Annotated in this window: 51 protein-coding genes and 1 pseudogene (1 of these 52 only partly in view); 30 read left to right on the forward strand and 22 right to left on the reverse strand. The window is 73.0% G+C overall.

What is annotated here, in order from left to right; all coding sequences use genetic code 11:
* Positions 1–15 precede the first annotated feature (15 nt).
* The 5 genes from OH804_RS02195 (at position 16) to OH804_RS02215 (ending at position 3,574) form a co-directional block, all read left to right on the forward strand.
* Entirely contained in the window at positions 16–513 is a 498-nt protein-coding gene (locus OH804_RS02195) for a polyadenylate-specific 3'-exoribonuclease AS (protein ID WP_091407578.1), read from the forward strand.
* A gap of 78 nt (positions 514–591) precedes the next feature.
* Complete coding sequence (locus OH804_RS02200; protein WP_406062423.1) at positions 592–1,095, forward strand: pyridoxamine 5'-phosphate oxidase family protein; 504 nt, start codon at positions 592–594, stop codon at positions 1,093–1,095.
* 162 nt (positions 1,096–1,257) lie between these two features.
* The gene (locus tag OH804_RS02205; protein ID WP_091408060.1) at positions 1,258–2,286 is read left to right on the forward strand and encodes a 6-phosphofructokinase; all 1,029 of its coding nucleotides are present in this window, start codon (positions 1,258–1,260) and stop codon (positions 2,284–2,286) included.
* Positions 2,287–2,358: 72 nt separating this feature from the next.
* Positions 2,359–3,177: a pyrroline-5-carboxylate reductase gene (gene proC / locus OH804_RS02210; RefSeq protein WP_406062425.1), complete on the forward strand. Its 819-nt coding sequence runs from the start codon at positions 2,359–2,361 to the stop codon at positions 3,175–3,177.
* Positions 3,178–3,223: 46 nt separating this feature from the next.
* Positions 3,224–3,574, forward strand: coding sequence for a DUF2203 domain-containing protein (locus tag OH804_RS02215; RefSeq protein ID WP_091407586.1), 351 nt, complete (start codon positions 3,224–3,226; stop codon positions 3,572–3,574).
* A 144-nt stretch (positions 3,575–3,718) separates the two neighbouring features.
* Here the strand turns inward: OH804_RS02215 and OH804_RS02220 are convergent, their stop codons facing one another.
* The 3 genes from OH804_RS02220 to OH804_RS02230 form a co-directional block, all read right to left on the reverse strand.
* Positions 3,719–4,396 (reverse strand): class F sortase, encoded by a 678-nt coding sequence (locus OH804_RS02220; protein ID WP_406062427.1) that lies wholly within the window; start codon positions 4,394–4,396, stop codon positions 3,719–3,721.
* A complete protein-coding gene (locus OH804_RS02225; RefSeq protein ID WP_406062429.1) occupies positions 4,393–5,259 on the reverse strand; it encodes a DUF4397 domain-containing protein in 867 nt (288 codons plus the stop codon). Before OH804_RS02225 ends, OH804_RS02220 begins: the two co-directional genes overlap by 4 nt.
* 107 nt (positions 5,260–5,366) lie before the next feature.
* Positions 5,367–6,038 (reverse strand): class I SAM-dependent methyltransferase, encoded by a 672-nt coding sequence (locus OH804_RS02230; protein WP_406062431.1) that lies wholly within the window; start codon positions 6,036–6,038, stop codon positions 5,367–5,369.
* Between the two features lie 128 nt (positions 6,039–6,166).
* Here OH804_RS02230 and OH804_RS02235 point away from each other — a divergent pair, with 128 nt between their 5' ends.
* Complete coding sequence (locus tag OH804_RS02235) at positions 6,167–7,771, forward strand: glycosyltransferase 87 family protein (RefSeq protein ID WP_406062433.1); 1,605 nt, start codon at positions 6,167–6,169, stop codon at positions 7,769–7,771.
* A 33-nt stretch (positions 7,772–7,804) separates the two neighbouring features.
* Here the strand turns inward: OH804_RS02235 and OH804_RS02240 are convergent, their stop codons facing one another.
* Positions 7,805–8,479: an NADPH-dependent F420 reductase gene (locus OH804_RS02240; RefSeq protein ID WP_406062435.1), complete on the reverse strand. Its 675-nt coding sequence runs from the start codon at positions 8,477–8,479 to the stop codon at positions 7,805–7,807.
* Positions 8,480–8,568: 89 nt separating this feature from the next.
* Between OH804_RS02240 and OH804_RS02245 the strand changes: the two genes are divergently transcribed.
* On the forward strand, positions 8,569–8,889 hold the full coding sequence (locus OH804_RS02245) for a hypothetical protein (RefSeq protein WP_406062437.1): 321 nt from the start codon (positions 8,569–8,571) through the stop codon (positions 8,887–8,889).
* Between the two features lie 70 nt (positions 8,890–8,959).
* Here OH804_RS02245 and OH804_RS02250 read toward each other — a convergent pair whose 3' ends face one another.
* A complete protein-coding gene (locus OH804_RS02250; protein WP_406062439.1) occupies positions 8,960–9,451 on the reverse strand; it encodes a glutathione peroxidase in 492 nt (163 codons plus the stop codon).
* 167 nt (positions 9,452–9,618) lie between these two features.
* On the opposite strand from OH804_RS02250, the gene OH804_RS02255 reads away from it, so the two are divergent.
* From OH804_RS02255 to OH804_RS02270, 4 genes are all read left to right on the forward strand, one after another.
* Positions 9,619–11,244 carry a glycosyl hydrolase family 18 protein gene (locus OH804_RS02255; RefSeq protein WP_196918939.1) on the forward strand — a complete coding sequence of 542 codons (1,626 nt, stop codon included), beginning with the start codon at positions 9,619–9,621 and terminating at the stop codon, positions 11,242–11,244.
* Positions 11,245–11,425: 181 nt separating this feature from the next.
* The gene (locus tag OH804_RS02260) at positions 11,426–11,938 is read left to right on the forward strand and encodes a hypothetical protein (protein ID WP_406062441.1); all 513 of its coding nucleotides are present in this window, start codon (positions 11,426–11,428) and stop codon (positions 11,936–11,938) included.
* Between the two features lie 92 nt (positions 11,939–12,030).
* Positions 12,031–13,437, forward strand: a complete 1,407-nt coding sequence (locus OH804_RS02265; RefSeq protein ID WP_406062443.1) for a class II 3-deoxy-7-phosphoheptulonate synthase — start codon at positions 12,031–12,033, stop codon at positions 13,435–13,437.
* A gap of 38 nt (positions 13,438–13,475) precedes the next feature.
* Positions 13,476–14,510, forward strand: coding sequence for a low specificity L-threonine aldolase (locus OH804_RS02270; protein WP_196918937.1), 1,035 nt, complete (start codon positions 13,476–13,478; stop codon positions 14,508–14,510).
* Positions 14,511–14,601: 91 nt separating this feature from the next.
* Here OH804_RS02270 and OH804_RS02275 read toward each other — a convergent pair whose 3' ends face one another.
* On the reverse strand, positions 14,602–15,471 hold the full coding sequence (locus OH804_RS02275) for a deoxyribonuclease IV (RefSeq protein WP_196918936.1): 870 nt from the start codon (positions 15,469–15,471) through the stop codon (positions 14,602–14,604).
* A complete protein-coding gene (gene pknB, locus OH804_RS02280) occupies positions 15,471–17,459 on the reverse strand; it encodes a Stk1 family PASTA domain-containing Ser/Thr kinase (protein ID WP_196918935.1) in 1,989 nt (662 codons plus the stop codon). The genes OH804_RS02275 and pknB overlap by 1 nt, the downstream gene beginning before the upstream one ends.
* 188 nt (positions 17,460–17,647) lie before the next feature.
* On the opposite strand from pknB, the gene OH804_RS02285 reads away from it, so the two are divergent.
* Positions 17,648–18,037, forward strand: a complete 390-nt coding sequence (locus OH804_RS02285) for an Rv2175c family DNA-binding protein (RefSeq protein ID WP_196918934.1) — start codon at positions 17,648–17,650, stop codon at positions 18,035–18,037.
* Between the two features lie 105 nt (positions 18,038–18,142).
* On the opposite strand, the gene OH804_RS02290 is transcribed toward OH804_RS02285, so the two are convergent.
* Both OH804_RS02290 and OH804_RS02295 read right to left on the reverse strand, forming a co-directional pair.
* Positions 18,143–19,225 carry a polyprenyl synthetase family protein gene (locus OH804_RS02290; RefSeq protein WP_196918933.1) on the reverse strand — a complete coding sequence of 361 codons (1,083 nt, stop codon included), beginning with the start codon at positions 19,223–19,225 and terminating at the stop codon, positions 18,143–18,145.
* A gap of 9 nt (positions 19,226–19,234) precedes the next feature.
* Positions 19,235–19,624: a helix-turn-helix domain-containing protein gene (locus tag OH804_RS02295; RefSeq protein ID WP_196918932.1), complete on the reverse strand. Its 390-nt coding sequence runs from the start codon at positions 19,622–19,624 to the stop codon at positions 19,235–19,237.
* Between the two features lie 249 nt (positions 19,625–19,873).
* Between OH804_RS02295 and metF the strand changes: the two genes are divergently transcribed.
* Both metF and OH804_RS02305 read left to right on the forward strand, forming a co-directional pair.
* Positions 19,874–20,791 (forward strand): methylenetetrahydrofolate reductase [NAD(P)H], encoded by a 918-nt coding sequence (metF, locus tag OH804_RS02300; RefSeq protein ID WP_196918931.1) that lies wholly within the window; start codon positions 19,874–19,876, stop codon positions 20,789–20,791.
* 44 nt (positions 20,792–20,835) lie between these two features.
* A complete protein-coding gene (locus tag OH804_RS02305) occupies positions 20,836–21,525 on the forward strand; it encodes a CDP-alcohol phosphatidyltransferase family protein (RefSeq protein WP_112582773.1) in 690 nt (229 codons plus the stop codon).
* A gap of 68 nt (positions 21,526–21,593) precedes the next feature.
* On the opposite strand, the gene OH804_RS02310 is transcribed toward OH804_RS02305, so the two are convergent.
* The 6 genes from OH804_RS02310 to OH804_RS02335 form a co-directional block, all read right to left on the reverse strand.
* Positions 21,594–23,081, reverse strand: a complete 1,488-nt coding sequence (locus tag OH804_RS02310; RefSeq protein ID WP_406062447.1) for a phytoene desaturase family protein — start codon at positions 23,079–23,081, stop codon at positions 21,594–21,596.
* Positions 23,082–23,093: 12 nt separating this feature from the next.
* Positions 23,094–24,218 carry a glycosyltransferase gene (locus OH804_RS02315; RefSeq protein ID WP_406062449.1) on the reverse strand — a complete coding sequence of 375 codons (1,125 nt, stop codon included), beginning with the start codon at positions 24,216–24,218 and terminating at the stop codon, positions 23,094–23,096.
* A complete protein-coding gene (locus OH804_RS02320; RefSeq protein ID WP_196918928.1) occupies positions 24,215–25,090 on the reverse strand; it encodes a carotenoid biosynthesis protein in 876 nt (291 codons plus the stop codon). Before OH804_RS02320 ends, OH804_RS02315 begins: the two co-directional genes overlap by 4 nt.
* Positions 25,087–25,638, reverse strand: a complete 552-nt coding sequence (locus OH804_RS02325) for a GNAT family N-acetyltransferase (protein WP_196918927.1) — start codon at positions 25,636–25,638, stop codon at positions 25,087–25,089. Before OH804_RS02325 ends, OH804_RS02320 begins: the two co-directional genes overlap by 4 nt.
* Positions 25,635–26,396, reverse strand: a complete 762-nt coding sequence (locus tag OH804_RS02330) for a monooxygenase (RefSeq protein WP_196918926.1) — start codon at positions 26,394–26,396, stop codon at positions 25,635–25,637. Before OH804_RS02330 ends, OH804_RS02325 begins: the two co-directional genes overlap by 4 nt.
* A gap of 65 nt (positions 26,397–26,461) precedes the next feature.
* Positions 26,462–26,950 carry a YbaK/EbsC family protein gene (locus OH804_RS02335; protein WP_196918925.1) on the reverse strand — a complete coding sequence of 163 codons (489 nt, stop codon included), beginning with the start codon at positions 26,948–26,950 and terminating at the stop codon, positions 26,462–26,464.
* A 444-nt stretch (positions 26,951–27,394) separates the two neighbouring features.
* Between OH804_RS02335 and OH804_RS02340 the strand changes: the two genes are divergently transcribed.
* From OH804_RS02340 to OH804_RS02380, 9 genes are all read left to right on the forward strand, one after another.
* Entirely contained in the window at positions 27,395–27,844 is a 450-nt protein-coding gene (locus OH804_RS02340) for an SAV_6107 family HEPN domain-containing protein (protein WP_196918924.1), read from the forward strand.
* 102 nt (positions 27,845–27,946) lie between these two features.
* Positions 27,947–28,672 (forward strand): hypothetical protein, encoded by a 726-nt coding sequence (locus OH804_RS02345; protein WP_196918923.1) that lies wholly within the window; start codon positions 27,947–27,949, stop codon positions 28,670–28,672.
* The gene (locus tag OH804_RS02350; RefSeq protein ID WP_406062453.1) at positions 28,669–30,231 is read left to right on the forward strand and encodes a DNA polymerase Y family protein; all 1,563 of its coding nucleotides are present in this window, start codon (positions 28,669–28,671) and stop codon (positions 30,229–30,231) included. The genes OH804_RS02345 and OH804_RS02350 overlap by 4 nt, the downstream gene beginning before the upstream one ends.
* 225 nt (positions 30,232–30,456) lie before the next feature.
* The gene (locus tag OH804_RS02355; RefSeq protein ID WP_196924560.1) at positions 30,457–33,840 is read left to right on the forward strand and encodes an error-prone DNA polymerase; all 3,384 of its coding nucleotides are present in this window, start codon (positions 30,457–30,459) and stop codon (positions 33,838–33,840) included.
* A 93-nt stretch (positions 33,841–33,933) separates the two neighbouring features.
* Positions 33,934–34,110 (forward strand): hypothetical protein, encoded by a 177-nt coding sequence (locus OH804_RS02360; protein ID WP_167493679.1) that lies wholly within the window; start codon positions 33,934–33,936, stop codon positions 34,108–34,110.
* Positions 34,111–34,184: 74 nt separating this feature from the next.
* The gene (locus OH804_RS02365) at positions 34,185–34,952 is read left to right on the forward strand and encodes a methyltransferase domain-containing protein (RefSeq protein WP_196918921.1); all 768 of its coding nucleotides are present in this window, start codon (positions 34,185–34,187) and stop codon (positions 34,950–34,952) included.
* Positions 34,949–36,121, forward strand: coding sequence for an alkaline phosphatase family protein (locus tag OH804_RS02370; RefSeq protein WP_196918920.1), 1,173 nt, complete (start codon positions 34,949–34,951; stop codon positions 36,119–36,121). The genes OH804_RS02365 and OH804_RS02370 overlap by 4 nt, the downstream gene beginning before the upstream one ends.
* 62 nt (positions 36,122–36,183) lie before the next feature.
* Complete coding sequence (locus OH804_RS02375) at positions 36,184–37,443, forward strand: DNA polymerase IV (protein ID WP_196918919.1); 1,260 nt, start codon at positions 36,184–36,186, stop codon at positions 37,441–37,443.
* A gap of 116 nt (positions 37,444–37,559) precedes the next feature.
* Complete coding sequence (locus tag OH804_RS02380) at positions 37,560–37,958, forward strand: DUF3040 domain-containing protein (RefSeq protein WP_030334542.1); 399 nt, start codon at positions 37,560–37,562, stop codon at positions 37,956–37,958.
* Positions 37,959–38,218: 260 nt separating this feature from the next.
* On the opposite strand, the gene OH804_RS02385 is transcribed toward OH804_RS02380, so the two are convergent.
* Genes OH804_RS02385 through OH804_RS02395 form a run of 3 tightly spaced genes read right to left on the reverse strand, consistent with a single transcriptional unit; the run spans position 38,219 to position 43,065 of the window.
* Positions 38,219–40,693, reverse strand: a complete 2,475-nt coding sequence (locus OH804_RS02385; RefSeq protein WP_406062456.1) for a DUF3488 and DUF4129 domain-containing transglutaminase family protein — start codon at positions 40,691–40,693, stop codon at positions 38,219–38,221.
* Positions 40,694–40,709: 16 nt separating this feature from the next.
* A complete protein-coding gene (locus OH804_RS02390; protein ID WP_210785716.1) occupies positions 40,710–42,008 on the reverse strand; it encodes a DUF58 domain-containing protein in 1,299 nt (432 codons plus the stop codon).
* A gap of 1 nt (position 42,009) precedes the next feature.
* A complete protein-coding gene (locus tag OH804_RS02395) occupies positions 42,010–43,065 on the reverse strand; it encodes a MoxR family ATPase (RefSeq protein ID WP_091407670.1) in 1,056 nt (351 codons plus the stop codon).
* A 403-nt stretch (positions 43,066–43,468) separates the two neighbouring features.
* On the opposite strand from OH804_RS02395, the gene leuS reads away from it, so the two are divergent.
* Positions 43,469–46,309, forward strand: coding sequence for a leucine--tRNA ligase (gene leuS / locus OH804_RS02400; RefSeq protein WP_406062459.1), 2,841 nt, complete (start codon positions 43,469–43,471; stop codon positions 46,307–46,309).
* 185 nt (positions 46,310–46,494) lie between these two features.
* Here leuS and OH804_RS02405 read toward each other — a convergent pair whose 3' ends face one another.
* The 4 genes from OH804_RS02405 to OH804_RS02420 all read right to left on the reverse strand — a co-directional run bounded on the left by OH804_RS02405 (position 46,495) and on the right by OH804_RS02420 (position 50,471).
* Positions 46,495–47,709, reverse strand: coding sequence for a hypothetical protein (locus OH804_RS02405; protein WP_196918915.1), 1,215 nt, complete (start codon positions 47,707–47,709; stop codon positions 46,495–46,497).
* A 125-nt stretch (positions 47,710–47,834) separates the two neighbouring features.
* The gene (locus OH804_RS02410) at positions 47,835–48,518 is read right to left on the reverse strand and encodes a TVP38/TMEM64 family protein (RefSeq protein ID WP_406062461.1); all 684 of its coding nucleotides are present in this window, start codon (positions 48,516–48,518) and stop codon (positions 47,835–47,837) included.
* Positions 48,515–49,234 carry a glutamine amidotransferase gene (locus OH804_RS02415; protein ID WP_366337146.1) on the reverse strand — a complete coding sequence of 240 codons (720 nt, stop codon included), beginning with the start codon at positions 49,232–49,234 and terminating at the stop codon, positions 48,515–48,517. Before OH804_RS02415 ends, OH804_RS02410 begins: the two co-directional genes overlap by 4 nt.
* Positions 49,224–50,471, reverse strand: coding sequence for a MurT ligase domain-containing protein (locus OH804_RS02420; protein WP_091407686.1), 1,248 nt, complete (start codon positions 50,469–50,471; stop codon positions 49,224–49,226). Before OH804_RS02420 ends, OH804_RS02415 begins: the two co-directional genes overlap by 11 nt.
* Before the next feature lie 355 nt (positions 50,472–50,826).
* Here OH804_RS02420 and mraZ point away from each other — a divergent pair, with 355 nt between their 5' ends.
* From mraZ to murF, 6 genes and pseudogenes are all read left to right on the forward strand, one after another.
* Positions 50,827–51,258, forward strand: a complete 432-nt coding sequence (mraZ, locus tag OH804_RS02425; RefSeq protein ID WP_030488958.1) for a division/cell wall cluster transcriptional repressor MraZ — start codon at positions 50,827–50,829, stop codon at positions 51,256–51,258.
* Between the two features lie 206 nt (positions 51,259–51,464).
* Positions 51,465–52,570: pseudogene (gene rsmH / locus OH804_RS02430) on the forward strand (16S rRNA (cytosine(1402)-N(4))-methyltransferase RsmH).
* A complete protein-coding gene (locus tag OH804_RS02435; RefSeq protein WP_196918912.1) occupies positions 52,567–53,172 on the forward strand; it encodes a hypothetical protein in 606 nt (201 codons plus the stop codon). Before rsmH ends, OH804_RS02435 begins: the two are co-directional and overlap by 4 nt.
* A 3-nt stretch (positions 53,173–53,175) precedes the next feature.
* Positions 53,176–55,383, forward strand: coding sequence for a peptidoglycan D,D-transpeptidase FtsI family protein (locus tag OH804_RS02440; protein WP_406062465.1), 2,208 nt, complete (start codon positions 53,176–53,178; stop codon positions 55,381–55,383).
* 52 nt (positions 55,384–55,435) lie between these two features.
* Entirely contained in the window at positions 55,436–56,998 is a 1,563-nt protein-coding gene (locus OH804_RS02445; RefSeq protein ID WP_406062467.1) for a UDP-N-acetylmuramoyl-L-alanyl-D-glutamate--2,6-diaminopimelate ligase, read from the forward strand.
* Positions 56,995–57,371: the 5' end (the start) of a UDP-N-acetylmuramoyl-tripeptide--D-alanyl-D-alanine ligase gene (murF, locus tag OH804_RS02450; protein WP_406062469.1), read on the forward strand. The gene runs 1,021 nt beyond the window's last position; only the first 377 of its 1,398 coding nucleotides appear in the window; the start codon lies at positions 56,995–56,997; its stop codon lies beyond the right edge, outside the window. The genes OH804_RS02445 and murF overlap by 4 nt, the downstream gene beginning before the upstream one ends.

The following is a 57,371-nucleotide window of genomic DNA, read 5'->3' on the forward strand; positions in this document are numbered from 1 at the left end:
GCGAGGATGCCCGGAATGGTCTACCGCTATTTCTACGACTGCGAGTTCATCGAGGACGGCACGACAGTCGACCTCGTCTCGATCGGTGTCGTCGACGAGTACGGCCGCGAGTTCTACGCGGTCTCCACCGAGTTCGACGACTCCCGCGCCGTGCCCTGGGTCCGACGCAACGTGCTGGACAAGCTGCCCTCCCCGGCGGACCGGGCCTGGCGCTCGCGTGAGCGCATCCGCGACGACCTGTACGACTTCCTGATGGAGCCGATCCGGGACCGGCCGGGGGAGCAGCTGGAGCTGTGGGCCTGGTTCGCCGCGTACGACCACGTGGTGCTCGCCCAGCTCTGGGGTGCGATGCCGGCGCTGCCCCGGGAGATACCCCGCTACACCAAGGAGCTGCGCCAGCTCTGGGACGACCGTGGCCGGCCGCCCCTGCCGGACGCGGACGCGGCCCGGCACGATGCCCTGGTCGATGCCCGGCATAACCTGGCCCGCTGGCGGGCGATGACCGCCCGTTGAGTGGCGGTCGTGCCGCCGTAGGTTTGACCGGTTCTGTCCCGGGCAACGGTTCGACCAGCCGAGCCGAGGGAGATTGCCATGAGCGACCAGCCGACCAGCGCCGCGGAGGCACGCGCCCGGGTCACCGGCCTGGCCCGGGCCGCGCGGATCTGCATGCTCACCACTACCGCTCTGGACGGGCGGCAGGTGAGTCGACCGATGGGGCTCCAGGAGGCCGAGTTCGACGGCGAGCTGTGGTTCTTCGCCTACGCCGACTCGGCCAAGGTCCGCCAGATCCGGGTGAACCCGGAGGTCAACGTCGCCTTCTCCGACCAGAGGCACAACGCGTGGGTGTCGATCTCCGGCACCGCCACCGAGGGATTCGACCGGGCCCGGGCCGAGCGGCTCTGGAACCCGCTGCTCAAGGCGTGGTTCCCCGACGGGCTGGACACCCCCGGCCTCACGCTGATCAAGGTGCACGCCAGCTCCGCCGAGTACTGGGACTCGCCGAACAGCACAGTGGTGAACCTGCTCGACTACGCGAGGGCCGCGGTCACCGGCCGGCCACCGGCGGCCGGCGAGAACCACGAGGTGACCTACTGACCGGGGGTGGGTGCCCGGGGCGCGCTGTCGTCGTACCGGCGGGCCGACTACAGTTCGCAGTGACGGCCCGCCCCGGGCCGGCAACGGCGCCGATGGTCTGACCTGACACATACCCTGGGGCATATCGGGCTTTACCTGATGCTCCAGGAGGATGAGCGGATCATGCGTATCGGCGTGCTCACCGGCGGCGGCGACTGCCCCGGTCTCAACGCGGTCATCCGGGCGGTGGTCCGCAAGGGCGTCGCCACCTACGGTCACGAGTTCGTGGGCTTCCGGGACGGCTGGAAGGGCCCCCTCGAGGGTCTGTCCCGGCCCCTGGACATCGCCGACGTCCGCGGCATCCTGCCCCGCGGCGGCACCATCCTCGGCTCGTCCCGGACCAACCCGTTCAAGATCGAGAACGGCGTCGAGCGGATCAAGGACAACCTCGCCGCCCAGGGCGTGGACGCGCTGATCGCGATCGGCGGCGAGGACACCCTCGGCGTGGCCACCAAGCTCTACGAGCTGGGCGTGCACGTCGTCGGTGTGCCGAAGACGATCGACAACGACCTCGGCGCCACCGACTACACCTTCGGCTTCGACACCGCTGTCAACATCGCGATGGAGGCCATCGACCGCCTGCACACCACCGCGGAGAGCCACCACCGCACCCTGGTCGTCGAGGTGATGGGCCGGCACGCCGGCTGGATCGCCCTGCACGCCGGCCTGGCCGGCGGCGCCAACGTGATCCTGCTGCCCGAGCGCCAGTTCGACGTCGACCAGGTGGCCGGCTACGTCGAGAAGCGCTTCCAGCACCAGTACGCCCCGATCGTCGTGGTCGCCGAGGGCGCCCAGCCGCTCGACGGCCAGATGGTCCTCGCCAACCAGGAGCTGGACTCGTTCGGCCACGTCCGCCTCGGCGGCATCGGCCAGTGGCTCGCCGAGCAGCTGGAGGCCAAGACCGGCAAGGAGGCCCGCACCGTGGTGCTGGGCCACATCCAGCGCGGTGGCACCCCGACCGCCTTCGACCGGGTGCTCGCCACCCGCCTGGGCCTGCAGGCCATCGACGCCGTCAACGACGGCGACTGGGGCAAGATGGTCGCGATGCAGAGCACCGACATCGTCCGGGTGCCCCTCGCCGAGGCCACCCGCGAGCTGAAGACCGTTCCGCTGGAGCGGTACGCCGAGGCCGAGGTCTTCTTCGGCAGCTGATCGATCGTCGGCGGCGCGGCGGGCCTGCGGGTCCGCCGCGCCGCGACCCAATGCGAGGGGGTACGGGCCGACATGTCAGCCGGAGTGCACACGGTCGCGGTGATCGGCGCGGGCAAGATCGGTGAGCTGATGCTCTCCGGGCTGCTGCGCTCGGGATGGCCGGTGGACCGGCTTCTGGCCACCGCCCGCCGGCCCGCTCGCGCCGAGGAGCTGACCGCCCGCTACGGCGTACGGGTGGTCGACAACCTGACCGCGGTGGACGAAGCTGCGGTGCTCGCGATCTCGGTGAAGCCGCAGGACGCCGCCGCGCTCCTCGACGAGATCGGCCCCAAGGTGCCGGCCGACAAGCTCGTCATCTCGCTCTGCGCCGGTCTGCCCACCAGCTTCTTCAGCCGCCGGTTGCCCGACGGCACTCCCGTGGTGCGGGTGATGACCAACACCCCGGCGCTGGTCGACGAGGCGATGACCGCGATCTCCGCCGGCGCGTACGCCACCGGGGCGCACCTGACGTTGGCCGAGGAGATGTTCAAACCGCTCGGCCAGACGATCCGGGTGCCCGAGTCGCAGCAGGACGCGGTCACCGCGCTCTCCGGCTCCGGCCCGGCCTACTTCTACCTGCTGGTCGAAGCCATGATCGACGCGGGGATCCTGCTCGGGCTGCCCCGTCAGGTGGCGCACGAGCTGATCGTGCAGACCGCGATCGGGTCGGCGGTGATGCTGCGCGACTCCGGCGAGCACCCGGTCAAGCTGCGCGAGGCGGTCACCTCACCGGCCGGTACCACCATCTCCGCGATCCGTGAGCTGGAGAAGCACGGCGTACGCGCGGCGATGCTCGCCGCGCTGGAGGCCGCCCGGGATCGCGCCCGCGAGCTGGCGGCACAGGCCGACTGAGCGTTCGGGGGGCGTCGCGGGGCCGTGCGTGCCGCATACTGGCCCGGTGTTCACACTTGCCCAGGCCCGGCACCTGGTGGCCACTCTGCAGCCGCGCGTCGACGAGTTGATCCGGGTCCGGGCCGATCTCGCCGAGTTGCGCGTCGACCTGGCCGACCACGGCGTGAGCGCGCTCGGTGGGCTTGCCGAGGTGAAGGCGCTGGAGGCCAGGCTGCACGCCGTCGTCGACGAGCTGCACCAGCACGACATCCAGGTCAAGGGCATCGCCCCGGTGCTGCTCGACTTCCCCGGCGAGCGTGCCGGCCGCGCCGTGCTCTGGTGCTGGCTGGAGGGCGACTCCGACGTGCGCTGGTACCACCGGGCCGAGTGCGGCTTCGCTGGCCGCCGCCCCCTCTGACGCCCCGCGCCCGCGCTTCGCGCCTTCTCGCGCCCCTACCCGCTTGATCCACTCGGGTTCATGGAAATCGCGGTATTGGAGCGCGGTGGACGCCCCGACTTCCGGGAACCGGAGTGGATCAAGGTGCGCGACGCAGCCTGCCGCTCAGCCGGCCGCGGACGTCGGCAGGACCGGGTCGGTGGCCTCGGTGACCGCGAACACCACCACGTTGTCGACGTAGTGGCCCCGCCGCCGGTCGAAGTCACCCCCGCAGGTGACCAGGCGCAGCTCCGCCCCGGGCGTCGGCCCGTAGACCACGGCCGTCGGAAACTGGTCCTTGCGGGTCCGCAACGACCCGGTCACCCGGAACGACAACCGCTGCCCGTCGCGCCAGACCTCCACCAGGTCGCCGTGCCGTAGCTCGCCCAGCCGGGCGAAGACCGCCGGGCCGCGTCGTGAGTCCAGGTGCCCGGCGAGGACGGCCGGGCCGGTGTCGCCCGGGGCCGGGCCGCCGCCGTACCAACCGGCGGTGTGGAAGTCGGTCGGCGGGATCAGCGCGCCGGCGCGGTCCAGACCCAGCACGGTGAGCGGTGAGTCGACGCCGATGCGTGGTACGCGTACCCGCGTGGGTGGACCGTGGGGCGCGGGCGCGGCGGCCACCGACGGGCAGTCGGCGCCGCAGCCGGGGTGCCAGCTCGCCACCGGCGGTGGCGGGCCCGTGGTGGCCAGCCCGACCCCGGTGCCGGCGGCCAGGCAGACCGCCGCGCCTGCCGCTACCAGCGCGGCCAGCGGTATCCGACGGTCACGGTGCCGCCGGATCGACGGGTCCGGCTCGGCGCTCACCAGGTGGTGCGCCGCCGACGCCAGAGCAGCACTGCCACCGCGCCGGCCGCCGCGGCCAGACCGCCGGCCACCAGGGGGTACGCGTCGAGCCCGGACCCGGCGGTGCCACCGGCGCCGGTGTCCACCCCGCCGGCCGGGACGACTGTGCCGCCCTCGGCGTCGCGGCGCAGTTCGGCGGTGAGCCCGCCCTGCTTCGCGTCGAGCACCAGCAGCGAGTAGACCGCGCCACCGGTGAGCCGCACCTCGGCGTCGGTGCTCGGCCCGCCGGCACCCGTCAGCTTCAGCCGCCAACTGCCCGGCTCGACCTGCTGGTAGTCGGTCGTGGTGGCGAACTGCACCCCGTCGGCGATCATCGGGCCGTCGGCGGCGGCCACGTCGAGCACCGGGGTCCGCACCGACGCCTGGATGACCCGCACCTTGGCGCGGCCGTCGGTGGGGGCGCTGAGATCGTCGTTGAGCACTCGCAGGCCGAGGTCGGCGTGCCGGCCCACACCGGCCACAGTGAAGGCGTCGCCGCTGGTCACCGCGACCTCGGTGGTCAGTACCGGGGGGTCGCTGGCGGGGGCGCCGGCCTCGCGCATGGCCACCGCGTACCGGCCCGGCGCGAGTTCGAGGTAGTCGGAGACCACGCCGTAACCGACACCGGGAAAGACCTGCGGCTTCGCCGCTCCCGGCGCGGCCAGGTAGACGTCCACTGCCGGGGTGTCCGGGGAGAGGTGCGCGAGCCGGACGTATCCGACGGTGTCCGCGCTGGACGCGGCGTTGGCAGGGACCGGAATGGCGGCGGTGGCGAGGGCGGTGCCGAGCAGGAGCGCGCCGGAGCCGGCCAACAGCCGGCGGGGCACGGTACGGAGCGTGTGCATGTCGCCTCCGGGGGCACGTTCGGTGAGCGGGCGGCAACCCAGAGAACAGGGTCCCGTGAACAGGACTGCGACGCAAGTTGCCACAGCGATGTTTTTGTCGGCTGCCGCTACCGATCGCGCAGGGCGAGGAGGCCGAACAGGTCGGGGACCCCGCCCGGGCCCGCCTCGACGACCCGGACCAGCCGAAGACCGGCCGCCACCGTCGCGTTGACCAGGTCGGCGAGGGGGAGGTGCCAGGCGCCCACCCGTACCCGCACGCCGGTAGCGTTCCAACTGTCGAAGCTGCGGGACCGGTCGGCGTACCGCGCGTCGACGACGACACGCGGATGCCGTCCCCAGTCGGCGAACGCGCCCACGAAACACGGGTGCACACCCACGTGCACGAAACGCCCGCCGGGGCGCAGCACCCGGGCGACCTCGCGCAGCACGGCCGGGTAGTCGGGCAGGTCGGTGCTGGCCAGCACACACATCGCGGCCGGCAGCGACGCGTCGGCGACCGGCAGGGCGACAGCGTCACCCCTAGCCACCGGCAACCGCCCCCGCGCGTGCCGCAACTGCCCGCCGGACAGGTCCACGCCCACCGGCGTCCAACCCAGACCCGCCGGCACCGAGGCGTGCGCGCCGGTACCGCAACAGATGTCGAGGCAGGACCCCTCGCCCGCGCCGAGCAGGTCCGCCACCGTCGCGTGCACCCGCCGCAGATAGTCGCCTCCGCCGGAGATGAAGCCCTCGTACCAGTCCGCGTAGGCGTCGTACGCCGGTCCGCCCGTCGTCCCCATTCGCTGAGGCTACGAATCGACACCCGTCCCGCGGCACCCGTTCTTCCGAGAGCAGACGTGGAACCGACCCGGGCGTTTGCGCCGCCGCGGGGCCCACGCGGGCCATCGCGGTCGCCTATCCTCGGGCGATGCGGGATCGCCGGGTGGCCCTGGCGTGGGCGGCCTTCGTCGTCGTCGCGCTGGTGTCCGGTGTGCTCGTTCTGCATCGGCCGGATCGCCTCTCCGACCTGCACATCTACTACGGCGCGCTGTCCGATCTGCGCGCCGGAAAGCCGCTGTACGGATATGAGGCGGAGAACGGCGGCCCGTTCACCTATCCGCCGTTCGCCGCTCTCGTACTGTGGCCGATCACCGCCGTCAGCGAGGGCGTACTCCAGGGGATCTGGCTGGTGGCGACGTGCGCGGCGGTCGTTGCCATCGCCGGGTCGGTCGGTCTCGCGCTGACCACCCGACAGTCCCGGCGCCCGCTCGTCGTGGCGCTGGCGGCCACCGTGCTGATGCTCTCCGCGCCGGTGCAGAGCAACCTCCGCTTCGGGCAGGTCAGCATCTTCATCGTGCTGATGGCCCTGCTCGACGGGCTGGGCGTCGTCCCACCCCGACTGCGCGGAACACTGGTCGGGGTGGCCGCGGCGATCAAGCTCACCCCGCTGCTGTTCGTGGTCTACTTCCTCGCCGTCGGGCGCTACCGTGACGCCGGCCGGTCGGCGGCCACCTTCGTGGCCTGCGCGGGGCTCGCCGCGGTAGTGCTGCCCCGGGAGAGCTGGGCCTACTGGACCGAGACCCTGCGACAGACCTCCCGCATCGGCAATCTGTCCTCGTTGGGCAACCAGTCAGTGCACGGCATGCTGCTGCGCGTCGGCGTCGACGAGACGGCGCTGCCAGTGCTCTGGGCCGGCATGGTGGCACTGATCTGCGCGGCCGCACTGCTGCGGGCCCGACAGTTGACGAGGCAGGGACGCCCCGGGCACGCCGCCGTGCTCGTCGGCTGCGCCACAGTGGCCGCGTCCCCGGTGTCCTGGACCCACCACCAGGTGTGGCCGGTGCTCGCCGCGATGCTGCTGATCGGCGCGTCCGGCGTCACCCAGCGGGCCGCCGGCGCGGCGCTGCTCGCCGCCATGGTCGTCTCGTTGGGCGCGGTGCTCAGCCCGGTCTCGACGCGGCCGGGAGTGCAGTTCCTCTTCGAGAACGCCCGTGCCGTCGGGGTGTGCCTCCTGTGCCTCGTCGGCTTCGGCGGTGTCGCCGTCGCCGCCCAGTACACGAGCAGACGACCGGCCGCCGGCCGTGCCTGGCTGCGGGTGGGCGTCACCGCCACTGTGGCTGTCGCGTTCTTCGCCGTACAGCCGCTGCCGGCCGGGGCCGACCCCACCTTCAAGGCGTACCGCCTCGACGACGTGGTCAACCCGCGATACTTCTTCGTCTGCCGTGGACCGGCCGAATGCGCCGAATACGCCACCGACGCGCCGGTCACCTTCGGCACCCGCGCCGAGAAGACCAAGGTCCGGGTCAACGGCGTGGTCTCCCCGCAGGTGACCCGCCTGGAGTACTACTCCGCACCGGGTGGAGCACCCAGGGCCATCCCGCTGCTTGCCGCGTACCCGGGTTCGCGTACCTTCTCGTTCCGGTCCGCGACGATGGCCCACGGCCGGCTCGTCGCGTACGCCTCGGACGGGCAGCCGATCGCCAGCTACGACGACGAGCTCGCCGCCGCCCTCCGCACCACCACCACCCCATAAGGGAATCGCGGGCAGGGCGGCGGCTGGCCTTGCTCAGCGGGTGGCGGCGGCCAGGGCGTCGCGCAGCTTCGCGGCGTCGCCCGGCGCCGGGTGCTCCCAGTCGGTCGGGCTCGCGGAGTAGAGCGTGCCGTACGCCGGGGTGTCCGGCTGGTAGCGCCACCCCTCGGCCAGCGGGCCGACGTCCACCGCGTCGTAGCCGATGCGGTCCAGGAAGGCGGTCACCTCACCCTTCGCGGCGGCGTCGTCGCCGGCGATCGCGAGGGCGCTGCGGTCGGCGGCGCCGGTCGGGCGGGGGAGCGCGGCCAGGCCCTTGAAGTAGATGTTGTTGAAGACCTTGACCACCCGCGAGTCCGGCAGGTGGCGCTGGAGCAGCTCGCTGCTGGTGGTCTCACCGGAGTCCAGCTCCGGGAAGGTGCCATCGCGCTGCGGGTAGTAGTTGTTGGTGTCGATGACGACCTTGCCGGCCAGCGGTTCCACGGGCACCGCGCGGTACGCCTTCAGCGGCACGCTGACGACCACCAGGTCACCGACCTGCGCCGCGTCCTGCGTGGTGCCGGCGCTGGCGTGAGCGCCCAGGGTCTCCACCAGGTCGGTGAGGGTCTCCGGGCCCCGCGAGTTGCTCAGCACCACGTCGTAGCCGGCGTCGACGGCCAGCCGGGCCACGGTGCCGCCGATGTTGCCACTGCCGATCAGTCCCACAGTTGTCATGCTCGTTCCCAACTCCGTCCACCCGCGACGCATTCCCGACCAGGCTGGTGGGTTATTCGGCTGCCGGCGGGCCGGGCAGGCTGCCGCGCATGCGCCGTCTCGTCGAGGGCTGCGCGACCTTCGCCGTCCCGGCGGGTGCCTGGCGCGCCGCGAGCCCCGTCCTGCACAACGTACTGCTCACGCTGGTCGGCGACCGGCTCTCCGGCGACGTGCCACTCTCCGGTGGCGTGCGGTTGGCGCGGTGGTGGGCGCGCGGAGGCGCAGAGGCCACCACATCCATGTTCGAGCGCGATCAAGGCGGCCCGGGCGCAACCCAGGCGTCGGGAGGGTCGGCAAGGCCGTCGATCATGGAGTTGTGCTGGGGGACGAGTCGGGCTGACCTGGGCAAGTCGGGCACCACGACTCCGTGATCGACCGCGTCGAGGGGCGTCGAGGGGCGTCGACGCGCATCGACGCGGCGCCACGGAGCGCCCCGGGGCGTCAGGAGGTGGGGAGGGTCTTTTCGATGGCCGCGCGTAGGTCGTCGGAGCCGGGCTCGACACTGGGGGCGAACCGGGCGGCGACCGAGCCGTCCGGGGCAACCAGGAACTTCTCGAAGTTCCAGCGCACGTCACCGGTGTGCCCGTCGGCGTCCGGGGTGTCCACGAGCGCGGCGTAGAGCGGGTGCCGGTCCGGGCCGTTGACGTCGACCTTCTCGGTCAGCGGGAAGGTGACCCCGTAGTTGACCTGGCAAAAGTCGCTGATCTCGGCGGCACTGCCTGGCTCCTGTCCGGCGAACTGGTTGCACGGCACGCCGAGCACGACGAGGCCCTGGTCGGCGTAGGAGTCGGCGAGTGTCTGGAGGCCGGCGTACTGCGGGGTGAGGCCGCAGCGGGAGGCCACGTTGACGACCAGCAACGCCTTGCCGCGGTAGCGGGCCAGGTCGGCGGGGCCGCCGTTGAGGGCGTCGATCGGGATGTCGAAGACGGTCATGGGCCGAGGCTACGCGCCGGCCGGGTGTCGGCCCGGGGTGGGCGCAGCGTACGCACTCCGTGCACCAGGAGAAATCGAAACATGCGCATCTTGACGAACTGATGACGCCGTGAGTACCGTCTCACCATCTCTTTTGGAAAGTTTCCTAACAGTTCGGGAGACGCCTCATGAAAAGATCGCTCCGCCGGGCCCTCTGGGCCGGTGCCGTGGTCGCCGTGACCGTCGCAGCGGTGCCGGTGACCACCGCGTTCGGCGCCGGCACGGTCACCACCACCTTCACCAAGGCGCAGGACTGGGGGACCGGTCACGAGACGAGGGTGACCGTCACCAACGGCTCCAGCGCCACGGTCACCACCTGGCGCATCGAGTTCGACCTGCCGTCGGGCACCACCATCAGCAGCGCGTGGGACGCCGACGTCACCAGCAGCGGCAACCACTACGTCGCGGTCAAGAAGAGCTGGGCCGGCGGCATCGCCCCCGGTGCCTCGTTCAGCTGGGGTTACAACGGCAGCGGCGCCTACAAGGCGCCGCTGAACTGCACCATCAACGGTGCAGCGTGCGGCGGCGGCACCACCCCGCCGACCACGACTCCGCCGACCACCACCCCGCCGACGACGACGCCGCCCACCACCCCTCCACCCACCACGCCACCGCCGACCACCAACCCGCCGAACCCGGGCGGCAAGAAGATCGTCGGCTACTTCGCCGAGTGGGGCGTCTACGGGCGCAACTACCACGTCAAGAACATCCAGACCAGCGGGTCGGCCGCCAAGCTGACCCACATCCTGTACGCCTTCGGCAACACCACCGGCGGTCGTTGCACCATCGGTGACAGCTACGCCGACTACGAGAAGGCGTACACCGCGGCGGAGAGCGTGGACGGCGTCGCCGACACGTGGGACCAGCCGCTGCGCGGCAGCTTCAACCAGCTGCGCAAGCTCAAGCAGCTGAACCCGCACCTCAAGGTGATCTGGTCGTTCGGTGGCTGGACCTGGTCCGGCGGCTTCACCCAGGCCGCGCAGAACCCGGCCGCGTTCGCCGAGAGCTGCCACAACCTGGTCGAGGACCCGCGCTGGGCGGACGTCTTCGACGGCATCGACGTCGACTGGGAGTACCCCAACGCCTGCGGTCTGAGCTGCGACAGCAGCGGCCCGAACGCGTTCAAGAACGTGATCAGCGCGTTGCGGTCGAGGTTCGGGTCCAGTGCCCTGGTCACCGCCGCCATCACCGCGGACGGCAGCAACGGCGGCAAGATCGACGCCACCGACTACGCCGGCGCCATCGGCAACCTCAACTGGCTGATGCCGATGACCTACGACTACTTCGGCGCCTTCGCCGCCCAGGGTCCGACGGCACCGCACTCGCCGCTCACCTCGTACACCGGCATCCCGCAGCAGGGCTTCAACTCCGACGCGGCGATCCAGAAGCTCAAGAGCAAGGGCGTTCCGGCCAACAAGCTGCTGCTCGGCATCGGCTTCTACGGCCGGGGCTGGACCGGTGTCACCCAGGCCGCTCCGGGCGGCAGCGCCACCGGCGCGGCGCCGGGCACCTACGAGGCCGGCATCGAGGACTACAAGGTCCTCAAGAACACCTGCCCGGCCACCGGCACGATCGCCGGCACCGCGTACGCCAAGTGCGGCAGCAACTGGTGGAGCTACGACACCCCGTCGACCATCAACGGCAAGATGACGTACGCGAACAACCAGGGCCTCGGTGGCGCGTTCTTCTGGGAGCTCTCCGGTGACACGAGCAACGGCGAGCTCATCGGCGCCATCAAGGGCGGTCTCGGCTGAGCCGAGGGCCGACGCACCACCCACACGGCGGGAAGGGGCCCGCACCGTCCCTTCCCGCCCGTGACACAGCGGTCCGGTCGACGCCCAGCGTCGACCGGACCGCCGCCGTTGGGTTCGGTCGGCTGAATGTGGCAGACTCGCGGCTCGGCACGTCTCGATCTCACCGCCAACGGAGGTGATCATGCGCGCGACCCACCGCAGGCTGGCGGCGACCGCCGCCGGGCTGGTGCTGCTGCCGGTCGCCCTGGTCGGCTGCGGGATCGGCGGCGAGGACCAGGACGAGTCCGCCGCCAAGCCGGCCCGAGCCCCCGCCGAGGAGGCCGCCACCCGCTCCCGTGAGCGCGTGCAGGCCTACCTCGACGCGATGGCGGCCAAGGACGTCGCCGCCGGCCGCAGCCAGCTCTGCGCCCTGCTGCACGACGGCTTCGACCTGGGCGCCACCGGCCCCAACGGTGACTTCGCCGACCACTTCCAGGTGCCGGAGGCGGCCATCACCGCAGTCCGGTCGGGTCCGCGCGGGCAGGAGGTCAGCGTCTCGGTCTCGGTCGCGGTCGGCAAGCGCACCGTCACCCGGCCGCTGGTCTTCACCGTCACCCGGGACGGCAGCGACTGGTGCATCGCCGGCGAAGCGCCGGGTGGGCCGGCCGCCACGCCCGTCGCTCCGTCGCCGACCGGCGTCTTCGTACCCGAGTAACGTGACCAGCGCCCGGCAGATTGATCTCCCATCTGCCGGAACCGTCCCCCTCGCCGCCCGGCCACCCCGACCGTCGCCGTACGCTTTCTGTCATGCGCCATGAGTGGCATCAGCTGAGCCATCCCGCGGTGAGCAGCCCGGGCCTGCAGACCAGCCGACCGACAGTCGACTCCGCCGAGGACGCGGCGCTCGGCCTGGACCGATGGCGGGAGCTGCCCCGCGAGCAGGTCCCGCCGTGGTCCGACCCGGGTGCAGTGGCCGCGGTCTGCAAGGTCCTCGACACAGTGCCGTCGGTCGTCGCGCCCTACGAGGTGGACCAGCTCCGGCAGAAGCTCGCCCTGGTCTGCGAGGGCAAGGCGTTCCTGCTGCAGGGCGGTGACTGCGCCGAGACGTTCGTGGACAACACCGAGAGCCACCTGCTGGCCAACGCACGCACCCTGCTCCAGATGGCGATCGTGCTCACCTACGGCGCGTCGCTGCCGGTGGTCAAGGTCGCCCGGGTCGCCGGGCAGTACACCAAGCCCCGCTCACTGCCGACCGACGCCCGTGGCCTGCCCGCGTACCGCGGCGACATGATCAACTCGCTGGAGGCCGACCCGGCCGCCCGGGTCGCCGACCCGCAGCGCATGATCCGCGCGTACGCCAATTCGGCCGCGGCGATGAACATGCTCCGGGCGTACCTCGCCGGCGGGCTCGCCGACCTGCACGCCGTGCACGACTGGAACAAGGGCTTCGTGAAGAACTCCCCGGCGGGGGAGCGTTACGAGGCGATCGCCCGGGAGATCGACCGGGCGCTGGCCTTCATCCGGGCCTGCGGGATGACCGACGACGAGGCGTTGCGCACCGTCACGCTCTACTGCTCCCACGAGGCCCTCGCCCTGGAGTACGACCGGGCGCTCACCCGGGTCTCCGACCGCCGGGCGTACGGGCTGTCCGGGCACTTCCTCTGGATCGGCGAGCGCACCCGGCAGATCAGCGGCGCGCACATCGACTTCATCTCTCGCATCGCCAACCCGATCGGGGTCAAGCTCGGCCCGACCACGTCCCCGGACGAGGCGATCGAGCTGTGCGAGAAGCTCAACCCGGACAACATCCCCGGCCGGCTCACCCTGATCAGCCGGATGGGCAACCACCGGGTACGCGACGCGCTGCCGCCGATCGTCGCCAAGGTCACCGCCGCCGGCGCCAAGGTGGTCTGGCAGTGCGACCCGATGCACGGCAACACGCACGAGTCGTCCAACGGCTACAAGACCCGGCACTTCGACCGCATCGTCGACGAGGTGCTCGGCTACTTCGAGGTGCATCGGGGGCTGGACACCCACCCCGGTGGCCTGCACGTCGAGTTGACCGGTGAGGACGTCACCGAGTGCCTCGGCGGCGCCCAGGGGATCGAGGATCTCGACCTGCCCGACCGGTACGAAACCGCCTGCGACCCGCGACTGAACACCCAGCAGTCGTTGGAGTTGGCGTTCCTGGTAGCGGAGATGCTCCGTGGCTGAGTTCGCGAACCCGGCAGTCGGCAGCCGAAAGGAAGACAGTGCCTGACCTGTTCGTGGACCTGCGGTCCGACACGGTGACCCGACCCACCGCCGGGATGCGGGAGGCGATGGCCGCCGCCGAGGTCGGTGACGACGTGTACGGCGAAGACCCGAGCGTCAACGCGCTGGAGGCCGAGGTCGCCGCGTTGTTCGGGCACGAGGCGGCGCTGTTCGCCCCGAGCGGGTCGATGGCGAACCAGATCGCCCTGCAACTGTTGGTGTCGCCCGGCGACGAGTTGCTCTGCGACGCCGACGCGCACGTTGTCACGTACGAGATCGGCGCCGCGGCCGCGTACGGCGGTATCTCCTCGCGGACCTGGCCCGCGGTGGGCGCGGACATCGACCCGGAGGTGGTGGCCGGGATGATCCGGCCGGACGGCTACTTCGCCGTCCCCACCCGCGCGATCGCCGTCGAGCAGACCCACAACCGCGGCGGTGGCGGGGTGATTCCGCTGGCGACCCTGCGGGATCTGCGCGGGGTCGCCGACGAGGCGGGCGTCGCGCTGCACTGTGACGGCGCGCGGATCTGGCACGCGCACGTCGCCGACCGGGTGCCGCTGATCGAGTACGGCCAGCTCTTCGACACGCTGTCGGTGTGCCTCTCCAAGGGTCTCGGCGCGCCGGTCGGTTCGCTGGTGGTGGGCAGCGCGGAGAAGATGCAACGTGCCCGGCTGATCCGCAAGCGGATGGGCGGTGGCATGCGCCAGGCCGGCATTCTTGCCGCCGGCGGCCGGTACGCGCTGGCGCACCACATCGACCGGCTGGCTGACGACCACGCGAAGGCGGCCCGGCTCGCCGAGGCGGTCGCGCCGTTCGGGGTGCTGGCCACCACGGTCCGTACCAACCTGGTCGCGCTGGACCTCACCAAGCACACACTGGACGCACGGGCCCTGGCCGCCGCGGCGCGGGCCGAGGGCGTGCTGGTCTCGGTGCTCGGCCCCCGTACCGCCCGCCTGGTCACCCACCTGGGCGTCAGCGACGCGGACATCGACCGCGCCGTGGCAGCCCTACCCCGCATCCTCGCCGCAGCCTGACACCCCCAGCGCTCACCTCGGTGATCAAGAGGTTTGCGTCATCCGGCGACCGGAATCTGACGTAAACCTCTTGATCAACCAGCAGGTTGGGTCAGGGGTGGGACAGGCGGGTTAGCGTGCTGATGTCGGCGGCGTGGCCCAGGTGCTTCTCGCTGGGGGTTTCCACGACGATCGGGACGCCAGCGGTCGCCGGGTGGGCCATCAGCTCGGCGAAGGCGGGCTCGCCGATGCTGCCCTTGCCGATGTTCTCGTGCCGATCCCGGGTGGAGCCGCACAGATCCTTCGAGTCGTTGGCGTGGACCAGCCGCAGCCGGTCCGCACCGACAGTGGCCACCAGGGTGTCCAGGGTCGCCGTCATGCCGCCCTCGGCCGCCAGGTCGTGCCCGGCCGCCCAGGCGTGGCAGGTGTCGAAGCAGACCCCGAGCATGGGGTGCCGGTCCACCGCGTCCAGGTAGGGCCCGAGCTGCTCCACCCGGGAGGCCAGTGACCGGCCTCCACCCGCGCTCGGCTCGACCAGCAACATCGGCCCGCCAGCCTCGGCGGTCCAGTCGAGCAGCGGCAGCAACACCTCGCGGACCTGTCGCATCGCCGCCTCGGCGTGCCCCTCGTCCACCGAACTGCCCGCGTGGAACACCACCCCCCGCGCGCCGATCGCCACGCCCCGACGCAGCGCGTGCGCCAGCGTCTGGGCCGACTTCTCGACAGTGGCAGGGGTGGGCGAGCCCAGGTTGACCAGCAGCGCGGCGTGGATGAACGTCGGAATGCCCCGCTCGGCGCAACCGTCGCGGAACAGGACGTCCTGCCCGGGGTCGCCGTTGGGCAGTGCCCAGCCGCGCGAGTTGGAGACGTAGACCTGCACCACCCGTGCGCCGGTCACGTCGGCGTACGGCAGGGCGGCCTTCGCCAGCCCACCCGAGGTCGGAGTGTGCGTGCCCACCGGCCGCCCGGAGATCGTCGGCATCAGAAGCACGTCAGGGTGACCGGGGTGCCGGGCGCCACCTGCGAATTCTCGCCCGGGAGCTGGATCTGGACCACGGCGTTCGGGTTGATCGCCATGGTCACCGGGAAGCCCTGCGCCTCCAACGCCTGCTTGGCCTGCTGGCACGGCAGGCCGATCACCCGTGGCATGGCGACCAGCGGTGGCCCCTTGCTGACGTCCAGCTTGACCTGGGTGCCCTTCTCCACACCGGCGCCGTCGGCCGGGCTCTGGCCGAGGATCTCGTCCCTCGGCTTGTCGGAGTCCTTGTAGTTCTCCACCAGCACCAGGTTGAGCTGGGCCAGGGTCGTCCGGGCGTCGGTCAGGCTCTTGCCGACCAGGTTCGGCACCGTCACCGGCGCCCTACCCCGGCTCAGGATGAGGGTGACCTTCGCACCTGGTTTGACCTCGGCGCCCACCTTGGGGGAGCTGTCCACCACGACCCCGGCCGGCAGGCTGTCGTCGTAGCGGGGGGTGCCCTTGGCCACCACCAGCTTCGCGTTGACCAGGTCCGCCTCGGCCAGCTCGAACTCCTTGCCGATCACGTCCGGTACGGGGAAACGCTCCGGGCCGAGGGAGAGGGTCAGGGTGATCGTGCCACCCTTGACGATCTTGGCAGCGGACGCCGGGCTCTGCCCCAGCACGCTGTCCTTCGGGGCTTTCTCGTCGAAGCGTGGCTCGGCGTACTTGAGGACGAGCCCGGCGCGGTCGGCCCGCGCCTGCGCCTCGGCCTTGCTCAGGCTCACCAGCTGCGGAGCGTCCGTGTAACGGCCGACGCCGAACCACCAGCCCCCGATCGCGGCCACCAGGCCCAGCGTCACCACCACGGCAGCGACGGCCCGCCGGCCGCGGGGATCGCCCAGCACAGTGCTGCGCAGCGCGGCGAGCCGGGCACCCAGGCCCTCCGCCGGCTCCGGGGCGGCCCGACGCCGTCCGGGCCCCTGGCTGCTGGCGCCCTCCGGCAGTCGGGCCCATGACGGGCGGTTGGGCGGCTGGACCGTCGCGACCATCATCGTCGGCTGAGAGAGCGACGGTTCGTCGCTGACCGGGCGGAGTACGGCGGTGTGGCTGTTGGCGTCGCCCAGACGGTCCCGGGCAACCTGCACCTCGGCCAGCAGTGCGCCGGCGTCCGCGGGGCGCGCGCCGGGATCACGCCGAGTGGCCCGCTGCACCAGGTCGTCGAGGACCGACGGCAGACCCGGCACCAGCGTCGAGGGCGCCGGCACGTCCCGGTCGACGTGCTGCCAGGCGACGTCCACCGGCCGGTCCCCGTCGTACGGCACGCGGCCGGTGAGCATCTCGAACAGCACGATGCCGGCCGAGTAGACGTCGGTGCGCGGATCGGCGCGGCCCTCGGTGACCAGCTCCGGGGCGACGTACGCCACGGTCGCCATCAGCTGGTTGCCCTGCTCCTCGTCGGCGCTCGCCTCGACGGCCCGGGCCAGCCCGAAGTCGGCCACCTTCACGACGCTGTCGACGAGGTTGGCGACGCCACCGGTGGGCGCCTCCGCGACCAGCACGTTCTCCGGTTTGACGTCGCGGTGTACCAGCCCGGCGCGGTGCGCGGCGGCGATCGCGGCGAGCATCTGCTCGGTGATGGCCAGTGCCTCGTCCGGGTTGAGCCGGCGTCGCTCGGCCAGCACGTCGCGCAGCGTGCGGCCACGGACGTACTCCATCACCAGGTACGGCAGGCCGGCGTGCGTGCCCTGGTCGTAGACCGCCACCACGTTCGGGTGGGTCAACCGGGCGATGGTCTTCGCCTCGTCGGTGAACCGGGCCACGAAGTTGGCGATCCGGGCTCGCGCCTCGCTCGCCTGGGTCGGGTGAATGATCTTGACAGCGACGGTGCGCTCAAGGCGTTCGTCGGTGGCGGTGTACACGGTCGCCATGCCACCACGGGCCACGCGACCGCGAATGCGGTAGCGCCCGTCGATCAGCGAGCCCAGCAACGTGTCGGCGACCTGAGTGTCCATCGGCAGGCAGTCTATGTGTCCAGGGGGTGAAGGATGAACAGGATGCTACAGCCGTACGCCGAACCGGTCCGTCCCGCCGCGCTCGCCACCCCTTATCCGCTGGTCAGCGACGATCAACGGAGTGGGCGCCGATGGGTCTCCCGGGGTGCCGGTGGCTCGTCGCGGCGGCGGCGTGGCAGGGTGGTCGGGTGACCGAACCCGTACCCGACCAGGCCGCGCCCGGCCTGGAGCTCGCCGGACCCACCGACCCGGCCGGCTGGTTGACCCTGCCCGACGTCGCCGAACGCCTCGACGTGTCGATCAGCAAGGTGCACCAGATGATCCGTGACCGTGAGCTGTTGGCGGTCCGCCGCGACGGCGTCCGCCGGATCCCGGCCGAGCTGGTCGCCAACGAGACCGTGCTCAAGCACCTGCCCGGCGTGCTCAACCTGCTCGCCGACAACGGCTACGACGACGAGGCCGCCCTGCGCTGGCTCTACGAGCCGGACGACACCCTCCCCGGCGCCACCCCGGCCGCCGCCCTCTCCGGCGACCAGGCCCGCGAGGTGAAACGCCGAGCCCAAGCCCAAGGCTTCTAACCCCACCTCCCTGCGTTGATCATGAGGTTGGCGGCGCGACACGCCGAGGCGAAGGTCGCCAACCTCATGATCAACCGCGGGGGCGGGGGAGCGGGGGCAGAGCGGTCAGTCGGCTCGGCGGGTTGCGGCTATGGCCAGGTCTACCAGGGCTTGGCGGGCCTCGGTCTCTAGGTCGATGGCGGTCAGGGCGGCCAGGGCGGTGTCGGTGAGCGTGACGATCCGCTGCTCGGTACGGGCCAGAGCCCCACTACCCGAGATCACCTCGCGGAGCCGGGTCACCCCCTGCTCGTCCAGCTCCGGGTCGCCGAGCCTGCCGAGCAGCAGCTCGCGGCCCGCGTCGTCGGTGGCCTCCACTGCCGCCGCCACCAGGTAGGTGCGCTTGCCCTCGCGCAGATCGTCCCCGGCCGGCTTGCCGGTCAGCGCCGGGTCACCGAAGACCCCGAGCACGTCGTCGCGGAGCTGGAACGCCTCGCCCAACGGCAGCCCGTACGCCGAGTAGGCCGTCCGCACGTCCTCCGGCGCGTCGGCAAGCGCGGCGCCGAGCAGCATCGGACGCTCGACGGTGTACTTCGCTGACTTGTACCGGGCGACCTTGCTGGCCCGTTCCACCGAGGTGTCCCCGGTGACCTGCGTCAGCACGTCGAGGTACTGCCCGACGGTGACCTCGGTGCGCATCTCGTCGAAGACCGGCCGGGCCCGGGCCAACGACCACAGGTCCAGGCCGGCGGAGTGCAGCAGCTCGTCGGACCAGACCAGGCAGAGGTCGCCGAGCAGGATGGCCGCGGCGTCGCCGAAACCGTCCGGGTCGCCGCCCCAGCCGGCCTCCCGGTGTCGGGTGGCGAAGCGCCGGTGTATCGCCGGCTCGCCCCGGCGGGTGTCGGAGCGGTCCATCAGGTCGTCGTGGATCAGGGCGCTGGCCTGGACGAACTCCAGCGCGGCCAGGGCGGTGAGCACCTGGTCGCCGTCCACCCCGCCGGCCCCCCGGAACCCCCAGTACGCGAATGCCGGACGCAGCCGCTTGCCGCCGCCGAGCACGAACGCCTCGATCGCCTCGGCCACCGGGCCCAGCGCGTCGTCCACGGCGGCGAGGCGGATCCGCTGGCCGGCCAGGAACTCGGTGAGGGCCTTGTCGACCCGCTCCCGCAGGCCGGCGCGGTCGACGGGGGACACGGGAGCAGCGTGGGTCACGCCCCGACGCTAGCTGGTCGTCATGTTTCGTGCTCCACTGCCACGCGTAGTCCGGCTGGTGCGGCCGGGACCCGTGCGCCCACTCGGTCGCGCGCCGGCCACCGCGGCGCGGCCCGGCCCGGTGGCCCTCGTCGAGCCGGCCCTTCGGGTGGCCGCGGCGGCCTCGGCGAGCGCCACCAGCGGCACGTCCAGGACGACGGCGAGCCAGCCGAGCCAGAAACCGCCCGGCACGCGACGCTGTCGTTCCCACCGGGAAATCTCGTGCCGACTCAACGTCGGCACCCCGGCGGCGGCGCACAGCTCGGCGGCGGCTCGCTGCTGGCTCCAGCCCCGGTCGAGTCGGCAGCGAGCCAGCAGCGGCCCGAGCTGCGCGGGACGCGGCGGTGCGGGCGGGGTCATCTGTCCTCCTGGCGGGCGTCGGCGCGGCGCCCACCGGCCCGCCCGGAACGGGCGGGACCAGCGGCACCGCTCGGTTGCTGACCCCCGCGCGGGCCCCCGGGGCCGCCCCCGCCGCCCCTCCCGCACCACCCCTTCCTACCCCGGAGGTACGACGCCTTCCCGCCCGCCGGATCGGGACGCGGGGGGCCGCCCGGCCGTCGGAGTGGGAAGGGCCTGGGTCGTGGTGGCATCGACCGCTAGAGTTGGACCGTGGCGCTCGGTCTTCCCTCGGTACTCCCCAATCCCCAGCCGGCGATCGGGGAGCTCATCCGTGAGCACCAGCCGACCTTCTCGTTCGAGTTCTTCCCGCCCAAGACCGAGGCGGGGGAGCAGCTGCTCTGGCAGGCCATCCGCGAGTTGGAGTCCCTGCGCCCGTCGTTCGTGTCGATCACGTACGGCGCCGGTGGTTCGACGCGGGACACCACAGTTGCGGTGACCGAGCGGATCGCCACCGAGACCACCCTGCTGCCGATGGCCCACCTGACAGCGGTCAACCACTCCGTCGCCGAGCTGCGGCACGTGGTCGGCCGGCTCGCCGGGGTGGGCGTGCGCAACGTGCTGGCCGTTCGTGGCGACCCCCCGGGCAACCCGGGCGGTGAGTGGATCCGTCACCCCGAGGGCGTGGACTACGCCGAGGACCTGGTCCGGCTGGTGCGTGACGCCGGCGACTTCAGCGTCGGCGTGGCCGCCTTCCCGTACAAGCACCCCCGCTCGCCCGATGTGGCCAGCGACACCGCCCAGTTCGTCCGCAAGTGTCGGGCCGGCGCGGAGTTCGCGGTCACGCAGATGTTCTTCGACGCCGACGACTACCTGCGGCTACGTGACCGGGTGGCGGCTGCTGGCTGTGACACCCCGATCCTGGCGGGCGTGATGCCGGTGACCCAGTTCAGCACCATCGAGCGGTCCGTGCAGCTGTCCGGTGCGCCGTTCCCACCGGCGTTGGCGGCCCGCTTCGAACGCGTCGCCGACGACCCGGACGCCGTCCGCCGGCTCGGCATCGAGCAGGCCAGCGAGATGTGCCGCCGACTGTTGGACGAGGGCGTGCCGGGAATCCACTTCATCACCCTCAACCGGTCCACAGCGACCCGCGAGGTCTGGCAGAACCTGAAGGTCGGCGCCCGCGTGTGAACGCTGCACCTGCGACACCTGTTGACCGGCACGACGGTTGATCCGTGGTGGGCACACAGCTGAACTGGGATCAGTACGCCACGGCGTGGGCGCGGTTGCACGGCGGGTTCGACCCTCGGGTCGCGGCTCCGGTGGTGCGCGCCTGGCTGCGATTCGCGTACCACGTCGGATATGTGCTGGGCCGGCTGCGGGTGAGCCCCACCGCGGTCACAGTGGCCGGGGTGCTGCTCTGCTTCTGCGTACCGTTGCTGGTGGGTCGGCCGGGGGACGGGCCGTTCCTCGGCGCGCTGTTCGTGCTGCTCGCCGCCGTGGCGGACAGCGTGGACGGTGCGGTGGCGGTCGCCACCGGTCGCACCACCCGGCTCGGCTACGTCTACGACTCGGTCGCCGACCGGCTCGGTGAGGTGGCGTGGCTGCTGGCGTTCTGGCTGGTGGGCGCGCCGGGCGGGCTGGTCGTCGCGGGCGGCGCGCTGTCCTGGTTGCACGAGTACGTCCGAGCGCGTGCGGTCGCCGCCGGCATGCGGGAGATCGGCGCGGTGACGGTGGGCGAACGCCCCACCCGGGTTTCGGTGGCGCTGGCCGGTTTGCTGGTCGCCGGGCTGGCCGGGCTGATCGAGCCGGACCTGGCCGCCGGCACCATCACCATGGCGACAGCGGTCTGGGTGCTGCTGGCCGGTTTCGGCCTGGGGCAACTGCTCTCCAGCATCCGCCGCGCCCTGCTCGACGCCGACTGAGGGGGCCGGGCCGGCTGAACGGCCCAGCCCGACGCGCGGAAACAGACACCGGCTGGAGCATGCAGGGTCTACCAGGCGGGGCCGATCTCGTCGGCGACGATCTGCGCGGAGAGGGTGACCATCGGCAACCCGCCGCCCGGGTGGGTGGAGCCACCCACCAGCCACAGCCCGTTCGCCGGGCCCCGGTTGGCCGGGCGGAGCAGCCCACCGGCGGTGCCGTAGATCGAGCCGCCCGGCGCGCCGGTCGCCACGCCCAGGTCGGCGGGGGTGCGGATCTCGCGGAACAGCAGCCGGTCGCGCACGTCCACGCCGCGCCGCGCCAGCACGTCCAGGATCCGATCGGCGTACGCGTCGGCCAGCCCCGGGCGTCGCCAGTCGACCGCGCCCGCCGCGGTGCCCTGCCGCGGGGCGTTGACCAGCACGAACCACGCTTCGTTTCCGGCCGGGCGGACCATCGGGTCGTCGGCCACTGTGACGAACACGGCCGGGTCGGCCGCCGGTCGGGCCCGTACGCCGCGCCCGGGGTCACCGAAGACCGCGTCGAACTCGGCGTCGTAGTCGTCCGGGAAGAAGACGTTGTGGTGGGCCAGCCCGGTGCTGCCGGAGACGCCGAGCAGCAGCACGAAGCCGGCGAGGCTGCGGTCGGTCAGCCCGGCCAGTCGACGCGGGTGCGGCAGCAGGTCACGGTAGACGGTGAGTGCGTCCACGTTGGCCACCACCACGTCGGCGGGCACCGGGGCGGTGACGCCGGCGAGGCGTACCCCGTGCACGCGGCCGCCGGTGGCGTCGATCCGGGTGACAGTGGCGTCGGTCTGCACGACCACGCCGAGGTCCAGGCAGCGGGTCAGCAGCGCGTCGGCGAGCGTGCCCAGCCCACCGCGCAGGTACCAGCCGCCGAAGGCCAACTCGGCGTAGGGGACCGCGACCAGCGCCGCCGGTGCCCGACGTGGGTCGGCGCCGGTGTAGGTGGCGTACCGGTCCAGCATCATCCGCAGCCGCGGGTCGTTCAGGTGCCGGCGGCCCAGGCCGCGCAGGCTGCGGCCCGGGGCGATGGCGGCCAGGTCGCCGACGCGCCAGGCCAGCGACGCGAGGTCGCGGGGAGAGTCGACGGTACGGCGCAGGATGTCCCGCGAGGAGGCCTGCCACACCCGCGCCGCCCGACGCCACAGCCGCTGCCAGTCTGCTGCCGCCCGGTCACCGAAGGCGGCCCCGATCCGGGCGGTGAACTCCACCGGGTCGGCGCACGAGTCCAGGGCCGGGCCACCGTCGGCAAAGACGTGCCTGACGATCGGGTCCAACGGGACGAGGTCCAGGTATTCGTCGAGCTTCGCCCCGGTCGCCTCGAACAGGTCGTGGAAGACCTCGGGCAGGGTGAGCAGGCTCGGCCCGGTGTCGAAGTGGAACGACCCGGCCGGGGTGTCGTGGGCGTACCGGCCGAGCTTGCCGCCGACCGTGTCGGCGGCCTCGAAGACGGTCACCTGGTGCCCGGTAGCGGCCAGCCGGGCGGCGGTGGCGAGGCCACCCACCCCGGCGCCGACGACCACGATCCGCGCCATGCCGCGTCCTCCCTAGCTGACCGGGCGGCCCCGCCAGGTCAGGCGGCGTCGCTTTCGCAGATGGTACGACCGCAGGGTCAGCCAACCGAGGACCACGACCGACACGGGGTGTGCGAGCGCGTCGGGCCACCACCGTCCTCCGGTCGCGCGGGCGGTGAGCACCCGTCCGGTCACCCCGAGCAGATATGCGATGAGCGCAACCATTGACACCCGGGGAACTGTCGAGGCGAACCCCAGCGCGATCAGCGGTGGAGCGGTGTAGAGCAGCAGCAGCGCCGCCACCACGGCCGCCGCCGCGCCCGGGTGCCCGAACGACGCCCAGAGCGACTTCGAGTACCCGTCGCGCAGTTGGGGCCAGTCGTCGTACATCCGGCAGGTGGCCAGCCGGGAGCCGTCGGCCAGGGCGATCCGCCCGCCGGCCCGCTTGACCGCCCGGGCCAGCTCGACGTCCTCCAGGATCTTGTCGGCGACCGCGGCGTGCCCGCCGGCGGCGGTGTAGCCGGCCCGGTCCACCACCAGGAACTGCCCGCCCGCCGCGGCCAGCGACGGCCGCGGCGAGCGCTCCATCGCACGCAGCGGCAGGAAGGTCAGCCACAGCCACTGCAACAGCGGCTGCACCAACCGGTCGGCCGCCGTCGCCACCACGATCCGGGGGTACGGCGACAGCAGCGTCACCCGGGCGGCGCGCAATTCGGTGACGGCGGCGGCCACGGCGTGCGGGGCGAGCACCACGTCGGCGTCGACGAAGACCAGCGCTGTGGCGTCCGGGTCGGCCCGGGTGGCCAGCTGCCAGCAGGCGTGCGGCTTGCCCAGCCAGCCCGGCGGCGGAGCGACCCCGGTGAGCAGCGTGACCCGGGGGTCGTCACCTGCCACCGCGCGGACCACGTCGGCGGTGCCGTCGGTGGACCCGTCGTCGAGGACCACGACGCGCAGCCCGGGTACGCCGCGCTGGGCCAGCAGGGCGCGCAGGCAGGGGGTGACCCGGGTGGCCTCGTCGCGCAGCGGCAGCAGCACTGCCACCGGCTCGTCGACGTCGTCGGGCCGGTCGGTGGGCCGACGCAGCCAGCGGGCGGCGTTGAGCCAGGTGTGCCCGGTCAACGCGGCGACGGCGACCAGCAGGGCGAGCAGGACGGTCATCGGGTCGCGTCGACGCCGGGGCGGTGTGGCTGGTGGGCCTCCGGCCGGAGGTGACGGCCGCGCTGGGCACGGAGCACTGTCACCGCCAGGGGCACCGCGGTCACCGACATGCCGGCGGCGCCCCAGAGTGCCGAGGCGGGCAGGTCGAGGAAGACGGCGTGGGCCAGGATGCTGGAGAAGTACGTCCACAGGTAGAGCGCGAACATGGGGTGGTCCCGCCGGTCGGTGTGCTCGGCGGCCGGCCCGGCCAGCGGGCGCAGCGCGCTCATCATCAGCACCGCGAAGAGCAGCCAGCCCAGGTAGTTGCTGACCGGGATGCCGGCCAGGCCGGGCAGGGCCGGGGTGGCGTCGCGCCAGACCCAGTAGCCCTCGGCCACCATCTGCGGGTCGAGGAAGAGGTCCCAGGCGGCCAGCCCCACAGTGGCCAGCGCGATCCGCCCCACCCATCGACCCAGAGTCGGCCCGCCGCCGGCTGTCGACCTGCTGCCGTCGGCAGTCGTGGCGCCGCCGCCGGTCAGTCGGACCGCCGCCAGCCAGGCCGGCCAGGCCATCCAGGTCCAGGCCAGCGGAATGATCAGTGGCACGCCGGCCAGCTTGGGGCCCAGCTCACCGGAGTAGTCGTAGCTGCCGAACGGCACGCCGGTGGCCACCCCGATCGCCTCGATCGCGAACCCGCCGCCGGTGGCCACGGCCACCAGCGCCGCCGCCACCCGCAGACCCCGGCTGAGCAGCGCGTGGCCGACCGAGAGCAGCCAACCGAGGACGACGGTGGCCACGGTGAGCCCGGCCCGGGTGGCGCCGGTGGTGAGCGGGTAGCAGATCTGGGCGAGCACCAGGACGGCGAGCAGCGCCCAGGAGAGCCGCCGGGTCATGACGCCGGTGGCTCGAGCGGCAGATCCCTACCGAGTACGCCGAACGGTCGCTCGTCGCCGGGGAAGTGGAAGTCGCGCAGCACGTCGACGAAGCCGAACCGTCGGTACAACCGCCAGGCCCGTGAGGTCTGCTCGTCGGCTTCCGGGGTGGACAGCAGAGTGGTGTCGCCCTCCGCCATGCCGAGCAACGCGCGTAGCTGACCGGTGCCCAGCCCGTGCCCCTGCGCCGGGGGCCGGACGTGCAGCTCGACCACCTCGAAGCAGTGGGCGAGCCAGCGCGTGCGGGTCGGGGCGTCCAGCGCGCGGTGCACCTGGTCGTGCCACCACTGACCGGAGGCGCCCAGGTAGCCGTAGCCGAAGCCGGCGAGGTGACCCTCGCTGGTCAGGCTGGCGACCGCCCGGAAACCCGGCCGGCGGACGTGGGTGGCGATGTAACCGCGCCGGGCTTCCAGCAGGTCGGTGCGGTATCCCATCGCCTCGCCGTAGACGGCCACCACGTCGTCCAGCCGCCGGACGAGATCGTCCGGCGTCCAGCGCACCAACCTCATGCCCGTCCACCCTTCACCGTTTCCGGGCCGCCGTCGGCGACCCACCCGAGCACCGACCGGTCGCCGATCACGTCGCGCACCTCGAACCGGGCGAACAACTCCTCCGCGTACCAGCCCGCGGTGGGGGTTCGCATGATCGCCGCCCGGTGCTCCGGGTGACGGTACGCGAACGCCACCAGGTCCGTCGGGTCGCGCCACACGCTCACCGTGCCCTGCCAGCCCAGCGGGGCCTCTCCGACCCCGAACCGGGCCAGCAACCCTGGCGCGTCGCGCAGGGCGGCGGCCACCGGTGGGATCGCCCGCCAGAAGGTGGCAGCCCGCCGGGCCCGTAGCCGGGCCCGGGTCAGTGCCAGCACCGGGCCGGTGACCCGGCCGCCCGGCGGGTCACCGAACGGCCGCTGGCCGGACCACTCACCCCGGCTGGTCAGCGGGCGCAGGTCGATCCGGGCCCGGGCGTGGGCGATGCGCGCCCAGGCCCGCCCGACCGACGAGTCGTCGAAGTCGGCCGCCGCGGCGGGGGAGTCCCAGACGGTCAGCGCCGCCCACCGGGTCAGGTCGGCGTCCCTCGGCCCGAAGTCGGTGCCGGTCCCGGTGCCCAGCAGCTTGCCGAACCGGACGCCCGGGAGGGCCCGCAACCGGCGGGGGTCCAGTGCCATCCGGGTCAGCGCCCGGGGCAGCGCGCCGCGGGAGGTGCGCCACACGTGCAGCGTGACCAGCTCCGGAGCGTCGCCGCTGTGCCTGCTGGTCCGCTCGCTCACGCCTCCGCTTCGCGGCGGCGCGAGCGCGTCGCTGCTGTGCCTGCTGGTTCGCTCGCTCCGCTCGCTCACGCCACCTCGGCCGGGGTGCCGGCGGTGACCCGCAACAGCTCGGCGTAGGTGGTCGGGAAGACCGCCTGGGGTACGCCACCCGCGGCCCAGATCTCCGGGTACGCCGCCAGTGCCGTGTCCACCAGGGTGCGCAGTGGGTGCGGGTGCCCGAGTGGGGCGACCCCGCCGATCGGCTGCCCGGTGTGGGCCCGGACGAACTCCGGGGTGGCCCGGCGCAGCCGGGTGACGCCGATCGATGCCGCCAGGCCCGCGGTGTCGACCCGGTGCGCGCCGGAGGTGAGGACGAGCAGTGGCGTGTCGTCCGCGTCGAAGATCAGTGAGTTGGCGATCTGACCGACCTCGACGTCGAGCGCCTCGGCGGCCGCCGAGGCGGTGTGCACCGCGTCGGGCAGCAGACGGACCATGCTGGGCTCACCGGCGCCGTCGAGTGTGCCGGCGGCGGTGAGAGCGTCCTGCACCGCCCGTACGTTCGGGTGTGGCTGCATCCCGCCATTCTTCCCGGTCCGTTGGTGGCCGGTTCGGTCGGCCGGCGCGCTCGGCGCGTCACACGTTGCATTTTCGTCGGAGGGGAGGTGTACTGTCAGCAGCAGTTAGAACGAGTGTTCGATTGCCTCGAACGCCCGTTCCAACCAGCCGGAGCGCGGCGTTTCGCGGCGCCACCTCCGGGCGGTGCGGCTCCGCGGGCCGCACCTGGGTTTCCGGGCAGTCGCGAGCCTGGTCCCAACAGGCAGGAGCGTTGCCCGCCGCCCACGACCCCCGGGCGGCGGGCGACGCACCCGCCGGTCCGCCGGCCGGGTGTGGTGTGGGGAAGCATCCACACCCGGCCGGCCACACCCGGTGCGTCTTCCTCCGCACCACCCGACCTCGGCGTCGCGTCGGTGGCATCAGCCGCCGGAGTGACGTCTCGGCCACGTGGAGGAGAGACATCCATGCCGACCAACCCGGCTCAGGCACCGACGGTGCCGGCGCACGTGCTGCCGCACCGCACCCCCGCCCAGCTCCTCACGTTGGCCCGCCGTGGGCTGGTCGAGGCCGGCCAGACCCGACCTGACGGCCTGCGTTACGCGGCTGCCCACCTGGCCGCCCTGCGCGCGGCGGCGGCCCTGCTCGCCGCCCGGGCCCGACCCGCGCCGACTCGGCGTAACCGGATCACCAGCGTCTGGGTCCTCCTCTGCGCGGTCGCTCCGGAGCTCGACGAGTGGTCCCGGTTCTTCGCCGCGGGTGCCAGCAAGCGCGCCGCCGCCGAGGCCGGCATCCCCCGGGTGGTCAGCGCCCGGGAGGCCGACGATCTGCTCCGCGCCGCCGAACAGTTCGTCACGGTGGTGGAAACCGCGCTCGGCGTGGCACACCAACCGGCCCTGGACGGCCTCGCCGCCTGATCCCGCCGCGCCACCGGCCGCCCCGCGGGGGGAGCCGGGCGGCCGGTGGCGCGGCGTGCCGGTCCTGATCTGATCCACAGCAACGACGGGGGAGTTGGTCCAATGGCGGGCCGCATGGTGGTCGGTTCCGCCGCACTGGCCGATCTGGTGCGCCCGGCGAGCGCACCCGACCCGGTCGGTGGGCACCGGGTGCTGCCGGTGGTGCCCGAGCTGACCGGTCTGCTGCCCAACCGGGGCCTGCGCCGGGGCAGCACCATCGCGGTCGCCGCCGGCCAGCCCCGCCGCAGCGGTGGCACCTCGCTGATGCTGGCCCTGCTCGCCGAGGCGTCCCGGGCCGGCTCGTGGTGCGCCGTGGTCGGGGTGCCGACGTTCGGCGCGGGCGCGGCGGCTGAGTTGGGCATCGCCCTGGACCGGTTGGCCCTGGTGCCGAACCCCGGCCCCGAGTGGGCCACAGTGGTCGCCGCGCTGATCGACGGGGTGGACGTCGTGGTCACCACAGTGCCGGCCTCGGTCTCCGCCTCGGTCGCCACCCGGTTGGCCGCCCGGGCCCGGCAGCGCGGCAGCGTGCTCGTCCCGTACGGCCGGTGGGACGGCGCAGACGTGACGTTGCAGGTGGTCCGCGGGGTCTGGGAGGGGCTCGGGCTGGGTCGGGGGCGGTTGCGCCGCCGGGAGATCACCGTCTCGGCGCGCGGACGCGGTGCGGCTGCCCGACCCAAGGAGATCAAGGTCTGGCTCCCGGGTGACGAGCTGACCCGGGTGATCCCTCGTACGCTGCCGTCGCCAGTGGGCCGATCGGCCGCGCCACTCGCCCTGGTCGGTCGGGGGTGACCGGCGCGCCGGCACGCACGCTGCTGCTGTGGTGCCCGGACTGGCCGGTGCTCGCCGCCGAGATCGTCGACGGGGTGCCGGCGACCGGCCCGGTCGCCGTGCTGCACGCCAACCGGGTGGTCGCCTGCTCCGAGCGGGCCCGCGCCGAGGGGGTGCGTCGAGGGCTGCGCAAACGGGAGGCGCAGGGTCGCTGCCCCCAGCTCACCGTCGTGGAGTACGACCCCGGCCGGGACGCCCGGGCGTTCGAGCCGGTGGTCGCCGCGGTGGAGGAGTTGGTCGCCGGGGTCGAGGTGGTCCGTCCGGGCGCCTGCGCGGTGGCCGCCCGGGGGCCGGGCCGTTACCTCGGGGGCGAGGAGGCGGCCGCTGAGCGGATCATCGAGCACGTGGCCCAGTCGTGCCTGGTGGAGAGCCAGGTCGGCATCGCCGACGGGGTGTTCGCGGCCGGGTTGGCCGCTCGCGCCGGCCGGGTGGTGGCACCGGGCGGGACACCGGAGTTCCTGGCCGGGTTGCCGGTCGAGGCGCTCGGCCGGTCGGCGCTGGCCGACCTGCTGCGCCGGCTGGGGGTACGCACCCTCGGCGACTTCGCCGCCCTGCCGGCCGGTGACGTGCTGGCCCGGTTCGGGTTCGACGGTGCGCTGGCCCACCGGCTGGCCGCCGGGCGGGACCACCGCCCACTCGCCGTCCGGCAGCCGCCGGCCGACCTGACGGTGACGGCGGAGCACGACGAACCGATCGACCGGGTCGACGCGGCGGCGTTCGTGGCCCGGGCGCTGGCTGAGCAGCTGCACGAGCGGCTGGCCGGGCACGGGCTGGCCTGCACCCGACTCGGCATCGAGGCGGTCACCGAGCACGGGCAGGAGCTGCACCGGGTGTGGCGGCACGATGGCCTGCTCACCGCCGCGGCCATCGCCGACCGGGTGCGCTGGCAGCTCGACGGGTGGCTCTCCGGCAGCAACGGCCGTACCGGCGCCCGCCCGGCCCGACCGACGGCCGGCATCATCCGGCTGCGCCTGATCCCGGACGGGGTGATCGCCCAGGCCGGTCTGCAGGCCGGCCTCTGGGGGGAGACCGGCGAGGAGCGGGAACGCGCGCACCGGGCGTTGAGCCGGGTGCAGGGCATCCTCGGCCCGGAGGCGGTGGTCACCGCAGTGCTCGGTGGTGGGCGCTCCCCGGCCGATCAGGTACGGCTGGTGCCGTGGGGCGACGAACGACTCCCGGCCCTGCCCGAAGCTCCGCCGTGGCCGGGCGGGCTGCCGCCGCCCGCGCCCGCCGTGGTGCTGCCCAGTCCGCTCGCCGCGACCGTGCACGACGCCGCTGGTGAGCCGGTGGTGATCAGCGCGCGGTTGGCGGTGAGCGCCGCGCCCGCCCGACTGGTGGTCGGCACCGGTCAGCCAGCGGAGATCGTGGGTTGGGCCGGGCCGTGGCCGGTGGACGAGCGCTGGTGGGCGCCGGCCGAGGCCCGCCGCCGGGCCCGGTTCCAGGTCAGCCTGGCCGACGGTGCTGCCCTGCTGCTGGCCGTGGAGTCGGGGCAGTGGTTGGTGGAGGCGATCTATGACTAAGTCAGGTCGATCCCTGCCCGACGTCGGCTGGCTCCGCGCTGGCTGGGGAGCAGATGTCCTGATGAGCGTGATGACTCACAGACATCAAGATGCCTGTGAGTCATCACGCTCATCGCACCTCTCGCCGCCGGCGGGGCGACCGCCGTCGTGTTCGTCGTCGACCCGGTCGTCCAGCGTCCCTCGACCGAGCAGTACCGGGCCGAGCAGCGCGGCCAGAGCGGCCGGATGAGCTTTCACAACCCGAAGATGCCCTGGTCGGAGCTGGAACGCGTGCTCTCCGGCCGGGCCGGTGACACCCGAGCGGGTGGCAACCGCGGGAGCAGAGGTGAGCGGCACCTGCACGTGGTGGACCCGCTCGCGGTGGACGCCGATGGTGGCGACTCCCCGGCGTGGAGCCGCCGCCGCGAGCAGTACCAGCCGCCGGAGCTGACCCGTCCCGACGGCGTGGTGCCCTACGCGGAGCTGCACGCGCACACCAACTTCAGCTTCCTCGACGGCGCCAGCCACCCGGAGGAGCTGGCCGAGGAGGCGGCCCGGCTGGGGCTCACCGCGCTCGCCGTCACCGACCACGACGGCTTCTACGGGGTGGTCCGCTTCGCCGAGGCGGCTCGTACGCTGGGCCTGCCGACCATCTTCGGCGCGGAGCTGTCCCTCGGCCTGCCCGGCCCGCAGAACGGCGAGCCCGACCCGCACGGCGCGCACCTGCTGGTGCTCGCGCACGGCCACGAGGGGTACGCCCGGCTGGCCACCACCATCGCCCGCGCCCAGCTACGCGGCGGTGAGAAGGGCCGCCCGGATTACGGGGACCTGGAGGAGGTCGCCGCCGAGCTGCGTGACCATGTGCTGGTGCTGACCGGCTGCCGCAAGGGGCACGTGCCGGGGGCGCTGCTCACCGAGGGGGTGGACGCGGCGGCCCGCGAGTTGGACCGGCTGACCGCGCTCTTCGGTGCGGAGACGGTGGCCGTGGAGCTGACCGACCACGGCCATCCCGTCGACGCCGACCGCAACGACGCGCTCGCCGAGCTGGCCGCCGCGGCCGGGTTGCCGACGGTGGCCAGCAACAACGTGCACTACGCCAGCCCCGGCCGGCGTCGGCTGGCCACCACCGTCGCCGCGGTCCGGGCCCGACGCAGCCTGGACGAGATCGACGGCTGGTTGCCCGCTGCGGCCACCGCCCACCTGCGCAGCGGCGCGGAGATGGCGGCCCGGTTCGCCGCGTACCCGGGCGCGGTGGCGCGGGCCGCCGAGTTCGGCGCCGAGTTGGCCTTCGACCTCCAGCTCGTCGCGCCGCAGCTACCGGCGTACCCGGTGCCGCCGGGGCACACCGAGATGAGCTGGCTGCGGAAGCTGACCGCTGACGGGGCGCACGAGCGCTACGGGCCGCCGCAGGCGCACCCGACGGCGTACGCGCAACTCGACCACGAACTGAACATGATCGAGGAGCTGGGTTTCCCCGGCTACTTCCTGGTGGTCTACGACATCGTCACGTTCTGCCGTGACCAGGACATCTACTGCCAGGGTCGGGGTTCGGCGGCCAACTCGGCGGTCTGCTACGCGTTGCGGATCACCAATGTGGACGCGGTCCGGCACCAACTGCTCTTCGAGCGGTTCCTCGCCCCGGAACGGGACGGCCCACCCGACATCGACGTGGACATCGAGTCCGACCGCCGGGAGGAGGTGATCCAGCACGTCTACACCCGCTACGGCCGGGAGCACGCCGCCCAGGTCGCCAACGTCATCTCCTACCGGCCCCGGTCGGCCGTGCGGGACGTGGCCAAGGCGTTCGGCTACTCGCCCGGGCAGCAGGACGCCTGGAGCAAGCAGATCGACAGGTGGGGGTCGGTCGCCACTGTCGATGTCGAGAACATCCCCGAGCAGGTGGTGGAGTACGCCAACGAGTTGCAGACGTTCCCGCGGCACCTGGGCATCCACTCCGGCGGCATGGTGATCTGCGACCGGCCGGTGATCGAGGTCTGCCCGGTGGAGTGGGGGCGGATGCCCGGGCGCAGCGTCCTGCAGTGGGACAAGGACGACTGCGCCGCTGTGGGCCTGGTCAAGTTCGACCTGCTCGGCCTGGGCATGCTCTCCGCCCTGCACTACGGCTACGACATGATCGGGTCCCGGCTCGACCTGGGTGACATGACCCTGGACGACCCGGAGGTCTACGACATGCTCTGCCGGGCCGACTCGGTCGGGGTGTTCCAGGTGGAGAGCCGGGCCCAGATGGCCACGCTGCCCCGGCTCAAGCCCCGCGAGTTCTACGACCTGGTGGTCGAGGTGGCGCTGATCCGCCCCGGCCCGATCCAGGGCGGTTCGGTGCACCCGTTCATCCGGCGTAAGAACGGCCAGGAGCCGGTGACCTTCGCGCATCCGCTGATGCGCAACGCCCTGGAGAAGACACTGGGTGTGCCGCTGTTCCAGGAGCAGCTGATGCAGCTCGCCATCGACCTGGCCGGCTTCGACGCGGCCGAGGCCGACCAGCTGCGCCGGGCGATGGGCGCCAAGCGGTCGGTCGAGCGGATGACCCGGATCGCCGACCGGCTCTACGCCGGGATGGCCGAGCGGGGCATCACCGGTGAGCTGGCCGACGACGTCTACCGCAAGCTCACCGCGTTCGCCAGCTACGGCTTCCCGGAGAGCCACGCGATGAGCTTCGCCTACCTGGTCTACGCCAGTTCCTGGCTCAAGCGCTATCACCCGGCGCCGTTCCTGGCGGCGCTGCTCAACGCCCAGCCGATGGGTTTCTACTCGCCGCAGACCCTTGTCGACGACGCCCGCCGGCACGGGGTGGAGGTCCGCCGTCCGGACATCAACGCCAGCGGGGCGAAGGCGGTGCTGGAGTCCACCCCGGAGACCCGGTGGGGCAGCGGGCCGGGGGAGCCGCCGCACGCCTGGGGGTTGGGCGGTCCAGCCGTCCGGCTCGGTCTGTCCAGCGTGCGGACCCTGGGCGCCGAGGTGGCCGAACGGATCGAGGCCGAACGGGTCGCCGGTGGGCCGTACCGGGACATGCCGGACCTGGCCCGGCGGCTCGGTCTCACCGCCGCGCAGCTGGAGGCGTTGGCCACCGCGGACGCCTTCGCCTGTTTCGGGCTGAGCCGGCGGCAGGCGCTGTGGGCCGCCGGTGCGGCGGCCCAGGACCGGCCGGGTCGGCTGCCCGGCACGGTGACCGGCGCGGCGGCGCCCACGCTGCCCGGGATGGAGGCGGTGGACCGGCTGGTCGCCGACGTGTGGGCCACTGGGCTGTCGCCGGAGAGTCACCCCGCCCGGTTCATCCGGGGGCAGCTCGACGTGCTCGGCGCGGTGCCGATCGCCCGGCTCGGCCGGGTGGAGCCGGGGCAACGGATCCGGGTCGGTGGCATCGTCACCCACCGGCAACGCCCGGCGACCGCGGGCGGGGTCACCTTCCTCAACCTGGAGGACGAGACGGGGATGCTCAACGTCACCTGTTCGCCGGGGTTGTGGCAGCGCTACCGGCGGGTGGCGCGGACCAGCGCCGCGCTGGTGGTCCGGGGGCGGTTGCAGCGGCACGAGGGGGTGACCAACCTGGTCGCCGATCGGCTGGACGCCATCGAGCCGCCGGTCAGCCCCGCCTCCCGTGACTTCCGCTGATTCAGTGATCCACATTACGGTTTCCCGAGCCGTCGAGCGGGAGACTCGTCCCGAGCGGGCAGAGCGGCCCGTGATCCGTGAGGGGGAACGACAGTGACGGGAAATCACGCGTACACCGGTGGAATCGCCAACGCCCGGCGGACCCGACTGGGCAACGGTTGGGTGCCGTCGCACCTCGCCGACCCCCGCGAGTATGAGGTGACAAACGGTCCGGTGGCCAACGAGCGTCGGTCCCGGGCCGAGGACGAGGCCGAGGGCACCGAGGCCTGACCGACCGCCGCACTCCGCACCGATCGGGCGTGTGGTGGGCGCGCCGCCACACGCCCGCACCACCACCGGGCCGGGTGACTAGGCTCGACCGGGTGGAGCAGACCCGAGGCCGGTTCGCCGAGCCGCCGCTGACACCCCGTACCGCAGTGATCTGGTCGGTGCTCCGCGCCGAGCTGGACCGGCGCGGCGACGCCGAGCTCACAGTGCTGGACGTGGGCGGTGGCACCGGCGGTTTCGCCGTTCCGCTGGCCCGCGCCGGGCATCGGGTCACCGTCGTCGACGCCAGCCCCGACGCGCTCGCCGCGCTCACCCGCCGCGCCGCCGAGGCCGGGGTGGCCGACCGGATCGCCGCCGTGCAGGGCGACGGTGACGCCCTCGCCGGGCTGGTCGAGCCGGCCGGCGTCGACCTGGTGCTCTGCCACGCCGTCCTGGAGGTGGTGGACGACCCGACGCCGGTGGTGGCCGCGCTGGCCACCGCGCTGCGCCCGGGTGGCGCGGCCAGTGTGCTGGTGGCCGGGCGGGCCGCCGCCGTGCTGGGCCGCGCGATGAACGGGCACCTGGACGTCGCGGCCACCCTGGCCGCCGATCCGGCCGGCACCGCCGGGCCGCGGGACACACTGCGCCGACGCTACGACGCCCCGGGCGCCGCCGCGCTGCTCGGCGCCGCCGGGCTGGTGGTCGAGGAGATCCACGGGGTACGCGTGCTGGCCGACCTGCTGCCGGCCGCGGTCGCCGACGGGCAGCCCGCCGCCGTGGTCGAGTTGGAACGTGCGCTGGCCGCCCAACCGCCGTACCGGGACCTGGCCGCCCAACTGCACCTGTTCGCCCGCCGTCCGGCATGATCGCCGAGGCCGGTGGCCGACCGGCGCCGTTGGAGATCCTCGGGCCGGATCACGGCGGCGGCCGTCTCGCCGACGTGCTGCCCAGCGCGCTGGCCGTGCTGGGCGTGCCCGGCTCGACCGACCCGCTCGGCCTCGGGCCCGCGCTGGCCGGGGTACGCCGGATCGCCGTACTGCTGGTCGACGGGCTCGGCTGGTACCAGCTGCCGACCGCGGCGCCGTACGCGCCGACAGTCGCCGGGCTCGCCGCGACTGTGGCCCGGCCGCTCATCGCCGGTTTCCCGTCCACCACCCCGACCAGCCTGGTGTCGCTGGGCACCGGTGTCGCGCCGGGCGCGCACGGGGTGCTCGGCTTCACAGTGCGGGTGCCCGGCACCGAGCGGGTGCTCACCCACACCGACTGGGCCGCCGATCCGTCGCCGCTGCGCTGGCAGCCGGTGCCCACCCAGTTGGAGCGGGCCCGCGCCGCCGGCGTGACGACGACAGTGGTGAGTCGGCCGGAGTTCGGCGGCAGCGGGTTGACAGTGGCCGCCAACCGGGGTGGCGACTTCCGGGGCGCCGCCGGCGGGGACGCGGTGGCCACCGCCATGCTCGCCGCGCTGGCCGCCGGCACCGGGCCCACACTGGTCTCCGGCTACCACGCCGACCTGGACCGGCACGGCCACGTCAGCGGCGTCGACTCGGCACCCTGGCGGGTCGCGGCCACCGAGGTGGACGACCTGGTCGCCCGGCTGGTCGACGGGCTGCCGCCGGACGCGGCGCTGCTGGTGACCGCCGACCACGGGCAGCTCGACATCCCCGCCGCGCACCGCTTCGACCTGGACACCGATCCGCGACTGCGGGCCGGCGTGCGGCTGGTGGCCGGCGAGGCCCGGGTGCGCTACCTGCACGTCGAGCCGGGCGCGGTCGACGACGTGCGGGCCGCCTGGGCGGAGGTGCTGGGCCCGGCGGCCCGGGTACGCACCCGCGACGAGGTGGTGGCCACCGGCTGGTTCGGCCCGGTGCCCGAGGAGCACCTGGGCCGGATCGGGGACGTGGTGGTGACCTGCAATGACACGTACGCGGTGATGGCCAGCCGCACCGAGCGGCCGATGGCGTCGAAGCTTGTGGCCTACCACGGGTCGGACACCGCCGCCGAGCTGACAGTGCCGCTGCTGGTCGTCCGGGGCTGACCCGCCGACGGCTCGGCCCACTGGCCGACGGTGGTGTCGTACCCCCGGGTTAACCTGCCGGGATGGGCCGCAGTCAGTCGTTGCCCCGGGGCGACGATCCGCGCTTCGGGCCGGACGCCGACGACTCCGCCAGCCCGATCCTGCACGTCGACATGGATGCCTTCTTCGCCGCCGTCGAGGTGCGCCGTCGCCCCGAGCTGCGCGGCCGGCCGGTGGTCGTCGGCGGCGTCGGCCCGCGCGGGGTGGTCAGCTCGGCCAGCTACGAGGCCCGCCGGTACGGCGTCCGCAGCGCGATGCCGACCAGCCAGGCCCGGGCCCGCTGCCCCCAGGCGGTCTACCTGCCACCGGACTTCTCCGCCTACTCGGCCGCCTCCCGGGCGGTCATGCAGATCTTCCGGGACGTCACGCCACTGGTCGAGCCGCTCTCCCTCGACGAGGCGTTCCTCGACGTGACCGGCGCCCGGCGGCTCTTCGGCTCCCCGGCCACCATCGCCCGGCTGATCCGTCGCCGGGTCGCCGACGAGCAGGCGCTGACCTGCTCGGTCGGGGTGGCGCCGACCAAGTTCGTGGCCAAGCTGGGCTCCACCCGGGCCAAGCCGGACGGCATGCTGGTCGTGCCCCCGGGGCAGGTGCTCGACTTCCTGCACCCGCTGCCGGTGGACGCCCTGTGGGGGGTGGGGGAGCGCGCCGCCGAGGCGCTGCGCCGGCTCGGTCTGACCACCGTCGGCGACCTCGCCGAGGCGCCGGTGGGCATGCTCCGCCGAGCCGTCGGTGCCGCCTCGGCGGCCCACCTGCACGAGTTGGCCTGGGGGCGCGACCCGCGCGGGGTCAGCCCCGAGCACGTCGACAAGTCGATCGGCGCCGAGGTGACCTTCGACGTCGACGTGGCCGACCCGCTGGAGATCCGCCGTGCGTTGCTCGCGCTCAGTGCGAAGGTCGGTGTCCGGTTGCGCGGCTCCGGGCAGGTCGGGCGCACCGTCTCACTGAAGGTCCGGCTGGCCGACTTCCGCACCGTCAGCCGATCTCGCACCCTCGACGTTGCCACCGACACCGCGCGCGAGATGTTCGACACGGTCTGGGCGCTCTACACCGCGTTGGACCCGGGCGAGCGGATCCGACTCGTCGGTGTCCGGGTGGAAGGGCTCGCCCCGGCACAGGGCGCTGCCCGGCAACTCACCCTCGGTGCGCCCGAGCGCGGCTGGCGCGAGGCGGAAGCTGCCGCGGACGCCGCCGCTGCCCGTTTCGGGCGGTCCGTCATAGGTCCGGCCAGTCTGATGGGCGACCGTGATCCCCGTCGAAACGAAAATCCACCCCGCCCATAGGTCGTCCCGCTTTCCGACGCGCGACCCCCCTCGTAGACTTGCGGGTAAGCAGCCGGATGGCTGCCACGGTCTGTCGGCCCGAGTGGGCCCGACCAACGTGACCGGGGAGGAGTGCCGTGCCGCTCTCGGAGCACGAGCAGCGGCTGTTCGAGCAGATCGAGCGGTCGCTTGCCGAGGACCCCAAATTCGCCTCGGCCGTGCGCGCCAGCGATCCGCGCTTCCATGCGCGGCGTCGCCTGCTCGTCGCCGCCGGCGTCATCATCGCTGGCTTGGCTCTACTGGTCTATGGCGCGGTGATCAAGACTCCACCACTGGCGGTGGCGGGCTTCGTCGTCATGCTGGCGTCGGCCGCGTTCGCGGTGCAGTCGCACCGGCGGGCGCAGTCACCCGACCTGCACGTGGTGGGCGGCACGACGAGTCGTCGTCGTCCCCGCGGTGGCCGATCCGGTCGCCGGTCGTCGATCCTGGACCGCATGGAGGACAGGTGGCGGCAGCGCCCGGAGGGGCACCGCTGAGCCGGTCCCGCCGCTGAGGCGGGTCGTACGCCGCGACGAGCGGTCGCCGGGCACAGCCCCCGGCGACCTGCGTGGTATCCGTGCGTCCTTCTTCCCGGCTGCCCACCCTCCGCGCGATCATGGGTGGTCGTTGAGTCGCCGCTCCAGGCCCGACCCGGCGCCACCCATGATCACTTGATGGTGCGTAGTTGCGAGAACCTGTCGGCAACTACCGGCCACCAAGTGATCATGGGCGGTGGAGTGGGTGGGTCGGGTTTCGGTCAGCGAGCGGCCCGGTCGGCCAGCAGCCGTCGAGGGTTCCACCGCAGCAATCGGTACCGGGCCCGCCCGGTGAGCGCCACCATCCGACCGGACCTGTCCGCCATTCCGGTCCGCCACCGCAGCAGCACCGAGGGCGGCAGCACGGCGGCGAGCAGGCGGGTCCGTCGGTCCGCCCGCGCGGCGAGCGCCCCACGGACCGCGCGCAACGCCGGCAGCAACCGCTCACCGGTCAGCGGATCCCGCGCGTAGCGGGCCCGCTCCTCCGCCCGGCCGAGTAGCCGCGCCGACCCGATCGCGTCGTTGTCGTCGTCGAGGGTGTCCCGGACCAGCCGGTCCGCTGTCGCCCTGGGCGTCTCGGTCGGATCGACCGGGACCCGGAAGTCCACAAGCGTGTCGAGCAACTCCGCCCAGGCGGCGTGCGCGTCCGCGCGGGCCCGGTTGGCGTCCGCGCCGACCACCACAGGTCGCGTCCCCGGGTCGCTGCCCCCGTCGACAGTGGCGGCGGCCATGGCCCCGCTCACCGCCTGGCCACCCCGTCGGCGGCGCAGAGCCACCCGGCGCAGCGCGGGCACCGCGAGCAGCACCAGCAGGGCCACCAGGCCCGCTGCCCACCAGGGCCAGACCGGCGGTTGCTCGTCCGGCGTCGTCCCGCCGAGGGCGAGCCCCTCGTCGGTGTCCCGGTCGGCGTTGTCCGGACCGGCCGGCCCGGCCGAGGCCTCCGGCCCCGCCGGGGTGTCCGTGGCGCCGGTGTCCGGGCTGGACGGCTCCGGCGCGTCAGTGTCCGGTGCCCAGGCCGACCGGGTGGAGCCGGGCACCCCGTAGGCCGGGGTGGCGTCGAACGGCACCCAGCCGGCACCGTCGAAGTAGACCTCGGTCCAGGCGTGCAGGTTGAGGTTGGTCAGCGTGAAGGTGTCACCGTCGCGCTTGCTGCCGTTGGTGAACCCGAACGCCACCCGGGCCGGGATGCCGGCCGAGCGGACCAGCCAGGCCATCGCGGCGGCGTACTGCTGGCAGTAGCCGACCTTGTTGGTCAGAAAGTTGACGATGTCCTGACCGCTGCTGCCGCTCTCGGTGCTCAACCGGTAGCTGAACCCGTTGTCCGCCGAGAAGTGCTGATAGATCCCCAGCACCCGGTCGTAGTCCGTGCGCTTGCCCTGGATCAGCCCCTTGACCAGCTCCTCCACCTCGGGCACCGGCCCGGGGGTGGCGGTCATCTGTCGGCGTACCGGGTGGTCCGTCGGCAGTGGTTGCGCTGCCCGCAACACCGCCGGCGTGAAGGTCGAGCGAACGTAGTCGAAGGAGTACTTCCGGCCCCGGGAGTTCTCCCGGTTGGAGAAGACGACCTGCTGGTTGGCGTCGTAGAGCCAGTTGTCGCTGAGGTCGTCGGCGCGGGTCGGCTCGGCGTACACCGGCATCAACGACATGCTCAGGCTCTTGGTGACCTCGACGCTCGCCCGGTAGGTGGTCTGCTGCACACCTCGACCGGCCCGGTCGGCCGGGTTCGGCAGGTCCCGGTTGACCGAGCGGCCGCTGGGGTTGCGCGCCTGGAAACCAGCGGGGCGCAGCTCGTCGGCGACCGCGTAGCGCAGGTAGAACGGGTTCGGCTCGGACGTGGTCACCTTCACCAGGTCGGCCACCTGGGACTGGTTGAGCTGGCCGGCGAGCGACGCGAACAGGTCGATCCGACCCGACGTGCCGCCCGTGCCGGACCCGTTGCCATTGCCGTTGCCCGACCCCCGGCTGAGCGAGTCGAGCAGCCCGCCGGTCATCCCGGGCACCGCCAGCGGCAGCACCACCGCCAGGGCCACCCCGACCGCCGCGAGCCGGCGGCCGGCGGACGCCAGCGGAGAGGCCTCCCACACGTCCACGTCGCGGCCGTCACCGGTGAACCGACGTCCGAAGCGGCGTACCCGGTCGACGTTGTCGGTGACCAGCAGCCAGAGGTAACCGGCGGCACCCACCACGAACGGCACCGCGGGGACGCTGTCCACGTAGACGGCGACCGGCACCGAGTAGATGGCGAGCATCGGCAGCCCCGCCAGCGCGGGCCGGCGCAGCCCCACGGCCAGTACGTCCACCAGCACGGCGACCCCGCCCACGCCGAGCACGGCGATGAACAGCAGCGGGTCGGTGTCCGGGACCTCGACCCCGTACGAGCGCATGTCCTGCATGGAGCCGGCGAGCAGGTCGCCGAAGTACGCGAACGTGCCCGGGGTGGGCAGGATCGCGAGCAGCTCCTCGCCGCTGGGGAACAACCAGGTCAGGGCGAGCATCAGGCCGGCCAGCATGCCCAGCACCTGACCCCACAGCGGTGCCCGGGCGAGGCGGGTCAGCGCGGCGACCCCGGCCACCACGGCGACCGCGATGATGGACTCGATCAACCACGTCCAGCCCTGGAAGATGGCCGACAGCGGCGCGGCGGCCAGCAGCGTGGCAGCGGCCGCCACCATGCCGATGTTGCGAGTGCTGATCACGAGGGAAGCCTTCCGTTCATCGCACACCGCCGGCGACCGTCTCGGCCAGCGCGGCCCGCAGGGCGAAACCCTGGGCGCCCCGGCCGACCTGCGGCCACAGCGCCGGCAGTCGGCCGCCGTGGTCGACGCCGACCACCCGCCAGCCGCTCTGCAGCATGGCGAGGACGGCGGCGGCGTGGGCGTGCTCCGCCTCGGCCCGGGCCTTCTCCGGCAGGCTGAGCCAGGTGGAGCTGTTCAGCAGGAAGCCGACACAGGTGGCGCCGTTGCCGCGCAGCCCGGCCAGCAGCTCCGCCTCGGCCACGCTCACCGTGCCGAACAGGCCGATGATCAGACCGCCGTCGGCGCGTTGGCGGACCCGCTGCACGAGGCCGGTGACCTCGGCGCGCTGATCCAGTCGGACCTCCGCGAGGTGGTCGAGCAGCGCGCCGTCCCCGCCGGCCTCCGAGGCGTCCACGTCTGCCCCCGAGCCGGTGACCAGGCGCAACTTGTAACCGGCCTGCCGCAGGTGGACGGCGATGCTCGCGGCGGCCGAGACCGACCACTCGAAACTCGCCGTCGGCCCCTCGCCCCGGTGCCCGTACGCCCGGGTGTCCAGGACGACTGTGGCCCGGCTCTCCCACGGTTGCTCCTCGCGGCGCACCATCAGCTCGCCGGTGCGCGCGGTGGACTTCCAGTGCACCCGGCGCAGATCGTCGCCGCGCCGGTACTCCCGGGTCGCCGCGTCGTCCTCGCCGTGCACCGCCACCGAGCGGGCCCGACTGTCGCCGCTGCCCGCGTACTCCCCGGGGAGCCGGACCGACGGCAGCGGGGTGACCTGCGGGATGACCGTCAGGTGGTCGGTGCTGGGGAAGGAGCGGGTGAGCTCACAGAGACCGAACGGGTCGGTCATCCGGACGACCAGCGGGCCCACGTCGTAGCGACCCCGCACGTCGGCCCGCACCGTGTACGCCACGGAGCTGGCCTGGTGCGCGCCGAGCCGCTCCAACACCACCCGGGGCCGGCTGCCCAGTGCGTAGGGCAGCCGGTCCTCCAGGAGCAGGGTGCCGGTCGGCAGCCGGGAGAGGTTCTGGAGGCGCAACACCACACGGGAGTTGGCGCCGACCGGAACCCGGTGCGGGTCCAGCGAACGGTTGCAGGCCAGCTTGTAGCGGCTCCGCCCGACGTAGGCGGCGGCCAGCAACGGCAGGATGGCCAACAGCACGGCCACCCGGAGCAGGTCCTTCTCGCCGAGAATGCCGGCCGAGATCGCCGCCGCGACCGCAGCGGCGAGGAAGGACCGCCCGCGGGTGGTCAGCCCGCGTAGCCCGGCACGCACGTCATGGCCTCCGCGGCTCGTAGGGTGCGCGACCGTTGCCGGTGGCGGGGGGCCGGGTGTCGTACGGGTTGCGCTGCCGGTCGTGTGGCAGCGGCAGGCGGTGCACCAGCTCGGAGACGATCGCGTCGGTGGTGCGCCGGGCGAGCTGCGCGTCGGCCGTCGGGATGATCCGGTGGGCGAGCACCGGCACCGCCAGGGCCTGCAGGTCGTCGGGGAGGACGTAGTCGCGGCCCTCCAGGGCGGCGACCGCCCGGGCGGTGCGCAGCAGTTGCAGGGTCGCCCGGGGGGACGCGCCGAGCCGCAGGTCGGGGGCCTCACGGGTGGCGGTGACCAGGTCGATCGCGTACTGCTTGACCGCGTCCGCGACGTGCACCTGCCGGACGGTGGCGATCAGCTGCCGGACGATGGCCGCGTCGGAGACCGCGCGCAGCTCGTGCAGCGGGTCGGTGGCGCCGTGCCCGTCGAGCATGGCCAGCTCGGCGTTGGAGTCCGGGTAACCCATCGCGATGCGGGCGGTGAACCGGTCGCGCTGCGCCTCCGGCAGAGGGTAGGTCCCCTCCATCTCGATCGGGTTCTGGGTGGCGATCACCATGAACGGGGTCTGGAGCTGGTAGGTCACCCCGTCGACGGTGACCTGTCGCTCCTCCATGCACTCCAGCAACGCCGACTGGGTCTTCGGGGAGGCCCGGTTGATCTCGTCGCCGACCACCAGGTTGGCGAACACGGCGCCCGGGCGGAACTCGAAGTCGTGCGTCTCCTGGTTGTAGACGCTGACACCGGTGACGTCGCTGGGCAGCAGGTCGGGGGTGAACTGGATCCGCCGCACCGTGCAGTCGATGGACCGCGCGAGGGCCTTGGCAAGCTTGGTCTTGCCGACGCCCGGGACGTCTTCGATCAGGAGGTGACCCTCGGCGAGCAGGACGGCCAGGGCGAGCCGCACGGTGGCGGTCTTACCCTCGATGACCTGCTCGATGTTGGCCACGATGGCCTCACTGGCGGCGCGGAACTCGTCGTGCGGCAACAGGCCGCCCACCTCGTCCCAGGTCTGTTGTGTCACGGGCCTCCTCCTCGTCGCCGTCACGGCAGCTCTCTAGAGAGCACCTGGACCCGCCGTTGGGTTCGCGACGTCGAGCCTCGTTTGCCGCAGGAATCTCACTAGTCTCTCAGGCTAACCATGTTTGTCGTTATCGCCGACCCCCGCAGGTAGTCCGTCGGTTACGCACCGATATTCGCCAGCTCGGGGGAACCCGAACGACCCCGCCCGGGGGCCGGCAGGGCGAACCGTGGGCGAGGTACACTGCGGGGCATGGCCGGAGTCTTCCTGCTTCTTACCGGGCCGTGCTGATGCGCTGAACGCAGCGACAGCACGGCGGCCCCTCCTGCGCGAGGGGCTTTTTTGTGCCCGCCGCCGGCCCGGCCCGGCGGTGCCGAGACGAAGCGAAGCGAAGCGAGGAGAGACGATGAGTGAGGCAGCCGCACCGGCGGGCGACATTCCCCCGTTCCGGTACACCGCGGCCCTGGCCGACGAGATCGAGATTCGTTGGCAGGACACCTGGGCGCGCGAGGGCACCTTCCACGCACCGAACCCGACCGGCCCGCTGGCCGACCCGACCCACCCGCGCGCGGGCGCGGAGAAGCTGTACGTGCTGGACATGTTCCCGTACCCCTCCGGAGCGGGCCTGCACGTCGGCCACCCGCTGGGCTACATCGGCACCGACTGCTACGCCCGCTACCAGCGGATGGCCGGCCGCAACGTGCTGCACGCGATGGGCTTCGACGCGTTCGGCCTGCCCGCCGAGCAGTACGCGGTGCAGACCGGCACCCACCCCCGGACCACCACGGTCGCGAACATCGAGCGGTACAAGGCGCAGCTGCGCCGGCTGGGGCTGGCGCACGACGAGCGCCGCTCGGTGGCCACCATCGACACCGACTTCTACCGCTGGACCCAGTGGATCTTCCTGCAGATCTTCAACTCCTGGTACGACAGCGACGCCGGCCGGGCCCGTCCGATCGCCGAGCTGATCGCCGAGTTCGAAGGCGGTAGCCGGCCCACCCCGGACGGCCGCGCCTGGGCCGAGCTGAGCGTCGCCGAGCGCCGTCAGGTCGTCGACGACCACCGCCTGGCGTACGTCTCGCAGGCGCCGGTGAACTGGTGCCCGGGGCTGGGCACCGTGCTGGCCAACGAGGAGGTCACCGCCGACGGCCGTTCCGAGCGGGGCAACTTCCCGGTCTTCAAGCGCAACCTGAAGCAGTGGATGATGCGGATCACCGCGTACGGTGACCGGCTGCTGGACGACCTGGACAGCCTGGACTGGCCCGAGCCGATCAAGCTGATGCAGCGCAACTGGATCGGCCGCTCCACCGGCGCCCACATCGACTTCCCGACCAGCGCGGCGCCGGTGCGGGTGTTCACGACCCGCCCGGACACCGTCTTCGGTGCCACCTACATGGTGTTGGCGCCCGAGCACGAGCTGGTCGACACGCTGGCCCCGGCCAGCTGGCCGGAGGGCACGAGGGACGCCTGGACCGGCGGGCACGCCAGCCCCCGGGAGGCCATCGAGGCGTACCGCAAGGCGGCAGCGGCCAAGACCGACGTCGAGCGGCAGTCCGACACCAAGGAGAAGACCGGCGTCTTCATCGGCGCGTACGCCACCAACCCGGTCACCGGTGGGCAGATCCCGATCTTCATCGCCGACTACGTGCTGGCCGGCTACGGCACCGGCGCGATCATGGCGGTGCCGGCGCAGGACGAGCGGGACTGGGCGTTCGCCGAGGTCTTCGAGCTGCCCATCGTCCGTACCGTGCAGCCGGCGGAGGGCTTCGACGGCAAGGCGTACACCGGGGACGGCCCGGCGATCAACAGCGCCGCGCCCGAGCGCGGCCTGGACCTGAACGGCCTGGGGGTCGCCGACGCCAAGGCGGCGATCATCGCCTGGTTGGAGGCGAACGGGCACGGCACCGGCGCGGTGACCTACCGGCTGCGCGACTGGCTGTTCTCCCGGCAGCGGTACTGGGGCGAACCGTTCCCGATCGTCTACGACGAGACCGGCGCGGCCATCGCCCTGCCGGAGGAGATGCTGCCGGTCGAGCTGCCGGAGGTGGACGACTTCTCCCCGAAGACGTTCGACGCCGACGACGCCAACAGCAACCCGGAGACCCCGCTGTCGCGGCGGCGCGACTGGGTCGAGGTCGAACTGGATCTGGGTGACGGGCCGAAGCGCTACACCCGGGAAACCAACGTGATGCCGCAGTGGGCCGGCTCCTGCTGGTACGAGCTGCGCTACCTGGACCCGACCAACAGCGAGCGGTTCGTCGACGCGGAGAACGAGCGGTACTGGATGGGCCCGCGCGCCGACGGTGACTGCGGGGGCACCGACCTGTACGTCGGTGGCGCCGAGCACGCCGTGCTGCACCTGCTGTACGCGCGGTTCTGGCACAAGGTGCTGTTCGACCTGGGGCACGTGTCGTCGTTCGAGCCGTTCCGCAAGCTGTTCAACCAGGGCATGATCCAGGCGTACGCGTACACCGACTCGCGCGGCAGCTACGTGCAGGCCGAGGAGGTCTTCGAGCGCGACGGCGGCTACTACCTGGGCGACCTGGCGGTCAACCGCGAGTACGGCAAGATGGGCAAGTCGCTGAAGAACGTGGTGACCCCCGACGACATGTGCGCCGCCTACGGCGCGGACACCTTCCGGGTGTACGAGATGTCGATGGGCCCGCTGGAGGTCTCCCGCCCCTGGGAGACCCGGGCGGTGGTCGGCTCGTACCGGTTCCTGCAGCGGGTGTGGCGGGCCGTCGTCGACGAGCAGACCGGCGCCCTGCGGATCACCGAGGACCCGGCCGACGAGGCGACCCGCCGGCTGCTGCACAAGGTGATCGACGGGGTCCGTGGCGACATGGACGGCATCCGGTTCAACACCGCGATCGCCAAGCTGATCGAGCTGACCAACGGGCTGACCCGACTGTCGGCCACGCCCCGCGAGGTGGCCGAGCCGCTGGTGCTGATGGTGGCGCCGTTCGCGCCGCACCTGGCCGAGGAGCTGTGGCGCAAGCTGGGCCACGACACCTCGCTGACGTACGCGGACTTCCCGACCGCCGACCCGGCCCTGCTGGTGGCCGACACGGTGACCTACCCGGTGCAGGTCAACGGCAAGGTCCGTGGCCGTATCGAGGTCCCCGCCGACGCCTCCGAAGAGGTCGTCCGCGCGGCGGCCCTGGACGCGGTGGCGGCGACCCTGGGTGGCAAGGAACCCCGCAAGGTCATCGTGGTCAAGGGTCGGATGGTCTCGGTCGTCGCCTGACTGCGAGCGATACGCACCGTGACGTCCACGGAGGCGGGCACCGCGTTGAGCGTGATGACTCAGAGGCATATTGATGTCTCTGAGTCATCATGCTCTCCGGCGCATCCCCCGCCGGTCGCCGCACCACCGGCTCGTGCAGTCTTCGGATCAGCTCGACCAGCCGCCCGGCGGTTGCGCTCCGGTGGTCACGGGCAGGGCGGCAGTGGCGGCAGCCGGTCCGGACGCAGCAGCGAGTACGCGTGCTGCTGTGCGGGGTCCGAGTTGTTGTCCGGGTCCACCAGCAGCGCCTCGCCCGAGACGACCGCGTGGGCGTGATCGGCGGTCAGCCGCACGTACGACCCGGTTCGCAGGTCGGCCACGTACCAACCCAGGTGGTACTGGAAGATCACCAGGTCCCCGACGGCGGTGGGCGTGGCAACCGTGTGGAAGGGGTCGACGGTCGGGGGCCTGGTGCCCGGTGGCAACGAGGTAGCGGCGGCCGTAGCCGGCGGAGGGGTCACCCGGAACACGCGGACCGGCGCCGCCCAGTCCGGTCGCCAGACGGTAAGGGCGCGCTCGTCGCGGGACACCCAGGCCGTGGTCCGGCCGTCGGTGGTGACGTCGACTGTGGTGTCAGGTCCCGGGCTCGGCTGCGGCGCGGACCCGGCCTTACCGTCCGGACCGATCGCGTTCAGGCGACCCGTGGCCCGATCGAACCAGAGCAGGTCGGCGCCGTGGAACCCGACACCGCCCACCGGGCCGGTGGCCACCGTGCGGACCGTCCCGGCAGCCAGGTCGTGCAGGGTCAGCTCGTTCCGGTCCTCGGCGAGGATCCTGGTGACGGCGAGCTTCCCGTCGCGCAGCGGTGGCCGGAAGAGGAGGTCCGCGGTGCCCAGCACCTGCCGTGGTGCGGTCCCCGACTCCGAGTCCCAGGCGAACAGTTCGGAGCCGCCGCCGCCATGGGGTGCCGCTCGCATGAGGCTGCTGCGCGCGTACACCAGCCAGCGCCCGTCGAAGACGCCCCACAGTGGGAAGGTGAACATGTCCGGCATGGTGGCCACCTCCCTCCGTCGGCCGTCCTTCTCCTGCCAGACCAGCGTCATCGAGCCGCCGCGCTGCACAGTGGCGAACGCGGAGCGGCCATCCGGCGCCGGGGTGAGTGCCGCCCACTTTTCCCCGGGTTCCTGTGGAAGGCGACTGTCACGGATCGCGTCCTGCCAGCTTCGTGGCATGGCGACCGGGCAGAAGTCGGCGAGCGGTGGGGCGGTCACCCGCGTCGCGGGCGGCGCCTCGGCCGTAGCGGACGGCGACGACGCGGCCGGTGGATCACCCGGGGTGCACGCCGCGAGCAGCGCCGCCACGAGGGCCGCAACGAGGGCGACGGCTCGGGAGCCGATCCTGGCTCGGGGCAAGGGCTTCATGGCCGCAGACGCTAGATCGCGCCGGCGCTGCCCGATGCCCTGCCGGCGGGATCGTCGTCCGGCCGTTACCACCGCCGAACCGGCAGGATCCTGTCATCGACGTCCGCAGGGTTTTCGGCAGCGGGTCAGACCGGCATGGCGCGGCGTCGGCGCTCGGCTCGCCACCACTGGTGGATGAGCACCACGCTGGCGATCAGGCCGAGGCTGGCCGGGGCGGCGGCGTACCAGTTGACGTGGCCGGGGGAGCTGACCGCCGCGCCGATCGCCGCGTAGCCGAAGGCGGTCGGCGCGGACGCGATCACGCTGCCGGCCAGGAACGGCAGCACTCGGGCGCCGGTCGTGCCGTAGCCGTAGCTGACCAGTCCGAAGCCGGCGATCGGCAGCAACCGGACGGTCATCACACCGAGCACGCTCTGCCGGGCGAACCAGCCGTCGAGGCGGGCCAGCCGACCGCGGACCCGTTCGGCGACGAACTCCCGACCGAGCAACCGGCCGACAGTGAACCCGATCGCCGCGGCCACCAGCGCGGCGCCCAGGGCGTACGCGGCACCCTCCAGGGGGCCGAAGATCGCGCCCGCGGCGAGCGTGATGAAGGTCCGGGGCACCAGCGCGACGAGGAGCAACGCGCCCCCGAGGATCGCTGCCACCGGCGCGAGGTCGCCCAGCCGGTCGGCGACCAGCGGCAGCTGCGCCGGATCCGGGCGGGGCACCAGGAGCAGCAGTAACCCGCACCCGACGATCAGCAGCACCAGCAGGGCGAACCGGGCGGCCGACGGCTGCCGGAGCAACCGCCGGACGGCACGGATCATGCCCGGGCGGCGGCCACCGCGGAGCGGCGCTCGTTGCGGAGCCGGTCCGACCAGGTGTCGTCCAACGGCGGGAGCTGGTGTGCCCCGGTGGCCCAGCGCAGCAGCAGGTCGGCCAGGGCCGGGTTGCGAGCCAGCGCCGGCCCGTGTGAGTAGGTGCCCAGCAGCTTGCCGCGCCACGCGCCCTCGGTGGCGCCGTCGTTGCCCACCCCGGCGGTGACCCGGGCCAGCGGGGAGACCTCCGGACCGAGGTGGGTGCGGCCGCCGTGGTTCTCGAAACCGGTCAGCGGGGGCAGGCCCAGCCGAGGGTCGATCTCCCCGGCCAGCTCGCCCACGGCCCGGCTCTCGCCCCGGTCGGACTTCAGGTCGAGCAGCTCCAGCCCGCGGCACTGCACACCCTTGGCGAAGAACGAGGTGCCGAGGAGTTGGTAGCCGGCGCAGACGCCGAACACGACCGAGCCCTGGGCGACCGCGCGGTGCAGGCCGCCGTCGGCGAGCAGCCGCTGGGCGCCGAGCGCCTGCGGCCCGTCCTCGCCGCCGCCGACCAGGTAGATGTCGGCGGTCGCGGGCAGCCGCTCGTCGGAGCGGACCTCCAGCACCTCGACCGGCATCCCGCGCTGACGGGCCCGACGGGCGAGGATCAGGGCGTTGCCCCGGTCTCCGTAGGTGGAGAGCAGGTCGGGGTAGATCCAGACGATGCGCAGGCTCTCAGATGACACGGTCCAACTCCGCTCGGATGTCCTGGAACGCGGTGTAGTTCGCGATGACCTCCAGCCGCCCGGGCGGGACCGACCGGAGCGCGTCGTCGAACGTGCGGACGTGCTGGAACGGCACGTCGTTGACGTCCAGCCGGACCGCCAGGTCGTATGCCCGGTCGCCGGTGATCAACACCTGGCGGCCACGGAGCGGGGCGAAGTCGACGTCGTAGAGCCAGGAGGTGTCCAGGCCGTCGGGGTCGCGCGCGTTGATGGAGAGCAGGGTCGGCGCGTCGTCGGCCATGTCGAACGCCTCAAGCCAACTGGCCGGGTTCTTGGCCAGCAGCAGCCGGATGTTGCGGCCGTCCTTGTCGACCTGCGCGTAGCGGCCGGCCACCGAGGTGACGATGCCGAGGCGGGACACCGCGTCGACCGGGCGGACGCCGAACTCGGCGGCCACCGCCAGCGCGGTCGCCGCGTTGCCGAGGTTGACCTTGCCGGGCAGCTGGAGGGAGACCTTGTGCCAGGCGCCGGTGGGGTCGAGCACGCCCTCGTCCTCGACGACCCAGTGCGGCTCCGGCCGGCGCAGCGGGCAGCCCGTGCACCACCACTGCTCGCCGGAGCGTTGGATCGTGGAGCCGCACTCCGGGCAGACCCAGGAGTCGTCGTGCCAGCGCTGGCCCGCACTGAACCACGTCACGTGCGGCGGGTTGATGCCACGGGCGGGGTCGCCCGGCGGGGTGGCGGCCCACACCACCAGTGGGTCGTCGGCGTTGGCGACCACCCGTACGTCGGTGTGCCGGACCAGCGCGGCGCGCCAGAGCTGCGCCATCATGGCGACCTCCTTGGCGCGGTCGAGCTGGTCGCGGGAGAGGTTCAGCAGCGCGACCACGTGCGGCTCGGTCGCCTCCAGCACCTGGGCCAGGTAGTGCTCGTCGACCTCCAGCACCGCGTACGGGGTGCTGCCGGCCTTGGCCAGCGCCGAGGTGTGCCCGCTGGGCATGTTGGCGCCGAAGGAGTTGGTGGCGACCCGGCCGAGCACGCCGACCGCGGCGGAGGTCAACCGGGTGGTGGTGGTCTTGCCGTTGGTGCCGGAGACGAGCGCGATCGCGCGCCCGGCCGACAGGTGGGCCAGCAGGTCCGGGTCGATCTTCAGGCCGATCCACCCGCCGATCACCGAACCGTCGCCACGGCCGGCCGCCCGGGAGAGCGCCGCGGCTGTCCGTGACACGGAGCTGGCCACCTTGGCCCGTAGGGGCATTTTCGCGTCCGTCACGCGAGCGAGGTTACCGGACCGCTGGCCCCACCAGATCGCCGCCGACGGTGAACCGTTCGGCCGTGGTGGTGGCGCGGGCGGCCGGGTCGGCGTCCCCCGGACGGAGTCGATCTATGTCGGAAAGCGGACCACGCCGAGGGGTGGCCGAAGCCCTCCACTGCGCTCCACCCCTTGTGACGTGCGGTTTTGCCGTCGGGTCAGGCGCGCCACGCGGGCGAATTTGGTTGCGGGTGGAGGGAAGTGGAGTAGAGTGGGGACCAATGGTGAGGCCGGGAGGGCTCACCGGCCCGGGGGGTCAGCGGCGCCGCGAACGCCGCTCAGGGGCGAGGGGGTTGGGCCGATGTTTCTCGGCACCCACACTCCGCGCCTGGACGAAAAGGGCCGGTTGATCCTTCCGGCCAAGTTCCGGGATGAGCTGGCGGGGGGTGTCGTGGTCACCAAAGGGCAGGAGCGCTGCCTCTACGTCTTCCCGACCCCTGAGTTCCAGCGGATCGCGGAGCAGTTGCGCGCACAGCCGATGACCCACAAGGCGGCCCGGGCCTACAGCCGGGTCTTCTTCGCCAGCGCGCACGACGAGGTTCCGGACAAGCAGGGTCGGGTGACCATTCCGGCCCACCTGCGGGCCTATGCCGCGCTGGACCGCGAGCTGGTGGTGATCGGCGCGAGCACGCGGGTGGAGATCTGGGACAAGGTCGCCTGGGAGACCTACCTCGCCGAGAGCGAAGACGACTTCGCCGACATCGAGGAGGGGGTGCTGCCCGGCGGTCTGTAGGGCGGTAACGGCGCCCGACGTACTGCGAGATCTCCAGCCGCTTTCGAGTTCCTGGCATCACTTCCCCGGTGCCAGGCGCACGATCCAGTCATTGGGCGACGGTCCGGTGTCAGGCGGGAGCGGATGGGGATCTGGCGGTACGACGGCAGCGCCGTCCGACGACAGGCGCACGAGGAGAACGGACGTTTCAACCAGTGGGGGTCATCATGGGGGAGTTGCGCGGCACGCACGTGCCGGTGCTGCTCGAGCGGTGTCTCGAGCTGCTGGCCCCCGCGCTGGGTCGAGGCGGCCGGACGGTCTACGTCGACGCGACGCTCGGCCTGGCCGGGCACGCGGAGGCGGTGCTCGAGGCGCATCCGGAAACGGTCCTGATCGGGCTCGACCGGGACACCGAGGCGCTCGCCCACGCGCGGGTCCGACTGGCCCGGTTCGCCGACCGGGTGCACCTGGAGCACGCCGTCTACGACGAGTTGCCGGACGTGCTGGACCGGCTGGGCTATCCGGCCATCGACGGCATCCTGTTCGACCTGGGTGTCTCGTCGTTGCAGCTGGACGCGCCCGACCGCGGGTTCGCGTACGCCCAGGACGCTCCGCTCGACATGCGGATGGACCAGACCCGGGGGGTGACCGCCGAAGAGGTGGTCAACACGTACGCACATCCGGACCTGGCCCGGGTGCTGCGGGTGTACGGCGAGGAGAAGTTCGCCGGTCGGATCGCCTCGGCGATCATCCGGCAGCGGGAACGGGCCCGGATCACCTCGTCCGCGCTCCTGGCGGAGCTGGTACGGGACTCCATTCCGGCACCAGCCCGACGAACGGGTGGGCACCCGGCAAAGAGAACGTTTCAGGCTTTACGGATCGAGGTAAACAGAGAGCTGGCAGCGCTGGAGACAGCGTTGCCATCCGCGCTCGACGCACTGACAGTGGGCGGTCGCATGGTGGTCCTGTCCTACCACTCGCTGGAGGACAGGCTCACCAAGGCGGCTCTCACGGATCGGGTCCGCAGTAAGGGCCCGATCGACCTCCCGGTCGAACTTCCCGGGTCCGGTCCGACGTTCCGGCTGCTCAGCCGGGGCGCCGAACTGCCCGGGGAGGCGGAGGTCGCCGCGAACCCGCGCGCCGCCTCGGTGCGGCTGCGGGCCGCGGAGCGACTCGACCCGAACGCGACAGAGCAGGGGCGGACCGACCGCGAACGGTCTCGCCGACGGGTGAAGGGAATGCACCAACCGGGCACCGGGTCCGCCTGATCCGTGGGGGGTCAGGGGCACCGGGGACGGCTAGAGGGACGGATGTTGAGGGGGAGGGGACATGAGCATTGACAAGCGCGACCGCCGGGACGTCACCGGCGGCGGGCAGCGCGCACCGCGGTCGGGGGGCCGGACCGCGGCGGAGCGGGCTCCGCGCCTCGGAAACGGTACGCCACGCATCGATCGAGTGAACCGGCAGGGGGAGACTCGCGCCCGGGGGGCGCGCGAGTTCCCGACCCAGGGCACCGCCGCGCTGCGGCCGGTCGAGAAGGCCGCCACTGCCACCAGCGCCCGCCCGCCGCGGCTGCGGGTGGCGCCGCCACCGCCGATCTCGGTGCCGCGTGCGCCGTTCGCGGCGCTGATCGTGGTGCTGGTGGTCGGTGGGGTGCTCGGCATCCTGGCGGTCAACACGAAGATCAACGAGAACGCGTTCCGGCTCGAGCGGTTGCAGCAGCAGCAGGCTCGACTGGACCTGGAGAAGCAGCAACTGGACAAGCAGATCGCCGAGTTCCAGGCGCCGGGCAACCTGACCGCCGAGGCACGGCGGCTGGGTCTGGTCGACGCGGGCGAGCCGGGCTACATCCGGCTGCCGGACGGCAAGACCATCGGTGTGCCGCAGCCGGCGACCGGCCAGCCGTCGGTGACCAGCCAGGGTGCGGGAGGCTGACCGGTGCCACCAAGGTCGGACGAGCCGCGCCGGGACCCTACGGGGTCCCGGCGCGGTTCTGCACGTGACGCCCGGTCCGGTGACGGCGAGCCCCGCACCGGCGAGCCGGGCATCGGGGGCATCTCCGGCGCCCGGGCGTACACCCCGAGGGGTCGGACGGTCCGCGAGGAGCGCGCCACGCCGACGCGCGGCCAGGGTGCCGAGCAGCGGCGTACGCCGCGCAGCACCCGGTCCGGTGACCCGTTCCGGCCGGCGTTGCAGGTGCTCGATGGGGGCCGGGCCGCCGCCCGGGCCGGCCGGCGCGACGCTCCGGCCGCCGGACGCGGTGGGGTGGTGCGCACCGTCGCGCCGCGTACCCCCCGTGGCCCGGGTGGGGACGAGCCGCCTCCGCGTCGCCGGACAACGCCCCGCGCGCCGCGTCGTGCCGACCGACCGGCGGCCCGGCGGCCGATCCGCAAGCCACGACGCCCACCGAAGCTGGCCGACTCGCGGCTACGGCTGCGGCTGGGCACCGTGCTCGCGCTGACCCTGTTCGCCGTCATCGGGATCCGGCTGATCTTCCTCCAGGCGGTCGACGCACCGGCGTACGCCGGGGGCGGCGTCACCGACCGCACCCGCACTGTCGAGCTGCCGGCGCCGCGCGGCGCGATCTACGACAGCACCGGCGCGCCCCTGGCCCGCAGCGTCGAGGCGCGGTACGTGTACGCCGACCCGACCGAGGTCAAGGACCGGGCGGGCGCCGCGAAGGCGCTCTCCCCGCTGCTCGGCATCCCGGTGTCGAAGCTCATGGAGCTGATGAAGCCGCGCAAGCTGGAGAACGGGATCGAGTCCACGTTCTCCTACCTGGCCCGGGGAGTGGAGATCCCGACCGCCAAGCGGGTGCAGGCGCTGGAGCTGCCCGGCATCGGGGTGCACCGCGACGAGCGCCGTGAGGTGCCCGGCGGTGACCTGGCGGCCAACCTGATCGGTTTCACCAGCCAGGACATGGTCGGGTTGGAAGGGCTGGAGGCCCGCTACGACGACGTGCTCGCCGGTCAGGACGGCAAGCGGGTGTACGAGGCCGGCCTCGGTGACCTCGCCGCGCCGATCCCCGGCGGCTACAGCCGGACCACGCTCGCGAAGCCGGGCAGCTCGCTCGCCCTCACCATCAACGGCGACCTGCAGTTCCGTACGCAGCAGATCCTCAGCGCGGGCATGGCCCAGGCGCCGGGTGGCACCGGCGCGGCGGTGATCATCGAGATTCCCTCCGGCGCGGTGCTGGCGCAGGCCAGCAACCCCACCTACAACGCGGCGAAGCCGACGCCCAGCGACCCGGTCGCCCGGGAGGACGCCGCGACCAGCTTCGTGGTCGACCCGGGCTCGGTGCACAAGGCGATCACCTACGGTGCGGCGTTGCAGGAAGGGGTGATCACCCCGGACACCACGCTGCCCATCGCCAACAGCATCAAGATGGGCGACACCTGGTTCTCCGACACGCACCCGGCCGACGGCAAGCGGATGAGCGTGCCGGGGATGCTCGCCTACTCGTCGAACGTCGGCACCATCACCATCGCCGAGCGGCTCGGCCGGGACCGGCTGATCGACTACCAGAAGCGGTTCGGGCTGGGTAAGCCCACCGGCGAGGGGATGCCCGGGGAGGCCAGCGGGCGACTGCTGCCGGCCGACGAGTGGAGCGGGTCGTCGCGCGGGTCGGTGCCGATCGGGCACAGCGTCGACGCCACCCCGTTGCAGATGGCCGCCGCGTACGCCGCCATCGCCAACAACGGCACGTACGTGCAGCCGCACCTGGTCAAGGAGCTGATCGGCCCGGACGGAAAGCGCACTCCCGCGCCGGCCCCGGTGACCCGGTCGGTGCTCAGCCCGCAGAACGCCGCGGCCCTGCGCACCATGCTGGAGGCGGTCACCACAGTCGACCACGCCACCGGCCTGACCGCCGCGGTCCCCGGTTACCGGGTCGCCGGCAAGACCGGCACCGGGTGGCGGCTGGTGAACGGCAAGAAGCAGCCCGGCGAGGTCTCCTCGTTCATCGGGATGGCCCCCGCCGAGAACCCCCGATACGTGATCGCCGTCTTCGTCTACGCGCCCAACGGTGGGGGCGCGGCGATCGCCAATCCGGCGTTCCGCGACATGATGCAGTTCACTCTGCGTCACTACCGGGTGCCGCCGTCCACCGGCGGATCCGCGCCCAAGTTCGTGGTCTATCCGCGCTGAGCAGCGATGGCGGGACATCATCGGTGAGTGCCGACGAACCACCGGGGCGGCTGTGCGGCCGGAACCGGACGACCGGGTAGGGTCTGACGCCGTGCCCGGCAATCCACGTCCACGTACCGTGACCGGAGTCCGGCTCGGTGATCTCGCCGTCCGGCTCGCCGTCGACCTTCCGGCGGACGCCGCAGCGGTGGTCGTCACCGGGGTCACCCACGCCAGCCAGGAGGTTCGCTCCGGCGACCTGTACGCGGCGCTGCCCGGTGCCCGTCGGCACGGCGCGGAGTTCGCCGCCGGCGCCGCCGAGGCCGGTGCGGTGGCCCTGCTGACCGACCCGGCCGGTGCCGCGTTGGCGGCGCAGACCGGTCTGCCCGCCCTGGTGGTGCCCGACCCGCGCGCCGTGCTCGGCGAGCTGGCCTCGGCCGTGTACGGCGACCCCACCGCCGACCTCACAGTGATCGGGGTGACCGGCACCGCGGGCAAGACGTCCACCGCGTACCTGATCGAGTCGGGGCTGCGGGCCGCCGGGCACACCACCGGGCTGGTCGGGACCGTGGAGACGCGGCTCGGCGATCTGGTGATCGACAGTGTCCGCACCACCCCCGAGGCGACCGACCTGCACGCCATGCTGGCCACCGCCCGCGAGCGTGGGGTCACCGCAGTGGTCATGGAGGTGTCCAGCCACGCGCTGGCCATGGGCCGGGTGGGCGGTGTGCGGTTCGCCGTCGGCGGTTACACCAACTTCGGCTCCGACCACCTGGACTTCCACGCCGACAGCGACGACTACTTCGCGGCGAAGGCCCAGCTCTTCGACGGGCGCTGCGCGGTCGAGGTGCTCAACCACGACGACCCGGCGTTGAAGCCGCTGCTCAAGCCGACCACTGTCACCTACTCGGCGGCCGGCGAGCAGAGCGCGACCTGGTGGGCCGACGGTGTGGGCGGCGAGGGGTACGCCCAGCGGTTCACCGCGCACGGCCCGGACGGCGTGGCAGTGTCCGCCGGTGTCGCGCTGCCCGGCCGGCACAACGTGGCCAACGCGCTGCTGGCCATCGCCGCGCTGGTCGGCGCCGGGGTGGACCCGGTGACCGCGGCGGCCGGTGTGGCCGCCTGCGGTGGCGTCCCGGGCCGGCTGGAGCTTGTCGACGTGGCCGCGCCGGTGCGCGGGGTGGTGGACTACGCGCACAAGTCGGATGCGATCGTGGCCGCGCTGGCCGCGCTGCGCGAGTTGAGCGCCGGCCGACTGATCTGTGTGATCGGCGCCGGTGGGGACCGGGACCGGGGCAAGCGGCCGGTGATGGGCGCCGCCGCGGCGGAGGGAGCCGACGTGGTGCTGGTGACCGACGACAACCCGCGCACCGAGGACCCGGGGGAGATCCGCGCCGAGGTGCTCGCCGGGGCGTACCGGGCCGGCACGGCCGCTCGGATCATCGAGGTGGCGGGCCGTCGCGCCGCCATCGACGAGGCGGTGCGGCTGGCCGAGCCGGGCGACGTGATCGCGCTGCTCGGCAAGGGCCACGAGCGTGGCCAGGAGGTGGCGGGGCAGGTGCTTCCGTTCGACGACAGCGTCGAGTTGGCCGAGGCGCTGCGGGCCCGCTTCGGGGATCTGGCGGGTCAGCGGTGATCACGCTGAGCCTGGCCGAGGTGGCCGCTGCGGTCGACGGGCGGCTGGTGGCCGCCGACCCGGCCGCCACCGTCACCGGTCCGGTGGAGTTCGACTCGCGCAAGGTGGGGCCCGGCTCGCTCTTCGTGGCCTTCCCGGGGGAGAAGGTCGACGGGCACGACTACGCGGCGACGGCGATCCAGGCCGGCGCGGTGGCGGTGCTCGGCAGCCGCGAGGTGCCCGGGGTGCCGATGGTGCTTGTCGACGACGCCCTGACCGCGATGGGGCGACTGGCCCGCGCGGCGGTGGACCGGCTGCCCGGGCTGACCGTGATCGGCGTGACCGGCTCGTCCGGCAAGACCACCACGAAGGACCTGATCGGTCAGCTCACCAC

Origin of the sequence: Micromonospora sp. NBC_00860 (genome assembly GCF_045207375.1) — a bacterium.
GTDB classification, from domain to species: Bacteria; Actinomycetota; Actinomycetes; order Mycobacteriales; family Micromonosporaceae; genus Micromonospora; species Micromonospora vinacea.

Bases quoted from the DNA above. Each gene is read 5' to 3' on its own strand.
- OH804_RS02195 (WP_091407578.1), top strand. From the start codon at position 16: ATGGTCTACCGCTATTTCTACGACTGCGAGTTCATCGAGGACGGCACG.
- OH804_RS02200 (WP_406062423.1), top strand. From the start codon at position 592: ATGAGCGACCAGCCGACCAGCGCCGCGGAGGCACGCGCCCGGGTCACC.
- OH804_RS02205 (WP_091408060.1), top strand. From the start codon at position 1,258: ATGCGTATCGGCGTGCTCACCGGCGGCGGCGACTGCCCCGGTCTCAAC.
- proC (WP_406062425.1), top strand. From the start codon at position 2,359: ATGTCAGCCGGAGTGCACACGGTCGCGGTGATCGGCGCGGGCAAGATC.
- OH804_RS02225 (WP_406062429.1), bottom strand. From the start codon at position 5,259: ATGCACACGCTCCGTACCGTGCCCCGCCGGCTGTTGGCCGGCTCCGGC.
- OH804_RS02230 (WP_406062431.1), bottom strand. From the start codon at position 6,038: ATGGGGACGACGGGCGGACCGGCGTACGACGCCTACGCGGACTGGTAC.
- OH804_RS02235 (WP_406062433.1), top strand. From the start codon at position 6,167: ATGCGGGATCGCCGGGTGGCCCTGGCGTGGGCGGCCTTCGTCGTCGTC.
- OH804_RS02240 (WP_406062435.1), bottom strand. From the start codon at position 8,479: ATGACAACTGTGGGACTGATCGGCAGTGGCAACATCGGCGGCACCGTG.
- OH804_RS02245 (WP_406062437.1), top strand. From the start codon at position 8,569: ATGCGCCGTCTCGTCGAGGGCTGCGCGACCTTCGCCGTCCCGGCGGGT.
- OH804_RS02250 (WP_406062439.1), bottom strand. From the start codon at position 9,451: ATGACCGTCTTCGACATCCCGATCGACGCCCTCAACGGCGGCCCCGCC.
- OH804_RS02255 (WP_196918939.1), top strand. From the start codon at position 9,619: ATGAAAAGATCGCTCCGCCGGGCCCTCTGGGCCGGTGCCGTGGTCGCC.
- OH804_RS02260 (WP_406062441.1), top strand. From the start codon at position 11,426: ATGCGCGCGACCCACCGCAGGCTGGCGGCGACCGCCGCCGGGCTGGTG.
- OH804_RS02265 (WP_406062443.1), top strand. From the start codon at position 12,031: ATGCGCCATGAGTGGCATCAGCTGAGCCATCCCGCGGTGAGCAGCCCG.
- OH804_RS02275 (WP_196918936.1), bottom strand. From the start codon at position 15,471: ATGCCGACGATCTCCGGGCGGCCGGTGGGCACGCACACTCCGACCTCG.
- pknB (WP_196918935.1), bottom strand. From the start codon at position 17,459: ATGGACACTCAGGTCGCCGACACGTTGCTGGGCTCGCTGATCGACGGG.
- OH804_RS02295 (WP_196918932.1), bottom strand. From the start codon at position 19,624: ATGACCCCGCCCGCACCGCCGCGTCCCGCGCAGCTCGGGCCGCTGCTG.
- OH804_RS02310 (WP_406062447.1), bottom strand. From the start codon at position 23,081: ATGGCGCGGATCGTGGTCGTCGGCGCCGGGGTGGGTGGCCTCGCCACC.
- OH804_RS02315 (WP_406062449.1), bottom strand. From the start codon at position 24,218: ATGACCGTCCTGCTCGCCCTGCTGGTCGCCGTCGCCGCGTTGACCGGG.
- OH804_RS02320 (WP_196918928.1), bottom strand. From the start codon at position 25,090: ATGACCCGGCGGCTCTCCTGGGCGCTGCTCGCCGTCCTGGTGCTCGCC.
- OH804_RS02325 (WP_196918927.1), bottom strand. From the start codon at position 25,638: ATGAGGTTGGTGCGCTGGACGCCGGACGATCTCGTCCGGCGGCTGGAC.
- OH804_RS02335 (WP_196918925.1), bottom strand. From the start codon at position 26,950: ATGCAGCCACACCCGAACGTACGGGCGGTGCAGGACGCTCTCACCGCC.
- OH804_RS02340 (WP_196918924.1), top strand. From the start codon at position 27,395: ATGCCGACCAACCCGGCTCAGGCACCGACGGTGCCGGCGCACGTGCTG.
- OH804_RS02345 (WP_196918923.1), top strand. From the start codon at position 27,947: ATGGCGGGCCGCATGGTGGTCGGTTCCGCCGCACTGGCCGATCTGGTG.
- OH804_RS02355 (WP_196924560.1), top strand. From the start codon at position 30,457: ATGAGCTTTCACAACCCGAAGATGCCCTGGTCGGAGCTGGAACGCGTG.
- OH804_RS02370 (WP_196918920.1), top strand. From the start codon at position 34,949: ATGATCGCCGAGGCCGGTGGCCGACCGGCGCCGTTGGAGATCCTCGGG.
- OH804_RS02375 (WP_196918919.1), top strand. From the start codon at position 36,184: ATGGGCCGCAGTCAGTCGTTGCCCCGGGGCGACGATCCGCGCTTCGGG.
- leuS (WP_406062459.1), top strand. From the start codon at position 43,469: ATGAGTGAGGCAGCCGCACCGGCGGGCGACATTCCCCCGTTCCGGTAC.
- OH804_RS02405 (WP_196918915.1), bottom strand. From the start codon at position 47,709: ATGAAGCCCTTGCCCCGAGCCAGGATCGGCTCCCGAGCCGTCGCCCTC.
- OH804_RS02410 (WP_406062461.1), bottom strand. From the start codon at position 48,518: ATGATCCGTGCCGTCCGGCGGTTGCTCCGGCAGCCGTCGGCCGCCCGG.
- OH804_RS02420 (WP_091407686.1), bottom strand. From the start codon at position 50,471: ATGCCCCTACGGGCCAAGGTGGCCAGCTCCGTGTCACGGACAGCCGCG.
- mraZ (WP_030488958.1), top strand. From the start codon at position 50,827: ATGTTTCTCGGCACCCACACTCCGCGCCTGGACGAAAAGGGCCGGTTG.
- OH804_RS02435 (WP_196918912.1), top strand. From the start codon at position 52,567: ATGAGCATTGACAAGCGCGACCGCCGGGACGTCACCGGCGGCGGGCAG.